The sequence below is a fragment of the Sphingomonas sp. Leaf33 genome (assembly GCF_001421785.1).
GTDB lineage: Bacteria > Pseudomonadota > Alphaproteobacteria > Sphingomonadales > Sphingomonadaceae > Sphingomonas.
In genome coordinates this window covers 827,307-873,627 of record NZ_LMLB01000001.1, presented here as the reverse complement: position 1 = coordinate 873,627, position 46,321 = coordinate 827,307, and the positions used below count along the sequence as shown (strand labels likewise).

The following is a 46,321-nucleotide window of genomic DNA, read 5'->3' as shown; positions in this document are numbered from 1 at the left end:
CTTTGTGTTAGGTTAAAGTCCGCGCGGGTCAGCGTAGGGCCGCGCACGCCTCCTGGATGCGGCGACATGCCTCGGTCAGCAGGTCTTCCGAAGTGGCATAGCTGATGCGCATCGCCGGGCTGAGCCCGAACGCGGCGCCGTGCACCGCGGCCACGCGCGCGTCGTCGAGGAAATAGCCGATCAGATCCTCGTCGGTCTCGATCCGCTTGCCCTTGGGCGTGGTCTTGCCGATCGTCCCCGACACGTCCGGATAGACGTAGAAGGCGCCTTCCGGCTTGGGGCAGACGATGCCCTCCGCCTGGTTCAGCAGGTCGACGACCAGGTCGCGCCGCGTCTGGAACGCGGCGGCACGATCTTTCAGGAAATCCTGCGGCCCGGTCAGCGCCGCGACCGCGGCGGCTTGGGCGATCGAGCAGGGATTGCTGGTCGACTGCGACTGGAGCTTCGCCATGGCCTTGATGAGCCAACGCGCGCCGCCAGCGAAGCCGATCCGCCAGCCGGTCATCGCATAGGCCTTCGAGCACCCGTTAACGGTCAGCGTGCGGTCGTACAGGTCCGGGCAGACCTCCGCGATCGTGCGGAAGCGGAAGCCGTCGTAGACGATGTGTTCGTACATATCGTCGGCGAAGACCCAGACGTGGCGGTGGCGCTCCAGCACGTCGCCCAGCGCCTTCAGCTCGGCCTCGCTATAGGCAGCCCCGGTCGGGTTCGACGGCGAATTGAGCACCACCCACTTGGTGCGCGGCGTGATCGCGGCCTCGAGCTGTTCGGGGCGCAGCTTGTAGCCCTGGTCGGCGCCGGCGGCGACAAACACCGGCGTGCCGCCCGCGAACTGGATGACGTCGGGATAGCTGACCCAATAAGGCGCCGGTACGATCACTTCGTCGCCCGCGTCGATCGTCGCGACGAAGGCGTTGAACAGCGTGTGCTTGCCGCCGACGTTCACGGTGATCTGGTCGGGCGTGTACGTCAGGCTGTTGTCGCGCGCGAACTTGGCGACGATCGCCGCCTTCAGCTCGGGCGTGCCGTCGACATTGGTGTATTTCGTCTTGCCGTCGCGGATCGCCTGGATCGCGGCCTCTTTCACGAAGTCCGGCGTATCGAAATCGGGCTCACCGGCGCCCAGGCCAATCACGTCGACACCGGCGCGCTTCAGCTCGAACACGCGGGCGGTCATCGCGAGCGTGGCGGAGGGCTGGATGCGACCGAGCGCGGCAGAGGGCTGCATGGGACGGAGGTCCGATCTTGGTTGGCGGTGACGCCCCTTAGACCCGCCGCGCCGTCATTCGCAATCGCAACATTTGTTACCGGTTCGGCGTCGCCAGGATGGCGATGGCCCCGCTCGGCGCGACGAACAGCTCGACCTGCGCAGCCTCGCGCAGGCGAAAGGTCGCCGCCTGCAATTCGTTGCGCACGCCGTGACGATCGAAGGGATAGCCAAGTGCAGTCGCCTGCGCCTTCAGCCGCGACAGATGATCGTCGAGCGCGTCGAGCCCGACCAACGGATCGAACGCCATCGTCGCGGTCAGGTCGCGCGGACGGTCGGCAGGCGGGGCGGCATCGCTCATCCGCCGTGCATGGCGCGCGCGGCGAGCGCGGGCAAGCCCGTTGACCCACCGCCCCTGTCGCCCCAAGTGTCGGCCATGACCCAGCCCCCGCTCAAGGCGACCATCATTCCGGTCACGCCCCTCCAGCAGAACTGCACGCTGTTCTGGTGCACCGCGACCAACCGCGCCGCGGTGGTCGATCCCGGCAGCGACCTGCCGCGGATCAAGGACGCCATCGCGCAGGCGGGCGTCACGGTCGAAAAGATCCTGCTGACCCACGGCCATCTCGACCATTGCGGGGGCGCCGCCGAACTGGCGCGTGATCTCAGCGTCCCGATCGAGGGGCCGCACGAGGCCGACCGGTTCTGGATCGCGCGGCTGGACGACGATTCGCGGCAATGGGGCGTGCCGGCAGAAGTGTTCGAACCGAACCGCTGGCTCGATGACGGGCAGCAGGTCACGGTCGGCGACCTGACGCTCGACGTCTATCTCTGCCCCGGCCACACGCCGGGCCATGTCGTGTTTCACCACCCGGCATCGAAGCTGGCGATCGTCGGCGACGTCATCTTCCAGGGATCGGTCGGGCGTACCGATTTCCCGATGAGCGACCCGCAGGCGCTGATCACATCGATCGTGACCAAGCTGTGGCCGCTGGGCGATGACACCGTCTTCCTGCCCGGCCACGGCGGCGTCAGCAGCTTCGGTCGCGAACGGGCAAGCAATCCGTTCGTTGGGGATGCGGCGCTGGGGCGGTAAAACACTCTCCCGTCCGTGCTGAGCTTGTCGAAGCACCGTACTTTGTGCCGCAAGGGAATTGCTGGCGTATCGAAGAACGGTGCTTCGACAAGCTCAGCACGAACGGTTAAAAGGTTAGCCTTGTGATGGCAGGGTGACGGCCATCGGCGCCGTCACATAGGGCGTCGAGAACGCCACCCATGCGCATTCACCGGCCAGCAGCAGCAGGATGATCATGGTCAAGATCGCGCCGGCCATCCGCCCGGGCTTCCACCCGTCCATACCGAACACATGGCAGATCCGCGCGATGATGAAGACCAGGCCATAACTCCAGGCCCACACGCTCGGCCCTTTGGCGAGTTCCAGCAGGCCGAGCAGGATCAGCACGAAGGGCGCGTATTCGACGAAATTCGCCTGCGCCCGCATCCGCGCCACCATCGCCGGATCGCCCCCGTCCCCAACCCATATCTTGCGTGCGCGGCGCAACTGCCCGATTCGCATCGCCATCCAAACGCTGAGCACGGCGCAGGCCGCGGCGGTGACGAGGGTCGCTGGCAGGATGATCGGCATATCGTGTCCCCCTGTGTCGGATACCCGCACCGTGACCGCAAGCGCTTCGGGTTGCAACCGTGCACGAAATCGCTATAGGCGCGCCTTCGCTTCGTGGGCAGAACCTGCGCTTGCTCCGTCAGGGCCAAGCGCCGTAGTGCTTGTCCCGAGACCGATCACAGATTCGATATTTAGAAGGTTGCCGACATGGCCGTCCCCAAGAGAAAGACCTCGCCGTCGCGGCGTGGCATGCGCCGCTCGCACGATGCCCTGTCGGTCGAAGCGTTCCAGGAATGCCCGAACTGCGGCGAGCTGAAGCGTCCGCACAACCTGTGCAACGCCTGCGGCCACTATAACGGCCGCGAAGTCGTCTCGGTCGAGGGCTGAGGCCCTCTCACCTGACAGGAGCGTAAGCGCGATGTCCCCCGATGCGCGGATCGCGGTCGATGCGATGGGCGGCGACGAGGGGCTTGCGGTCATGCTTGCCGGCGTCGCGCGTGCGCGTCGCCGGTTCGACGGCATGCGCTTCCTGCTGGTCGGCGACGAAGCGAAGATCCGCGAGGGTCTCGCCGCGCACCCCAACCTGACGGCAGCGTCGGAAATCGTCCACGCCCCCGATGTCATTTCGGGCGCCGACAAGCCGAGCCAGGCGATTCGTCGCGCCAAGACGACGTCGATGGGCGTCGCGATCGACCTGGTGAAGCAGGGCCGTGCCGCGGCGGCCGTTTCGTCGGGCAATACCGGCGCGCTGATGGCGATGGCGAAGCTGTCGCTCAGGATGCTGCCCGGGATCGACCGGCCGGCGCTCGCCGCCATGCTGCCGAGTCTGGGCGATACCGATACGGTGATGCTCGACCTGGGTGCCAACACCGAGTGCGATGCCCGCAACCTCGTGCAGTTCGCGGTCATGGGCGCGGCCTGGGCGCGCACCACGCTCGATCTCGAATCGCCACGGGTCGCGCTTCTCAACATCGGCACCGAAGCGCTGAAAGGCACCGACGAAGTGCGCGAAGCCGCCGCTGCGCTGAAGGCCGCGACCCACCTGCCGATGACGTTCTCGGGCTTCATCGAAGGCGACCGGATTTCGCGCGGCAACGTCGATGTCGTCGTCTGCGACGGCTTTTCCGGCAACATCGCGCTCAAGACCGCGGAGGGCACCGCGCGCTTCGTCGGCGACCTGCTGAAGCGCGCATTCCGCAGTTCGGTCCGCTCGAAGATCGGCTTCCTGATCTCGAAACCCGCGACGCAGCTGCTGCGCGATCACCTCGACCCCAACAATCATAACGGCGCGGTCTTCCTCGGCCTCAACGGCCTGGTCGTGAAGAGCCACGGCGGCGCGACCGAAGTCGGTGTCGCGCACGCGATCGGCGTCGCCGCGAAGATGGTGCGCGACGACCTGCTGAACCGCATCAAGGACGATCTCGCGCATTTCGACGAGCAGGTGGCGGCATGACCACGCGCTCCGTCATCCTGGGCACTGGTGCGGCGCTGCCGGGCCGTCGCGTTTCGAACGCCGAACTGGCGGGGCAAGTCGACACCACCGACGAATGGATCGTCGAGCGCACCGGCATCCGGTTCCGCCACATCGCCGGCCCGGACGAGACGACCGCGACGCTGGCGACCGACGCGGCAAAGGCCGCGATCGCCGCGTCGAACCTCAGCGCGCAGGACATCGACCTGATCGTGCTGGCGACCGCGACCCCCGACCAGACGTTCCCCGCGACCGCGACGAAGGTGCAGGCGGCGCTGGGCATCGACGATTGCGTGGCGTTCGACGTGGCCGCAGTCTGCTCGGGCTTCCTCTACGCGGTACAGGTCGCCGACAGCATGATCCGCGCGGGCGTGCATCGTACCGCGCTGGTGATTGGCGCCGAGACGTTCAGCCGCATCCTCGACTGGGAAGACCGCACGACCTGCGTGCTGTTCGGCGATGGCGCCGGCGCGATGGTGCTGGCGGCCGAAGAGGATGGCGATCGCGGTATCCTGTCGACCAAGCTCCACGCCGACGGGCGCCACAACCAGTTGCTCTACGTCGATGGCGGTCCCTCCACCACCGGGACGGTCGGCAAGCTGCGCATGAAGGGTCGCGAAGTGTTCCGCCACGCGGTCGTCAACCTGGCATCGGTAATGGGCGAATCGCTCGCCGCCGCGGGTCTGTCGACCGACGACGTCGACTGGGTGGTGCCGCATCAGGCCAATGCCCGCATCCTGGATGCGACCGCGCGCAAGCTGGGGCTGGCACCCGAGAAAGTCGTGGTCACGGTCGATCAGCACGCCAACACGTCTGCGGCATCGGTGCCTCTCGCGCTCGATACCGCGGTGCGCGACGGCCGCATCCAGCGTGGCGACCTGATCGTGTTGGAAGCGATGGGCGGCGGTTTCACCTGGGGCGCCGCGGTCGTCCGCTTCTGAGACGATCCGACGCAATTACGGTACGTCGGCTTTTGCCACTCCGCGAACACCGTGATAGAACGGCGTGTCGCTTGTCGGGCCGGGAAAAAGGGATTTAGGTCATGCAGGATGCACGGACGCTGACACGCGCCGATCTGACTGAAGCGCTGCATCACGAAGTGGGTCTGTCGCGCGCGGATTCGGCGCAGTTCGTCGAACAGATCCTGGGCCATATGTGCGATGCGCTGGCCAATGGCGAGAACGTCAAGATTTCCGGCTTCGGCAGCTTCGTGCTGCGCGACAAGGGTGAGCGCGTCGGTCGCAATCCCAAGACCGGCGTCGAAGTGCCGATCGCACCGCGCCGCGTCCTGACCTTCCGCGCCAGCCAGATGATGCGCGACCGCATCGTGGCCGCCAGCTGACGCCGCCGGTGGCCGCGCCGGACAAGGCAGCGACGGCTTTTCGCACGATCGGCGAAGTGTCGCGCGACACCGGCGTCGCCCAGCATATCCTGCGCTATTGGGAAACCCGCTTCCCACAGCTGCGCCCGCTGCAACGCGCAGGAAATCGCCGCTATTACCGGCCGGAGGATGCCGCCCTCGTCCGACGCATCCGGACCTTACTCGAGGCCGAAGGATACACGATCCGCGGCGTCCAGAAACTGCTGGCGGACGAGGGATCGGCGCTGCCCGCCGGATCGCCCGCGGGACCCCGCACCACGGCGCTGGCAACCATCCGCGATACGCTGACCCGCGCACTGGCCGACAGCGCGCCGCACCGCAGCTAGAGCCAGTCCGGGCTCTAGTCGGCGCTCGGGCCCAGCCCCGGATCGAGATCGCGCGGGCGGACAAACCGCGCCAGCGTAGCGCCGTTCGCGCCGGCATCGGCCCAGCGATCGATCGCGAAATGCAGCTCGGCGACGCTAGCGGTCGGAAATTTCTCCTCGACATCGGCGCGCGCGGGATTGTCGCCGGCCAACGGCACCAGCGTCAGCACCAGTTCCTCCAGCCCCGGGTTGTGCCCGACCAGCAGCAGCCGATCGACCCCGTTCGCCTGTTCCTGGATCACGTCGATCAGCGACGCGACCGAGGCGAGGTACAGGCGCTTGTCCCATTCGGGCGTGATCGCGGCACCATAGCCGCGGCCGACATGGTCCAGCGTCTCGACGACGCGCACCGCGGGCGAGGCGACGACGCGGTCGAACGTCAGCCCCAGCGTCTTCAGGTTGCGACCGACGACCTGCGCGGCGCGCTGGCCCTTCGCGTTCAGCGGCCGGTCGAAATCACGAAGCGCGGGATCGTCCCATCCCGATTTCGCGTGGCGGAGCAGCGTCAGCGTTTTCATGCTTCCGCCTTGTGCCGGATCGGCGCGGCGGAAGAAAGGGCGCGCACGCGCTCGATCGCTTTATCCAGCGTGATTCGGCGGATGGGCGTGCCGTCGGGGAAGGCGCTGAGCAGGCGCGACGGCATCGCGGCACTCAGCAGCACGAACGCGCCCGAATCATCGGCCCGGCGGATCAGGCGACCGAACGCCTGCGCCAGGCGCGCGCGGACGATGCGATCGTCATACGCGCTGCCCCCGCCCGCCATGCGGCGTGCGGCGTGCAGCACACTGGGCTTGGGCCACGGCACGCCCTCCATCACCACCAGCCGCAGCGACTGGCCGGGAACGTCAACCCCGTCCCTGAGTGCATCGGTGCCGAGCAGCGACGCGCGCGGATCGTCGCGGAAGATATCGACCAGCGTGCCGGTATCGATCGGATCGACATGCTGCGCGGCCAGCGGCAATCCTTCGCGGGCCAGCCGGTCGGCGATGCGGGCATGGACGCCGCGCAGCCGGCGGATCGCTGTGAACAGCCCCAGCGTTCCCCCGCCGGCCGCCAGGATCAGCCGGGCATAGGCATTGGCGAGGCCCGACAGATCGCCGCGCTTCACGTCGGTGACGATCAGCACTTCGGCGCGCGACGCGTAATCGAACGGGCTCTGGGCCGCGAAGTGGATGGGCGCGCCCTCCAGGTGCACCGCGCCACTGCGTGCGTCCGCGACGTCCCAGTCGCCGCCTGCGCGCAGCGTCGCCGAGGTAATGACCGCGCCATGAGCCTGTTTCAGCACCGTGTCGGCGAACGGTCGCGACGGGTCGAGCCAGTGGCGGTGTAGCCCTACGTCCCACTCGCGCCCCTCCGCCCGGTCGACCGCCAGCCAGTCGACGAAGTCGGGGTCGGCCGGTCCACCGACCCGCGCGATCAGCGCCAACCATGCGCCGACCGTCTCCGCGCGCCACCCGAGCGAGGCGATCGCGCCTTCGATCCGCGCCCGCGCCGGGCCGTCCATCCAGTCGGGGGCTTCGGCCAGCACCGCTTCCAGCCGCCGGCCGAGCGTCACCAGCGGTCGCATCAGCGCATCGAGCGCGACGGCCGCGGGGCCGGCGGCATCGACCAGCGCGGGGTCGGGCTCGGCCAGTTCGGTTTCCAGCGCATAGCCGGCATCGTCGTCCTTGGCGGCACGCGCGTAGACCAGGCCGCGCACGGCACCGAGCAGCGCCTCGACGGGTCCGAACGGGGCGCCCTCCTGCAACCGCGCGAGCCAGCCGTCGGACGGCAGCGCGCGCGCGGCCTCGACCGCTTGCGTGATCGCGCGACCGCCCTCCTCGTCATAGCTGGCGACGTCACTTAACCGCGCGGCAAGGCCCCGGCGGCGGCCGCGCGACGTGCCCTCGGGACCGGTGACCCAGCGGCGAATCTCGATCGCCTCCGCCCCGGTCAGGGCTGCGGCGAACATCGAATCGGCCGCCTCGAACAGATGATGGCCTTCGTCGAAGACATAGCGGGTGGGGCGCGTTGCCGTCTCGCGCCCGCGCGCGGCGTTGACCATCACCAGCGCGTGGTTGGCGATGACGATGTTCGCATTGGCCGACGCGCGCGCGGCGCGTTCGATGAAGCATTTCCGGTAGTGCGGGCAGCCGGCGTAGATACACTCGCCGCGGCGATCGGTCAGCGCGGTCGATCCGTTGCGACGGAACAATGTCGGCAGCCAGCCGGGCAGGTCGCCGCCGACCATGTCGCCGTCCGCGCTATACGCCGCCCAGCGCGCAACCAGCTGCGCCAGGATCGCCGCGCGGCCCTGAAACCCGCCTTGCAGCGCATCCTCCAGGTTCAGCAGGCACAGGTAGTTCTCGCGTCCCTTGCGCGTGACGACACGGGCGCGGCGCTCGGCCGGGTCGGGATACAGCCGCGCGGTCTCGTGCCCCAGCTGGCGTTGCAGCGCCTTGGTAAAGGTCGACACCCACACCGCGCCATCCGCCGCCTCGGTCCACAACGACGCCGGCGCGAGATAGCCGAGCGTCTTGCCGATCCCCGTGCCCGCCTCGGCCAGCACCAGATTGGGCGTGTCGCGCATCCGCCGCGGCGCGAACGCCTGCGCGGCGGTGGCGGCGAAGTGGCGCTGCCCCTCGCGCCGCTCGGCCGTACTGCCGGTCAGCCGAGCGAGACGATCGGCGACCGCCGCATCGTCGAGCGTGACGGTGCGTGGAGCGGCGCGTGGCGGCCCCTCCTCCCATTCGGGCAGGCGGGAAAACAGCCAGCGCTCGCCACCCTGGGGCTTGGCAAGCCGCGCGGTGACCTGCGGACCCCACGGCCAGCGCAGGCGGAACAACGTCTGCGCCGCGGTCCAGGCGCCTTCCCGCTCGGGCCAGTCGCCCTCCAGAGTCGCGAGCATCGCTGCCGCCGCTTCGCGCAGGAACGGTGCGACGGCATCGTCGCTCGCCGGTGGCGTAAGGCCAAGCGCCGCGGCCAGGCCCTTCGGCGTCGGCACCACAAAGCGCGCAGGGTAGAGAAAGGCGAACAGCTCGAGCAGGTCGAGCCCCGACAGGTCGGCATAGCCCAGACGCTGCCCCGCGATCGACGCACCGAGCAGGATGACCGGCGTATCCGCCGCAATCCGGATCGCTTCGCCGCGCCCGACCTCCCGACACCCATCGCCATCGGCGATCCAGATGCCGCCGTGGCTGGCGTGGAGGGCGGGGTGCGGGAGCATGACCGCGGTTTACGGCCGTCGGAACGAAATGGAAACGCTCGCGGCCCGAAATTCTCGTGTGTCCCGCCGCCATCGCGCGCTATCACCGATGCCAAACACAGCCGGAGCCGCCCATGATCCTCCTCGCCCTCCTCCTCGCCGCCCCGCAGGGCAGCGATCTCGCGATCACTGCGCGCGTCCAGCGCGTGCTGCGGCAGGCACCGGTACTCGACGGGCACAACGACTTGCCGTGGGAAATCCGCGAGCGACACGAGGCAAAGGTCGAGAACGTCGACCTGACGCGCGACACCGCCGCCCTGCCCTACCCGCTTCAGACCGACATCCCCCGGCTGAAGCGCGGCGGGGTCGGCGGGCAGTTCTGGTCGGTCTATATCCCCGCCAGCACCACTGGCCCCCGCGCTGTCGAGATGACGATCGAGCAGATCGACATCGCCCGCCGCTTCGTCGCCGCCAACCCCCAGGCGTTCCGCATGGCGAAGACCGCCGACGACGTGCGCGCCGCGATGAAGGCCGGCCGCGTCGCCTCGCTGATCGGGATCGAGGGCGGGCACCAGATCGACGGGCGGCTGTCGGTGCTGCGCCAGATGCGCGAACTGGGTGTCGGCTACATGACGCTGACGCATGGCAAGAGCCTGGACTGGGCGGACAGCGCAACCGATGCGCCGCGCGCCAATGGCCTTAGCGACTTCGGGCGCAAGGTGGTGATGGAGATGAACCGCATCGGCATGCTGGTCGATGTCAGCCACGTATCCGACGCGACGATGGCGGCGGCGCTGGATGTCACCAAGGCGCCGGTGATCGCGTCGCACTCCTCGGCTCGCGCGCTGGCCGACCGGCCGCGCAACATTCCCGACGACCTGTTGCAGCGGATCGCCGCGAACGGCGGGGTTGTGATGGTGAACTTCTACCCCGCCTTTCTGTCAAAGGCCTGGGCCGACTGGGACCGCGCGCGCTCGGACTACGCCAGGTCGGTCGGCGTGCCGGCGGATGCCTATGGCGCAAAGTCACCCGCGCCGCTTGTCGAATGGGATCGCAGCCACCCGATGCCGCGGGTCGATGCCGCGACCGTCGCCGATCATATCGAGCATGTCGCCAAGGTCGCGGGCAAGGGCAGCGTCGGCTTCGGCGGCGACTATGACGGCATCGGCGGGACCGGGCCGGAGGGGATGACCGGCGTCGACGGCTATCCACTGGTGCTGGCCGACCTGGCGCGGCGCGGGTGGAGCGATACGGAGCTTGCCGGCCTCACCTCTGGCAATATCCTGCGCGTGATGGCGCGGGCCGAGGCGGTTTCGGCGTCGATGAAGGGCCAGCCGCCGATCGATGCGACCGAGCCGGACTAAGCCGCCGCGCGGCCAAGCGCACACCGCGCTGGGACTCGCGCAAGGCCGGCCGGCGGGCTCAGCCCGTCCGACGACGCGGCTTTGCCGCGGCGGGCAAAACTATTCTCCGTTCGCCCTGAGCTTGTCGAAGGGCCGTTCTGCGATAGGCGCGCGTACTGCTTGCGACACGAAGGACGGTGCTTCGACAAGCTCAGCACGAACGGTTTAAAGCGTGTGGTTACAGTCCGCTCAAGAAACTCGCGACATTCGCGCCCAGTGCGTCGACCGCATAGCCGCCCTCCATCAGCGTCACCGTCGGCCACCCGCATCCGGCGATATCGCGCGCCAGCACGGCGTAATCGCAGGTCGTCAGCACGAACTTGCTGATCGGATCGCCCTCCCACGTATCGGCCCCATAGCTGACGATCAGCAGGTCCGGCGCGAACCGCGCGATGGCGTCCAGCGCCTGGCCCTGTGCGGCGCGAAAGCCCTCCAGCCGCGTACCTTGCGGCAGCGGCAGGTTCAGCGTCGTACCCACGCCGGCGCCTTCGCCGACCTCATCGGCGTGGCCCCAGTAGAACGGGAAATCCGTCGCCGGATCGGCGTGGAGCGAGGCGTAGAAGACGTCGCCACGGTCCCAGAAGATATCCTGCGTCCCGTTGCCGTGGTGATAGTCGATGTCGAGGATCGCGACCCGCGCGCAACCGGCATCGCGCGCGGCCTGCGCCGCGATCGCGGCGGTGTTGAGATGACAGTAGCCACCCGCGTAATCCGCCCCTGCATGATGCCCCGGCGGCCGGCACAGCGCAAAGGCCTTGTCCCCGTCCAGCACCGCCCGCGTCGCCGCCAGCGCGGTCTGCGCGTTCCAATAAGCCGAGGCCCAGGTATCCGCGGTCAGCGGCGTCACCGCATCCATCGTATAGCGTCCGGCGAGCGCATCGATCCGCTCCAACCGCACGTCGCGCCGTCGGACGACCGGCCAGGCATAGGCGATCACGTCCCCGTCCCGCCCCGCCGCGACCCAGCGGTCGTACGCGCTCTTCAGGAAATCGACGTATCCGGCATCATGGACGCGCAATATCGGCGCCTCGCCCGTGTCTGCCGGCGCCTCCACCGGTCCGAGCGCCGCCAGGATCGCGACGACCCGCTCGGGCACTTCGGCATACGGCGTCCAGCCGCCGTTGTGAAATTCGCGCGCCGGGGCGTGGAGACGCTGGCGTGAATCGAAGAACAGCCGCATCGATCAGCGCCGCGCCGCCAGTCGCAGCACGGTAAAGCCGGCGATCGCCGACAGGATGGAGCCGCCCAACACCCCGATCTTTACGCCCGCCTCCAGCATCGGGTTGCCGGGAAACGCCAGCCCGCCGATGAACAGGCTCATGGTGAAACCGATGCCCGCGACCAGCGCGACGCCGTAGAGTTGCAACCACGAGACGCCCTTGGGGCGCTCGGCGATACCCAACCGATCGGCCAGCCACACGCCGCCGAAAATCCCCGCCTGCTTGCCGATGAACAGGCCGAGCGCGATGCCCAGCACCAGCGGCTCGCCCAGCGCCGCCCATCCGATCCCGTCGAGCGACACGCCGGCATTGGCGAAGCCGAACAGCGGCACGATGGCGAAGGCGACCAGCGGGTGCAGCGCGTGCTCCAGCCGGTGCAGCGTCGAATCGGCCGCATCGGGCGCCGCCGGCGTCGGCTTGACCGGTACGGCCAGCGCCGCAACCACGCCGGCGATCGTCGCATGAACGCCCGACATCAGGGTCAACAGCCACAACAGCGCGAACCCTGCGAGATAGATCCCCGGCCGCCGCTCGCCGCGCCTGTTGAGCGCGTAGAGCCCGGCCGCCACTACCGCCGCCCCGGCCAGAGCCGCGACCGCGATATGATCGGTATAGGCCAGCGCGATGATTGCGACCGCCCCCATGTCGTCGACAATCGCGACCGTGGTCAGGAACAGCTTCAGCGACGTCGGCACGCGGTCGCCGAGCAGCGCCAGCACGCCGATCGCAAAGGCGATGTCGGTCGCCGCCGGGATCGCCCAGCCGCGTTGCAACCCCGGCATTCCCGACGTGATCGACAGGTAGACGAGCGCCGGGACCGCCATGCCGGCCAGCGCCGCGACGACCGGCAGCCGCCGTCGTTCGGGCTTGGTCAGGCCGCCGTCGACGACCTCACGCTTGATCTCCAGCCCGACCAGGAAGAAGAAGATCGCCATCAGGCCGTCGTTGATCCACAGATGGATCGTCATCGGCCCCAGATGGTCGTTCAGCACCGGCCCGGCACGCATGTGCAGCATCGCAGCATAGCTGTCGCCGGTCGACTGCAGGTTGGCGACGACCATCGCCAGCAGCGACGCCACGATCAGGACGATGCCGCCCGCCGCCTCGCTGTGCAGGAAATCGCGCAGAGCGGAATGCGGGCCGCGTCGCGTCATGCCTTTGCCAGCGCGTCCGCGATCAGCCGCCGCGAATTGGCGATGCCGTACAGCTTGATGAAACTGCCCATCCGCGGGCCTTGCGCCGAGCCGAGCAGCGTTTCGTACAGCGCCCGGAACCAGTCGCGCAGTTCGGCGAAGCCGCCGGTCTTGCCGATCTCGTACACGATGTTCTGGATGTCCTCGGCCGGTGCATCCTCGGGCAGCGCGGCGAGTTCGGCATCGAGCCGCTGAAGCGCGTTCACCTCGACACCTTCGGGCGCGCGGCGGACGAGCGTCGGGGCCACGAAGTCGCGGGCGTAGGCCAGTGCATAGCCGATCAGCCGGTCGAGGTCGGGATGCGTCTCGGGCGTCGCATCGGGGACGTAATTGCCCAGATAGCCCCAGACCTGCTCCTTGGTCGCCTCGCCCATCACGCCGACCAGATTGAGCAGCAGGCCGAACGTCACCGGCAACTCGCCGTCCGGCAACTTGCCGTCGTGGATATGATGCACCGGGTTACCGAGCTGCTGCTTCAGTTCCTGGCCTGCGTAATTCCCGCGAAATTGCCAATATTCATCGACCGCGCGCGGGATGACGCCCATGTGCAGCTGCTTGGCCTTTTTCGGCTCGCGATAGGCGTAGAACGCCAGGCTCTCGTCCGGGCCATAGGTCAGCCATTGCTCGAGGCTCAGGCCATTGCCCTTGGACTTGGAGATCTTCTCGCCCTTTTCATCCAGGAACATCTCGTAGACGAAGCCCTCGGGCGGGCGGCCGCCCAGGATGCGGGCGATCTTCGACGACTGGATGCCCGAATCGATCAGATCCTTGCCGTACATCTCGAAATCGACGCCGAGCGCGACCCAGCGCATTGCCCAGTCGACCTTCCATTGCAGCTTGGCGCGGCCGCCAAGCGCCGACTGGACGATCCGTTCACCGCTCTCGTCGACAAAGGCGATCGTGCCGGCGTCCGCGTCGATCACCTCGACCGGCACCTGCAACACGACGCCGGTCGTCGGGCTGATCGGCAGGACCGGCGAATAGGTCGCGCGACGCTCCTCGCGCAGCGTCGGCAGCATCACGCCCTGGATCGCGTCATAGTGCCGCAGCACGCCGCGCAGCGCGTCGTCGAACCGGCCGCCGGCGTAATAGTCGGTCGATGACGCGAATTCATATTCGAAGCCGAAGCGGTCGAGGAATTGGCGCAGCATCGCATTGTTGTGCGCGGCGAAGCTGTCAAACTTTTCGAACGGATCGGGCACCTGCGTCAGCGGCTTGCCCAGATGACGGCTGAGCATCTCGCGGTTCGGCACATTGTCCGGCACCTTGCGCAGGCCGTCCATGTCGTCGCTGAACGCGATCAGCTTCGTCGGCTGGTCGGACAGCGCATGGAACGCGTTACGGACCATCGTCGTGCGCAGCACTTCGTTGAACGTGCCGATGTGCGGCAGGCCCGAGGGACCATAGCCGGTTTCGAAGATAATGGGCGCGCTGCCGGGCTTGCCGTCCGGATAGCGCTTCAGCAGCTTGCGCGCCTCCTCATACGGCCAGGCCTTGGATTCCAGAGCGGTGGAGCGGAGTTCGTCGGTCATCGCGCCGCCCCTACAGGGGGCCGCAAAAAAATTCCATGCCGCGATGCAACCTTGATCCAGGTCATGCGTCGCGCCCGCGATGATTATCACCGCCACACCCCGCGTCTCTCGCATCATCGCGGAAGTCTGGAAGCCGCTGCTCGTCCTGTTCGTCTGGGACGTGGTGGTGACCGCCTTCTATCTTCTCACCCCGAACAAGGCCCCTTCGCTGCCGCTGACGTTGTTCGGCACGGCATTGGCGCTGTTCCTCGGCTTCCGGGAAAACTCCGCCTATCAGCGCTGGTGGGAAGGGCGGATCCTGTGGGGGGCCATGATCAACTCCTCGCGCAGCCTGGCGCGTGAGGTCATCACCTTCATGCCCTACACCACCGAGGGCAAGCTGTGGGATCTGAAGCGCACCATCGTGCTGCGACACATCGCCTACGTCCACGCGCTGCGCTGCCAGCTGCGGCGGATCGACCCGAGACCCGACGTGCTGCGGTTCCTGTCGCCGGAGGAGGCGGTCGGGCCGTTCAGCCGCACCAATATCGCCAACGGCATCGTCGACGGCACCGCCGGCCGCATCGCCAAGGCGCGGCGTGAGGGGCACCTCGACACGATCCTGCACAGCCAGCTCGAACGCACGCTGACCGACATCATCAACGCACAGGGCGGCATGGAGCGGATCAAGAACACGCCCCTGCCCAACCAGTATCGCTTCTTCCCGAACCTGTTCACCCGTCTCTTCTGCCTCGTCCTGCCGATCGGGCTGGTCGAGACGCTGGGGTGGGCAACGCCGGTGGGGTCGACGCTGGCGGGGCTGATGTTCCTGGCGGTCCTTCAGGTCGGCGACGACCTGACCGACCCGTTCGCCAATACCATCCACGACCTGCCGCTCGACGCGATGTGCCGGACGATCGAGATCGACCTGTTGCAGGCGATCGGCGACAAGGCCCCGGGGCCGATGCAGCCGGATCGGGACGTGTTGTGGTGAGGGGGTGATTGCTGCTTGAGCGCCGTCTGCGCGAGGGTGAAAGCTTACCCCCCTGTGTTTCACTGAATGAGAGGCTTTGCCCGCCGTCCCGATGACGGCGGGAATCCACGCGGCCATAGCGACAAGCATTATAGATGCCCCGTCGTCCCCGCGAAGGCGGGGATCCATCTCCCGGACGGTCCGCAAGGCCAGCGCGGGAGATGGATCCCCGCCTTCGCGGTAATGACCCAGGTGCGTGCACGAGGCGCGACCGACAGGGGAATTCAGGTCCCCCGCGTTATCCGCGAACCGCGACGCGGGAATAAATCCCGCGTCGTCGAACGGCGCTTTAGCGCCGCCGGCCGTGCTTGCTGATGCCGCGGGCAGCTACGCTGCTGCGGCACCGGCGTCCGCCTTCAGCTGCGCGTCAAAGCTTCGCTGTCAACTCCGGCACGACCTTGAACAGGTCACCGACCAGCCCGACATCCGCAACCTGGAAGATCGGCGCATCCTCGTCCTTGTTGATCGCGACGATGACTTTCGAATCCTTCATGCCGGCCAGATGCTGGATGGCGCCCGAAATGCCGACTGCGATATACACTTCCGGCGCGACGATCTTGCCGGTCTGGCCGACCTGATAGTCGTTGGGGACATAGCCCGCATCGACCGCGGCGCGCGATGCGCCGACAGCGGCACCCAGCTTGTCGGCCAGCGGCTCGATCAGCTCGACGAACTTCTCGCCCGACCCCAGCGCGCGACCGCCAGAGACGATCACCTTCGCACTGGTCAGTTCCGGACGCTCGAGCTTCGCGATCTCGGAGCCCGAGAAGGTCGACACGCCGGCGTCGCCGGGACCCGATACCGCCTCGATCTCCGCCGAACCGCCCTCGGCTGCGGCCTTTTCGAACGCGGTGCCGCGCACGGTCAGGACCAGCTTGGCGTCCCTCGTCTGCACGGTCGCGATCGCGTTGCCGGCATAGATCGGACGCGTGAACGTGTCTGGCCCCTCGACCGACAAGATATCGCTGACCTGCATCACGTCGAGCAATGCGGCGACGCGCGGCGCGATGTTCTTGCCGTGGCTGGTGGCCGGCGCGACGAAGGCGTCGTGGCCGTCCATCAGCGATTTGACGAGCGGCGCGACATTCTCTGCCAGAGCATGGGCATAGGCCGCGTCGTCGGCGACATGGACCTTGCCGACGCCGGCGATCTTCGCCGCTTCGGCAGCGACGCCGTCGACGCCCTGTCCTGCGACCAGCAGATGAACTTCACCCAGCTTTGCAGCCGCGGTCACCGTGGCGAGCGTGGCGTCCTTGACGGCCTGGCCGTCGTGTTCGACCCAAACGAGGGTTTTCATAAAACCTGTCCTCTCAATCCGTTCGGGCTGAGCTTGTCGAAGCCCTGCCCTTCTTTCGTACGAAGAAAAGTACACCCCTTCGACAAGCTCAGAGCGAACGGAGGTTTGACTATTTGGCGATGCCGAGCGTCTTGAGCTTCGACACGAGTTCATCGACATCGGCGACCTTCACGCCCGCCTGGCGCTTGGCCGGTTCCTCGACCTTCAGCGTGGTCAGGCGTGGGGCGACATCGACGCCGTAGTCGGCCGCAGTCTTCTGCACGAGCGGCTTCGACTTGGCCTTCATGATGTTCGGCAGCGAAGCGTAGCGCGGTTCGTTGAGGCGCAGGTCGGTGGTGACGACCGCCGGCAGCGTCAGCGTATCCGTCTCCGATCCGCCATCGACTTCACGCGTCACCGCGACCTTGCCGTCCGAGATCTCGACCTTCGATGCGAAGGTGCCCTGGCCCCAGCCGGTCAGCGCGGCGAGCATCTGGCCCGTCTGGTTGTTGTCGTCGTCGATCGCCTGCTTGCCGAGAATGACCAGCGAAGGCTGTTCATCGTCGCAGATCGCCTTCAGCAGCTTGGCGACGCCCAGCGGCTCGACCTTTTCGTCCGACGTTATCAGGATCGCGCGGTCGGCACCCATGGCGAGTGCCGTGCGCAGCGTTTCCTGCGCCTTCTGCTCACCGATCGACACCGCGACGACTTCGGTCGCTACGCCCTTTTCCTTCAGGCGGATGGCTTCCTCGACCGCGATCTCGTCGAACGGGTTCATGCTCATCTTGACGTTGGCGAGGTCGACCCCGCTGCCGTCGGCCTTCACGCGGGGCTTCACATTGTAATCAAGCACGCGCTTGACCGGCACCAATATCTTCATGGCCAGGTCCTTTCCTAAAACAGTCACGGCTTTTCAGCACGCGGTACGGTGGCCTTTCTGGCCATTTGGCGGCACTTTCGCAAGTCCGGTACGGAAAATCACATGCGTCCGCGCCCGAACGAAAAGAGGCCCGGACGTCACCGCCCGAGCCTCCAACGAAAGCCTGTAGCTTCGGTTGCCTGAGGCGGCTCAGGCGACCTTCTTGACCTCGGCGACGATCTTCTTCGCCGCATCGCCCAGGTCGTTCGCCGGCACGATCGCCAGGCCGGAGTTGGACAGGATTTCCTTGCCCTTCTCGACATTGGTGCCTTCCAGGCGGACGACCAGCGGGACCGACAGGTTCACTTCCTTCGCCGCCGCGACGATGCCCTCGGCGATGATGTCGCACTTCATGATCCCGCCGAAGATGTTGACGAGGATGCCCTTCACGTTGGGATCGGCGAGGATGATCTTGAACGCCGCGGTCACCTTTTCCTTGTTCGCGCCACCGCCGACGTCGAGGAAGTTGGCCGGGAACATGCCGTTCAGCTTGATGATGTCCATCGTCGCCATGGCAAGGCCCGCGCCATTGACCATGCAGCCGATGTCGCCGTCGAGCTTGATGTAGGCGAGATCGTACTTCGACGCTTCCAGCTCGGCCGGGTCCTCCTCGGTCTCGTCGCGCAGTTCCATCAGGTCCTTGTGACGGAACATCGCATTGCCGTCGAAGCCGACTTTGGCGTCGAGCACCATCAGCTTGCCGTCGTCGGTCACCGCAAGCGGGTTGATCTCGATCTGCTCGGCATCGGTGCCGAGAAACGCGTCGTACAGCTTCGACGCTACGTTGGCGGCCTGCTTGGCGAGATCGCCGGTCAGCTCCAGCGCGGCGGCAACGGCGCGGCCGTGGTGCGGCATGAAGCCGGTCGCGGTGTCGATGTCGATCGAGTGAATCTTCTCGGGCGTGTCGTGCGCCACCGTCTCGATGTCCATGCCGCCTTCGGTCGAGGCGACCATCGAGACGCGGCCGGTCGCGCGGTTGACGAGCAGCGCGAGGTAGAATTCCTTGGCGATGTCGACGCCGTCGGTCACGTACAGGCGGTTGACCTGCTTGCCGGCATCACCGGTCTGGATCGTCACCAGCGTGTTGCCGAGCATGTCGGTGGCCGCCGCGCGGACCTCGTCCTCGGTCTTGGCCAGGCGGACGCCACCCTTGGCATCCGGGCCCAGTTCCTTGAACTTGCCCTTGCCGCGGCCGCCGGCGTGAATCTGCGCCTTTACGACGTACAGCGGCCCGGGCAGCTTCTTCGACGCTTCGACCGCCTCATCGACAGTCAGCGCGGCGAAGCCTGCGGGAACGGGAACGCCGAACTTCGCCAGCAATTCCTTCGCCTGATACTCATGGATGTTCATGGGCGGCCTCGCCTTGTGCTAGACGTTGAAAATTCAACGGCCCTTTCGCACAGGCGCGCAGGTGAATCCACCCCGCATTTGCGGGGCGAATGGCGCTAATGAAAACGCATCGCAATATCGAGTGCAGGATGTCCCGAATGAAACCCTGCGCCGGAGCGCAGAAATGCACCGCGCGCCGCCTGAGCAAGCCGGCGGCATGACGATCGTCGACTGGATCGCGCGGACGACGATGCTGGTCCTGGCCGCGCTTGCGACGCTGGCGCTGATCGGATCTCTGGCGAGCGTATCGAATTCGCCGATCGGCGATGCTTTTCCAGGACAGGTCGCGACGCAGGACGCCCCCGGGCCCGACGCCCCGCCGGCACCCCCGACCGTCAGGCAAGAAACCGAGTCGTCGGACGCTGCATCCGCACGATCAGCGACAGCGACCGTCGAGCGCATTCTCGCCCAGCGCGACGCAGAGGTCGCACGCTGGCTGAAGGCGCTGACCTACGCCGTCATTGCACTCGCCGCCTTTGCCGCGGCGGGGGTGCTCGCGCTGGTCCGGATCGGCGGCCACCTCGCGCGGCTGGCCGATCGGTGATCGAAACGCCTGCGTTCTGGGCCGTCGCAGTGGTGGCAGTCGTCCTGCTGGGCCTCGCCAAGGGCGGGTTTTCCGGCATGGGCGCGCTGTCGCTGCCGATGGTCGCGATGACGGTGTCGCCGGTGCGTGCAGCGGCAGTCCTGTTACCGATCCTGATCGTGCAGGACATCGTCGGCGTCTGGGCGTTCCGCCGCGACTGGGACGGCCAGGTACTTGGCTGGATGCTGCCCGGCGCGTTCGTCGGCATCGCGCTCGGCTATCTGTTCGCCGCATCGGTATCGACGGACGCCGTGCTGGGACTGGTGGGGGCAATATCCATCCTGTTCGGCGCGTATCGACTATGGGTGGAGCGCAACGGCGCGCCGACCGGCGCAGGCGGGTCCCCGGGTTGGGTCGGCACGCTGTTCGGTGTCGCATCGGGCTTCACCAGCCAGATCGCCCATGCCGGCCAGCCGCCCTATCAGCTCTGGGTGCTGCCCCGGCGCCTGCCGCGCGACGTGCTGGTCGGCACCACCGCCATCTTTTTCGCGGTCGTCAATTGGGTGAAGGTGCCGGCGTATCTCGCGCTTGGCCAGTTTACCCGCGCCAACCTGACCGTCGCCGCGCTGCTGCTGCCGGTCGCCATCGCCTCGACCACGGCGGGGGTCTGGCTGGTCCGACGCGTACCCGCGGAGCGCTTCTACCGCGCGATCTACGTCCTGATGATCGTCGTGGGCACGAAACTGGTGTGGGACGCAGTCGCCTGACGTTAGCGAAGCGTCAACCAGCGGCGTGGCAGGGTCGAGTCCTAATGACGCCCTACGCCTACACGCCGCCCAGCGCCCAGGACAGCCGCACGACCGCAAGGCATCAGGTCGGCGTGGATGCGAAGGCGCGCGACCGATCGGGTTCGCGCTACAAGATCCGCGTGCTCGACCTGTCGCGGACCGGGTTCAAGGCCGAATGCGTCCATACCATCCGGCCCGGCACGATGATCTGGCTGAGCCTGCCCGGCCTCCAGAGCCTGGAGGCCGAGGTCGCCTGGCAGCGCGGCGAGCATATCGGCGCGGCCTTCCACCAGCCGCTCCACGCCGCGGTCTTCGACCATATCACGCGCCTGCTGAGCGCCTGAGCGCGCGAACCCGCGCCCCGGCCGCCGGATCAGAACGCCGCGATCCCCGTGATCGCGCGGCCCAGGATCAGGCCGTGGACGTCGTGCGTTCCTTCGTAGGTATTGACCGTTTCCAGGTTGATCGCGTGGCGCAGCACGTGGAATTCGGCCGAGATGCCGTTGCCGCCATGCATGTCGCGCGCGACACGGGCGATATCCAGCGCCTTGCCGCAGTTGTTGCGCTTGATGATGCTGATCGCTTCCGGAGCCAGCATGCCGTCGTCGAACATCCGCCCCGCGCGCAGCGCCGCCTGAAGGCCGAGTGCGATCTCCGTCTCCATGTTGGCGAGCTTCATCTGAACGAGCTGCGTCGCCGCCAGCGGGCGGCCGAACTGCTGGCGATCGAGCGTGTACTGCCGCGCCGCCTGAAAACACGATTCCGCGGCGCCCATCGTGCCCCAGGCGATGCCGTAGCGCGCGCGGTTGAGGCAGCCGAACGGCCCCTTCAGCCCCTGCACTTCAGGCAGCAGCGCGTCCTCGCCGACCTCGACCCCGTCCATCACGATCTCGCCGGTGATCGAGGCGCGCAACGACAGCTTGCCCTCGATCTTCGGCGTCGACAGGCCGGCCATGCCGCGTTCCAGCACGAAGCCTTTGATCCCGCCGCCATGCGCATCGCTCTTCGCCCAGACGACCATCACGTCGGCGATCGGCGAGTTGGTGATCCACATCTTGGAGCCGGTCAGCCGGTATCCGGTCGCGGTCTTTTCCGCGCGCGTCCGCATTCCCCCGGGATCGGACCCGGCATCGGGCTCGGTCAGGCCGAAGCAGCCGACGAGTTCGCCCGAGGCGAGGCCGGGCAGATATTTCCGCTTCTGCTCTTCGGTTCCATAGGCATTGATCGGATGCATCACGAGGCTCGACTGCACGCTCATCGCCGAGCGGTAGCCGGAGTCGATCGCCTCGACTTCGCGCGCGACCAGGCCATAGGCGACATAGCCAAGGCCCGCCCCGCCATAGTCTTCGGGAATCGTCGGGCCGAGCAGCCCGGCCGCGCCCATCTCGCGCATGATGTCGCGGTCGAAGTCTTCGTCGAGGAACGCCTTCGTCACGCGCGGCAGCAGCCGTTCGCGGGCGTAGCCGCGCGCCGCGTCGCGGACCATCCGCTCTTCCTCGGTCAGCTGTGCGTCGAGCGCGAACGGATCGCTCCAGTCGAACCGGCCCATCTCGGCCATCTCGGTATCCTCTCAGAAATTCACGCGCCGGGTTGCGTCCCGGCTGAATCGGGTGCCGGCACAGCGCCGGCAGGCGCGGTCGGCGCAGGGGTCACCACCGGCGGCGTGGCGACGACGGCGGGTTCTGCCGGCAACGGTGTCCCGATCGCGGCGACCTCCAGCGCGTTCAGCGCCCGGCGGGTGTCGATGTAGCGCTTGGCCGCATCGATCCAGTTCGACGCATTCGACGCCCCCGGCATACGCACGACTTCTGCCAGCGCGCCTTCGACATTGCCGCCATCGAGGATCAGCCGCGCACTCCCCAGCCGGTCGTCGGGCCGAGAACTGGGCGTCGAGTCGCGACGCACGATCACCAGCGTCGACAATTCGCGCCACAGCGTCTTGAAGAACCCGTCGCGGCTCGACCCCGTCGTCAGCGTCGGAGCGATCTGGGTCAGGCCTTCCCGCAAGTCCGCCAGCGTCGGGCTGCCGACCGCGCGGATGACGGTCGCGACCGCCTGCGGCTGGTCCGCGCCGAAGCGGGCGCGCAATTGCGGTTCGAGATAGCCGAGCGGCAGACCGCGATCGATCGCGCGGCGTGCGGCAAAGGCGATCAACAACCCCTCGGCCCGACGCGATTGCGCGGCGGCGGTGCGCGACGCAGTGTCGGCGGCGGCCATCCGCCCTTCGATCCCGCGCAGTTGCGCATCGAGCGCGGCGGTACGGACGGTCAGCGCGTCGACCGTCCCCGGATCGGCAGGAGCGCTACGCGACGTCTGGCTTGCGACCGGCTGCGCCATCGCCTGCGTCGCCGCCGGCGCGGTCGTGGTGCCGCCGCTCGTCCAGCGCTGGAGCGCGGGCAGTGCGTAATACATCGCCACCAGGCCGATCAGAAACGCGAACAACGCGACGATCACCGTACCGCGGCCACGACGGCGCGGAGCGGTGGAGGCGAACGGCGCACGCTCGGGCGCGGTGGAAAATTCGGGGGTGGTGAACTGGGGGTCGCCGGTCATCGCGCGCGTTATCCGCCGCCCGCGGCGCCCGTGTCAATCGGCGAGCGCAAGCGCCGCGGCGATCAGCGCGGCATCGCTCGGGTGGTCGGCGACCGCGACGCTGCGCCAGCCGGTACCGGCGGCGACCCGCGCGGCATCGCTGATCGCGGCGATCGCGATGTGCCCCCGTTCCCCGACCAGCGCCGACAGGCGGGCGGCGGCACGCGGCGAATGGAGCAGCGCGGTCGTGTGCGGCAGCGCCGACAGGTCGGGCGACAGCGCGTCGCTGGCGTAGACCGGGATCGTCCGGGCGGCGGGAGCGGAGCGATGCTCGCGGCCGACCAGCCGCAGCACGCGGCCCGGCGGGGCGAGCGCGTCGACCCCGCCCTCCCCGACCGCCGCGACGGTGAGGCCCGCTGCCTGCGCCGCCGCCGCCGTCGCGCTGCCAACCGCGTGGACGGGCAGGCTTCTGAGGCGCGCAAGACCGGGTCCGGCGTGACGCACTGCATTCGCGCTCGACAGCAGCAGCGCGTCGAAATCGGCCGGGTCTGGCACCTCCCATGCCAGCGCGCGGACGGCGAACAGGGGCAGTCGGAGCGCGACGTGCCCCAGCTCCTCGATCCGTGCGGCTGTCGCGGCATTGCCCGGTTCGGGCCGCAGCACCGCCAGCGTCTGCGTCATCCGGCGAACAGGACGCGGACCGGATCGGGCGCGAGCGCCAGCAGCTTTTCCGCCAGCACGCGCGACACCGCCGGGTCGTTCGGCGCGCCGCTCTCCTGCGCGGAGACCTGATGTGCGCCGTCTTCGGAATACAGCGTAGCCGCGAGCGTCAGCACCGCGCCTTCGATCTGCGCGAGCGCGGCGACGGGCGAATGGCAATCGGCGACCAGTGCGGCGAGCAGCGCGCGTTCGGCCAGCACGCAGGCATGGGTCTTCGGGTGATCGATCTTGGCCAGCCGGGTGCGCGTCAGGTCATCGTCGGCGCGACATTCGATCCCGACCGCGCCCTGCGCAGGCGCGGGCGGCATCTCGGACGTGGCGACGGCCACGCCGACATCCATCCGCCCCAGCCGCTCAAGCCCCGCCGCGGCGAGCAAGGTCGCATCCGCCTCCCCCGCCGCCAGCTTGGCGAGACGTGTATCGACGTTGCCCCGGAACAGCACCGGCTGCAGGTCGGGGCGGAGACTCCGGACCTGCGCGGCACGCCGCGGGCTGCTGGTCCCGATCCGCGCGCCCGGCGGCAGCGCCTCGAACGATGTCGCCCCGACCAGCCGGTCGCGCACGTCGGCACGCGGCAGCATCGCGGCGATCGCGATCCCCGCCGGGCGTACCGTCTCGACATCCTTCATCGAATGCACGGCACAGTCGATCTCGCCGGCCAGCAGCGCGCGGTCGAGCTCCTTCGTCCACAGCGCCTTGCCGCCGATCTCGGCCAGCGCGCGATCCTGCACGCGGTCGCCGGTGGTGCGGATCGAAACGATCTCGACGCTGAGGCCGGGATGCGCTGCCTCCAGAGCGCGCTGCACCAGGCCCGCTTGGGTCAAGGCGAGCGGCGAACCGCGGGTGCCAAGACGGATAACGCTGGACACAAAACCTCCGTTCGGCCTGAGCTTGTCGAAGCCCGTCCTGAGCGACTGCCGCAGGCAGGCAGTCGAAGGGGCCTGCCCTTCTTCTCAGTCGCCGGTTAGAAGAAAGTGCAGCACTTCGACAAGCTCGGTGCGAACGGTTATGGGCATGACAATGCTGATTTTGGGCCTGGAATCGAGCTGCGACGAGACCGCAGCCGCCATCGTCACCGACGACCGACAGGTGCTGAGCCACGCGCTCGCGGGGCAGGAAGACGCGCATCGCCCGTACGGCGGCGTCGTGCCCGAAATCGCGGCGCGCGCGCATGTCGAGATCATCGGCCCGCTGGTGACGCGCGCGCTCGGCGAAGCGAACGTGACACTGGCCGACATCGACGCGGTCGCCGCGACCGCCGGGCCGGGGCTGATCGGCGGGGTGATGGTCGGGCTGGTCACCGGCAAGGCGCTCGCCCACGCCGCAGGCAAGCCACTCATCGCGGTCAATCATCTGGAGGGCCACGCGCTGTCGCCGCGGCTGGCCGACCCCGACCTCGCCTTCCCCTATCTGCTGCTGCTCGTGTCGGGCGGGCATTGCCAGCTGCTGCTGGTCGAGGGCGTCGGCGCATACCGTCGCCTGGCGACGACGATCGACGACGCGGCGGGGGAAGCCTTCGACAAGACCGCCAAGCTGCTGGGCCTGGGCTTCCCCGGCGGTCCCGCGGTCGAGCGGGCGGCGCGCGACGGCGCTCCGCGCGCGGTGCCGCTGCCCCGCCCGCTGACCGGCACGAAGGAGCCGCATTTCTCCTTCGCCGGGCTGAAGGCCGCCGTTGCCCGCGCGGTCGGTACCGCATCGGCGGCCGACCTTGCCGCGTCGTTCCAGCAGGCGGTCGTCGATTGCCTGGTCGACCGGACCAAACACGCGATCGCGCGAGCGTCGGGGGCGACCGCGCTGGTCGTCGCCGGCGGCGTCGCGGCCAACGGCGCGGTGCGTACGGCGCTGGAGCAATTGGCGCACGCGCACGACATGCGCTTCGTCGCGCCGCCACTCTGGCTGTGCACCGACAATGCCGCGATGATCGCCTGGGCCGGAGCCGAGCGGTTCGCCGCCGGCCTGACCGACCCGCTCGACACGCTGGCCCGCCCGCGCTGGCCGCTCGACCCGACCGCGGAGGCCGTCCGCGGCGCAGGAGTGAAGGCATGAGGATCGGCGTCATCGGCGGCGGCGCCTGGGGCACCGCTCTCGCGCAGGTCGCGGCGCGCGGCGGCGAGCCCGTGACCTTGTGGGCGCGCGAGCCGGAAGTGGTCGCGGCGATCAACGACTGTCACGAGAACACCCGCTTCCTGCGCAGCGTGCCACTGAGCGATTCGATCCGCGCGACCGGCGACTTGGCCGAGTTGCGCGACCGTGATGCGATCCTGGTCGTCGCGCCGGCGCAGCATGTCCGCGCGGTGCTCACAGACGCGGCGACGGGCGCGATCCCGCTGGTGCTGTGCGCCAAGGGAATCGAGGCGGGCTCGCGGATGCTGGTCGGCGAGGTCGCGCGAGAGGCCGCCCCCGACGCGCCGATCGCGGTCCTGTCGGGCCCTACGTTCGCGCATGAGGTCGCCGCGGGCCAGCCGACCGCGGTGACGCTGGCGTGCGAGGACGCGGCCTTGCGCGATGCACTGGCGGCGCGGCTCGCGAACCCGGCGTTCCGGCCCTACGCCAGCAGCGACGTGGCGGGGGCGGAGATCGGCGGCGCGGTGAAGAATGTCCTCGCGATCGCCTGCGGCGTGGTCGAGGGCGCCGGGCTCGGCCTCAATGCTCGCGCCGCGCTGATCGCGCGCGGGTTTGCCGAGATGACACGCTTCGGCCTCGCCAAGGGGGCGCGGGCGGAGACGCTGGCCGGCCTGTCGGGCCTCGGCGATCTGGTGCTGACCTGCTCGTCGACCAACTCGCGCAATTTCTCGCTTGGGGTCGGGTTGGGCCAGGGCGTCGCCGCGGAAGGGTTGCTCGCCAATCGCCAGACGGTTGCCGAGGGTGCGCATACCGCGCCGGTGCTGCGCGAAGCGGCAGCGGAGGCCGGGGTCGACATGCCGGTGGTCGAGGCGGTGTGCGATCTGCTGGCAGGCGCGGATGTGCGGGACATCGTTGGGCGCCTGCTGTCGCGGCCGCTTCGCGCGGAGGTTTAGGGTTCAAAGACAATCGCGCTCCCCCGCAGGCGGGAGCTCAGGGCCGCTGGCGTCGTCCTTTCGCGGCAGCGGGCTCAATGGCTCCGGTTTCCCGAACCATCGGCCCGACGCGGAACTGAATCCCGCGTCGTCGGACGGGAGCGCTGTCGCACTCCCGCCGGCCGGGCCGGGCGATGTTTGGCTGCCGTGGCAGCCTCGCACCGGCGCCGTGGAGCTAAGCTCCCACGCGCCTTCGCCCGTCAGTACATATGTTGGCCACCGTTGATGCTCAGCGTCGAGCCGGTCACGAACCCGCCCTCTTCCGAACACAGGAACGCGACGCCGCGCGCGATTTCGGTCGCCTGGCCCAGCCGGCCGACCGGGATCTTCGCGACGATCTTTTCCAGCACTTCGGCCGGCACCGCGGCGACCATATCGGTGTCGATATAGCCCGGGGCGATCGCGTTAACCGTCACGCCGGCTCGCGCGCCCTCCTGCGCCAGTGCCTTGGTGAAGCCGTGGATGCCGCTCTTGGCCGCAGCATAATTGACCTGGCCGTACTGGCCGGCCTGGCCGTTGATCGACCCGATGTTGACGATCCGGCCCCACTTGCGCTCGCGCATCCCCGGGAAGGTCGCCTTCGCCATGTTGAAGCAGCCGCCCAGGTTAGTGTCCATGACATCCTTCCACATCTGGTACGTCATTTTCAGGATCGTGCCGTCGCGGGTGATGCCGGCGTTGTTGACGACGACGTCGACCGGCCCCAGTTCCTCGGCGACCTGCGCGCAGCCGGCCTGGCAGGCGTCATAGTCGGCGACGTCCCACTTGTACGCCTTGATGCCGGTGCGCTCGGTGAATTCGCGCGCCCGCTCGTCGTTGCCGGCGTAGTTCGCCGCTACGGTCATGCCCATGTCCCTGAGAGCAAGGCTGATCGCCTCACCGATTCCGCGCGTTCCACCGGTGACGATCGCTACGCGTGCCATGCATCTCTCTCCTGAGCGTTGATTCGGGCTTTACGCTAGGGAAGCGGCACCCACCCCGCAAGCTCCCGCTGCAGGATGCTGCGCAGCATTTCGGTGCCGATCTGGCTGGCATTCAGGCACGGCAGATACGCAAAGTGGGTCCCGCCCGCCCCCTCGAAGCTTTCGCGCCCGCGGATCGCCAGCTCCTCCAGCGTCTCCAGACAGTCGGCGGAGAAGCCTGGAGCGATGATCGCGACCTTGCGCTTGCCCTCGCCCGGCAGAGCCTCCAGCGTCGTGTCGGTCGCCGGCTCCAGCCATTTGGCGCGGCCGAACCGCGACTGGAAGGTCACGCGAAGGTCACGCCCCATCGCCTCCCCCAGCAGCCGCGCGGTCTTGCGACAATGGCAGTAATAGGGATCGCCCAGTTCCAGCGTCCGCTGCGGCATCCCGTGGAAGCTGGCGAGGATGACGTCCGGTTCGAAATCGAGCGTTTTCAGCCCCGCCTCGACCGACCGCTTGAGCGCGTCGATGTAGAGCGGGTCGTCGTAATAGGGCGGCAGCGTTCGGATCGCCGGCTGCCAGCGCATCGCAGCGAGGGCCGCAAACGCCTTGTCGTTGGCAGTCGCGGTCGTCGCCGCGCAATATTGCGGATAAAGCGGGGCCAGCAGGATCCGCTCGCACCCCTGAGCCTTCAGTGCCGCGATGCGGTCGGCGATCGACGGGTTACCATAGCGCATTGCCCAGTCGACGACGACGCCGGGGCCGAATGCGTCCTTCAATGCGGCCGATTGCTGCGCGGTGAAGGCAGCAAGCGGCGAGCCCGCGTCGGTCCAGACCTGTTGATAGGCATGCGCCGACTTCTTCGGCCGCGTGGTCAGGATGATCCCGCGCAGGATCGGCTGCCACAGCAGTTGCGGGATTTCGACGACGCGGCGGTCGGACAGGAATTCGCCGAGATAGCGCTTTACCGCCCGCGCGTCGGCGCTGTCGGGGGTGCCGAGGTTGATGAGCAACACGCCGACCTTCGGCGTGGGGATCGGCGGGTGGCCGGTGGGAATCATAGGGGCAGGGTCCTGACACGGCGGCCGGTGACGGCAAAGATGGCGTTGGCGAGCGCGGGGGCGACCACGGGTACGCCGAGTTCACTCGCCCCCCCGGGGTCGGCGCGGCTGTCGATCAGCTCGACGGTGATGTCGGGGCTGGCGGCAAGGCGCGGCAGCTGGAGGTCGCGGAACGAGCGGACATCGGCCATGCCCCCGGTATAGCCGGTAGAGGCACCGACCGCGGCCGCCAGGCCATAGATCAGGCCGCCCTCCACCTGCTGGCGGACCAGGTCGGGATTGATCGCCCGCCCGACATCGACCGCAGCGACCATCCGCTCGACGCGTGGCACCCCGCCGTCGCCCAGACCGCCCTCGACCATCAGCGCGATGAACGATCCGGCCATCGCGTGGCAGGCAATTCCCTGCCCGGTGCCCGGCGTGCCGCCCTGCCATCCGCCGAGCGACGCGACCGTCGACAGGCAGCGCGCCAGCCGCGGCGCACCGCCCAGCATCGCGATGCGGTAGGACAGCGGCTCCGCTTCCGCCCGCCGCGCCAATTCGTCGATGAAACATTCGGTGAAGAAACACGACGCGGTGTGCGCGCCGCCACGGGTGTAGCCGACCGGCACCCCGATCTCGGCCGGGTGGTGCGACACCGCCCACGCCGGCAGGCGATACGCGGGCGAAGTGCCATCCACGGCGACCGGATCGGCCACAGCGCCCGGTGCCGCGGTCGCGGCAAGCCGCGCGCGCAGGGCAGGAGCGACCGGCGGCGTCGCAACCTGCGCCTGCCACGCCGCGATCATCCCGCCCGCCCCCAGCCGCGCGCTCATCCGCCCAAGCGCCGGCGCGCGAACCGGCGTGTGCATCAGGCTCTCGGCCCGCGACCAGGTCAGTTGCACCGGCCGTTCAAGCTCGCGCGCGAGATGCGCGGCCTGCTCGGCGATCGTCACTTCCAGTGCCGCGCCGAACGATCCACCCGCCATCATCGGGTGGAGCACGACATTCCCCTCGCCGATCCCCAGCGTCCGCGCCGCCGCCGCGCGGGCGAGGCCGGGCACCTGCGTCGCCATCCACAGGACCAGCCGGCCATGTTCGAAACTGGCGGTCGCGGTGACCGGCTCGATCGCCGCCGGCACGCCGGCCGCGACGCGGTAGTCGGCGCGGAACACGCGACCGCCCGAAAACGCCGCGACGACATCGCCGGCGCCCGCCAGTTGCATGCCCTCGCTCGCGAGCGCCGCGTCGAGTGCGGTCGCGATCCGCCGATCGTCGACGAGCGGGCCCGGCGTCTCGAACCGCGGGGCGAGCGCCCCCAGCGCCTGGTTGGCCGCCCACCAGTTGCTGCCGACCGCCGCGATCCAGCGATCGGTCGCGACGACGCGCGCGACGCCGGGGATAGTGTCGGCGGCGGCGGTATCGTAGCGGACCAGCCGGCTGTCGCCGAACGGCCCCTGCCGGATGCTGGCGAAGACCATGTTGGGCAGGCGGATGTCGCCGGCGAAATTCGCGCTGCCGTCGACCTTTGACGGCGCGTCGAGCCGCTGGGCGGGCGTGCCGGTCAGCCGCCCTTCGTCGCCGACGCGCAGTTGCGGGGTCTTCGGCAGGCTTTCGCGCACGGCCGCCACGGCGAGTTCACCGAAGCGCGCGCGGCGCTCACCCGCCACGACGAACCCGTCGCGGGTCAGGCAGGTCTCCCAGTCGATCCCCCACTCCCGCGCCGCCGCCTTGCACAACAATGTCCGGGTGGCCGCCGCGGCTTCGCGCACAGGACGCTCGAACTGGCGGATCGAGGTCGAGCCGCCGGTCAGCATCGGGAGGGCTCCCGCAAACCAGCCATCGTCCGCGCCCAGCACCGCCGCCGCACCAAGCGCGTTGGCGTAGAGCGCGGCTTCGGGGGCGGCCTCCACGCCGACCGTGCGCCAGTCGGCCCCGATCTCGTCGGCGGCGATCTGGGCGAGCGCGGTATAGACGCCCTGGCCATGCTCGCACTGCGGCACCGCGACGACGATATGGCCGTCCCGGCCGATCTTGATCCACCCGCCGAACGCGGTCTCGCCCTCGGCGGTCGGCAGCGCGGCCTGCTGCGCGCGTGGCCAGACCTGCCACGCGACCGCGACGCCGACGACCGTACCGCCGGCGAGAAGGGCACGTCGGCTAAGCTGCATACCCACCCTCTCGTCCGTCATTCCCGCAAAGGCGGGAATCCATCACCTCCGCTCGCCAGGAGGGCCGTCCGGGAGATGGGTCCCCGCCTGCGCGGGGACGACGGCAAGAGACGAACGCGGGCAGCAAGATGTGCAACGTCATCGAAGGAGCAGCGGCAGCCAGCATCCACCCCGCTCTATCGCCCGCCGCCGGCCCCCGCTAGAGGAAGCCCAACACCAATTTGCGGGAACCGCGCCCTTGCTGCTGCTCATGCTTGCCGATGCCGCCGCCGGCCATATCCGGTTCGAGGACCTGGGATTGAGCCCCGTCGCTCTCGACCTCGGCTTCTTCACGCTGAAATGGTATTCGCTCGCCTATATCTCCGGCATCCTGCTCGGCTGGTGGTACCTGATGAAGCTGGTCGACCAACCGGGTGCACCGATGGGGCGGCGCCATGTCGATGACCTCGCCTTCTACGCCACGATCGGCATCATCCTGGGCGGGCGGATCGGCTATGTCCTGTTCTACCAGCCCAGGATGATCCTGGAGCCGATCAGCGTGCTGCGCCTGTGGGACGGCGGCATGTCGTTCCACGGCGGGCTGATCGGCGTGCTGCTGGCGATCTGGTGGATCTGCCGGCGCGAGAAACTGTCGATGCTGCGGGTATGCGACTATGTCGCGTGCGTCGCGCCGATCGGCCAGTTCTTCGGACGACTCGCCAATTTCAACAACGGCGAGCTGTGGGGCAAGCCGACGGATGTGCCGTGGGCGATCGTCTTCCCGCGCACGGTCGAATTCGGCGCCGACCCCGCCCGCCACCCGAGCCAGCTGTACGAGGCGTTTGGCGAGGGCCTGCTGCTGTTCGTCCTGCTGTCGTGGCTCTTCTGGAAGACCGATTCGCGCTACAAGCCAGGGTTCCTGGTCGGCACCGGTCTGGCGTTCTTCGGCGCGGCCCGCCTGTTCATCGAATTCTTCCGCGAACCCGACCGCCAGTTCGAAGGCACCTTCTTCGCCAACGTGCTGCACATGGGACAGATTCTGTGTCTGCCGATGATCGTCGTCGGCCTGTACCTGATGTGGACCGCCAAGGGCCGTCGCACCCGGGTCGAGCCGATCGCGGGCGGGCCGAGCATCGCGTGAGCTTGTCTGTGCCCGATCCCGCAGCCCGCGTGCAGAACGCGGCGGAAGAGCAGCTGCCCGAACGGCTCGCCCGCGCGATCACGCTGGGCGGTGCGATCTCGCTGTCGCAGTTCATGGGGGCGGCGAACGCGCATTATTACGCGACGCGCGATCCGCTGGGCACGCGCGGCGACTTCACCACCGCGCCGGAAATCAGCCAGATGTTCGGCGAGCTGGTCGGTGCTTGGGTCGCCGACCTGTGGGAGCGTGCGGGACGTCCGGCGGCGGACTATGTCGAGTTCGGCCCCGGCCGCGGCACGCTGGCGGCGGACGCATTGCGGGTGATGGGCACGACGGGATTCGCGCCCGGCGTCCAGTTCGTTGAAACCTCGCCCGTCCTGCGCGCCGAACAGGTGAAGCGCGTGCCCACGGCCGAATGGTGCATGGACATCGTCGGCCTGCCCGACGATCGCCCGCTGATCTGTGTCGCCAACGAATTCTTCGATGCGCTGCCGATCCGGCAACTGGTCAAGACGGTCGAGGGTTGGCGCGAGCGGCTGGTCGCCTGCCAGGACACATTGTTCCTGCCGGTCGTCGGCAACACGATCTTCGACCCGATCATCCCTGAAAATCTCCGCGACGCGCCGGACGGCTCGATCCTGGAAACCTCGCCCGCGGGCGTCGCGGCGATGCGCGCGCTGGCGCAGCGGATCGTCGCGCAGGGGGGCGCGGCGCTGGTCATCGACTATGGCTACGAAGGCCCCACGATCGGCGAGACCTTGCAGGCGGTGAAGGGCCATGCGCCGGCCAATCCCTTCGATACGCCGGGCGAGGCGGACCTGACCGCGCACGTCGATTTCGCGACGCTGAGCGAAGCCGCCCGCGCCGAGGGGGCCGAGGTCCACGGCCCCGTCAGCCAGGGCGATTTCCTGCGCGCGCTGGGCATCGATGCGCGCGCCGCGACCCTGTCGGCGAAGGGCGGTGCGGACGTCATCGTCCAGCGAAACCGGCTGGTCAACGACGGCGAGATGGGCGATCTGTTCGGCGTGATCGCCGTCACCGCGCCCGGCTGGCCCAAGCCCGCAGGATTCCCGTGATCGAGTATCGCGACGCCGTGCCCGGCGACGGCCAGGAACTGGCCGCGATGGCGCGAGGCTGTTTCACCGACACGTTCGCGACGCTCTATTCGCCCGAAAATCTCGCGATGTTCCTGGATCGGGCGTTCGGGCCCGCCGGCTTGCCGAGCCAGATCGGCGACCCGGCCTTTACCATTCGCCTCGCAACCGATGCCGGCCACATCGTCGGCTTTGCCAAGATCGGCCCCAACGCCCTGCCCTTTCCCCAGGCGGAGGACGCCAACGCGGTCGAACTCTACCAGCTCTATGTCGCGGGCACCCATCACGGCGACGGCGTCGGCCCCGCCCTGCTCGACTGGGCGATCGGGGCGGCGCGCGGGTTCGGCGCCGATACGCTCGCGCTGTCGGTCTATGTCGACAATCACCGGGCCAAGCGCTTCTACGAACGCTACGGGTTCGTCGATGTCGGCCGATACGACTTTCCGGTGGGCGACCAGATCGACGAGGACCGGCTGATGGTGCTGGCGCTATGAGCGTCGAGGTCATCCGCGCCCGGGCTCTGGAGGGCGTCGCACACGGCTTCCTGACCCGCTCGGGCGGCGTATCGGAAGGCCCTTATGCCAGCCTCAACTGCGGCATCGGCTCGCACGACGACCCGGCCAAGGTTGCCGAAAATCGCCGCCGCGCCGCAGAGGCCGTCGTGCCCGGCGCACAACTGGTCGGGCTGTACCAGGTCCACGGCGCGGACGCGGTCGCGGTGCTCGACGGGTTCGATCCCACCGTCCGCCCGCACGCCGACGCGCTGGTCACCAACCGCCCCGGCATCGCACTCGGCATCCTGACCGCGGACTGCGCGCCCGTGCTGTTCGCCGACACCGCCGCCGGTGTCGTCGGCGCGGCCCATGCGGGCTGGAAGGGCGCGGTCGGCGGCATCACCGATTCGACGCTGCTGACGATGGAAACGCTGGGTGCCGACCGCGGCCGACTCGTCACCGCGATCGGCCCGTGCATCGCGCAAGCGAACTACGAAGTCGACGACGCCTTCCGCCAGCGTTTCGCCGCCGAGGACGACGGGTCCGATCGCTTCTTCCGCGACGCAGGCGCAGGCCACGCGATGTTCGACCTCGCCGGCTATGTCGCCCACCGCCTGGCCCGTGCCGGCGTCCGCAGGGTCGAGATCGTCGGCGCGGACACCTACGCCGACGACACGCGCTTCTTCAGCTACCGACGCGCGACGCACCGTGCCGCAGGCGACGCGGGCCGCCAGATCAGCATCATCGGGCTAACTGGTAACGAGTGATACGATCGACTAAGCCGGCCCGGACATTTGAATTCGGAGAACAGACATGGCCGACAACACCGAAGCCGAAGTGACCGGCGTCCCCGCCCCGCAGGGCAAGGGCGATCCCGGCCCGAAGACGATCGGCGGCCGCAAGCTGAAGCCCGCGACCATGATGATGGGCCATGGCTACGACCCGATGCTGAGCGAAGGATCGCTGAAACCCCCGATCTTCATGACCTCGACGTTCGTCTTCCCGAACGCCGCGGCGGGCAAGCGCCATTTCGAGGGCGTGACCGGCAAGCGTCCGGGCGGGGCCGAGGGCCTGGTCTATTCGCGCTTCAACGGGCCGAACCAGGAAATCCTCGAGGATCGCCTGGCGATCTGGGAAGAAGCGGAGGATGCCCTCGCCTTCTCGTCCGGCATGTCGGCGATCGCGACGCTGTTCCTGGCGATGGTGAAGCCCGGCGACACGATCGTCCATTCGGGACCGCTCTATGCCGCGACCGAGACGCTGATCGGCCGCATCCTCGGCAAGTTCGGGGTGAAGTGGCTCGACTTCCCGGCCGGCGCGACGCGCGAGGAGATCGATCGCGTTCTGGAACAGGCCAAGGCCAGCGGCGACGTCGCGCTGATCTACCTCGAGAGTCCGGCCAACCCGACCAACGCTTTGGTCGATGTCGAGGCGGTGGCCGCCGCGCGTGACGCGATCTTCACCGGCGATAACCGCCCGCCGATCGCGATCGACAACACCTTCCTTGGCCCGCTCTGGGCACAGCCGATGCGCCAAGGCGCCGACCTGGTCGTATATTCGCTGACGAAGTATGCAGGCGGCCACAGCGACCTGGTCGCGGGCGGCGTGCTGGGGTCGAAGGCGCACATCAACACGATCCGCATGATGCGCAACACCATCGGCACGATTTGCGACCCCAACACCGCCTGGATGCTGCTGCGCAGCCTCGAGACGCTGGAACTTCGCATGAGTCGCGCCGGCGAGAATGCGGCAAAGGTCTGCGCCTTCCTGCGCGATCACCCCAAGGTCGACCGCGTCGGCTATCTCGGCTTCCTGGAAGACGGCCCCGACGCGCGTCAGGCCGACATCTATCGCCGCAACTGCACCGGTGCCGGATCGACCTTCTCGCTGTACCTGAAGGGCGGCGAGACGGAAGCGTTCGCGTTCCTCGACAACCTGAAGATCGCCAAGCTGGCGGTCAGCCTGGGCGGTACCGAGACGCTGGCGTCGCACCCGGCCGGCATGACCCATCTGTCGGTGCCGCAGGAGCGCAAGGATGCGCTCGGCATCACCGATTCGCTGGTGCGTATCTCGATCGGGGTCGAGGACGCCGACGATCTGATCGCCGATTTCGAAGCGGCACTCGACGCGATCTGAACCCCGTCGCCCCCGCGCAGGCGGGGGCCCACGGAGCGCGGGATTGCCCGACGCCTTCCTATCGTTGTCGCCCCCGCGCAGGTGGGGGCCCATCCCCTGAGCGCGCCCGCCATACCGCGGTCGTAGTGCAGGCCCGTCCGGGAGATGGGTCCCCGCCTTCGCGGGGACGAGGGTGGAGAGTGCACGCACAATCCACTATATCCCCGCGATAATTCTCTCAGGATTCGTAACGATATGCTCGACACTCCCCAGGCCCAGGTTCCGCTGCTCGACATGAGCGAGCAGGCCGCCGACCCGCAGGGCTTCGCCCGCGCGCTCGGCGAATCGTTCGAACGGTTCGGCTTTGCGATGGTGTCCAACCACGGCGTGCCGGACGACGTGGTCGAGCGCGCCTGGGCGATGACCAAGGCGTTCTTCGATCTGCCCGAGGAGGAAAAGCGGAAATTCTTCGTCGAGGGCGGCGGCGGCGCGCGCGGCTACACGCCGTTCAAGACCGAAATCGCCAAGGGCGCGTCTCATGTCGACCTGAAGGAATTCTGGCACGTCGGTCGCGAACTGGCCAAAGGCCACCGCTTCGAAAGCCACATGCCCGCGAACCTGTGGCCCGACCGCCCTGAAGGCTTCCGCGACACGTTCCTCGACCTGTTCAAGGCGCTGGACGACGCGGGCTTGCGCCTGCTCTCGGCGATCGCTCTCCACCTGAATCTCGACAAGGACTGGTTCGAACATGCGGTGGAGGACGGCAATTCGGTGCTACGCCTGCTCCACTACCCGCCCGTCCCCGCCGACGCTCCCGAAGTCCGTGCCGGCGCGCATGAGGACATCAACCTCATCACGCTGCTGCTCGGCGCCGAGGAAGCGGGCCTCGAACTTCTCGAAAAGAACGGCACCTGGCTGCCGGTCAAGCCGCCGGCCGGCGCGATGGTTGTCAATGTCGGCGACATGCTCCAGCGGCTGACCAACCACGTCCTGCCCTCGACCACCCACCGCGTGGTCAATCCCGCCCCCGAACGCCGCGGCTTCTCGCGCTATTCGATGCCCTATTTCCTCCACCCCGCGCCCGATTTCATGATCGAGACGCTGCCGGGCACGATCACCGCCGATCGCCCCAACCGCTACGAAACGCCGATCAGCAGCCACGATTACCTGCACGAGCGGCTGGTCGAGATCGGGCTCATCAAGAAGTAAATCTATGCGACCGCGGCCTTGTGCCGGGGTCTGTCGAGCCGCTAGGCGATCCCCCGTCGTTGATGGGGGATTGCATGGCGGAGTCGTTGAAAGTCGCACTGGCGGGTCTGGGCACCGTGGGCGGCGGCGTCATCCGCCTGCTCGATGCCAACCGTGAGCTGATCGAGCGCCGCGCCGGTCGCGCCATCGAAGTCGTCGCCGTTTCCGCGCGCGACCGCACGAAGGACCGCGGCGTCGACCTTGGCCGCTTCGACTGGATCGACGACACCACCGAACTCGCCGCGCACCCCCGCGCCGATGTCGTCGTCGAGCTGATTGGCGGATCGGACGGCCCTGCCCTGACCCTCGCGCGCAAGACGCTTGCCGCGGGCAAGGCGTTCGTTACCGCCAACAAGGCGATGCTCGCCCACCACGGCCTGGAACTCGCCGAAGCCGCCGAGGCGCAGAACGCCGCGTTGAAATTCGAAGCCGCGGTCGCCGGCGGCGTGCCCGTCGTGAAGGGCCTGCGCGAGGGTGCGGCCGCCAACGCGATCGAGCGCGTCTACGGCATCCTCAACGGCACCTGCAATTTCATCCTGAGCAAGATGGAGGCCGAGGGCCGCGACTTCGCCGAAGTGCTGAACGAGGCGCAAGGACTGGGCTATGCCGAGGCCGACCCCAGCTTCGACATCGACGGCGTCGATGCCGCGCACAAATTGTCGCTGCTGGCCGCGCTTGCCTTTGGCACGCAACCGGCATTTGGCGATGTCGCCATCACCGGCATCCGCCACGTGCTGGGCGCCGATATCGCCGAAGCGGCGGCACTCGGCTATCGCGTGCGGCTGGTCGGCGTGGCGGAGGCGGACGCCCATGGCCTGTTCCAGCGCGTCCACCCGCATCTGGTACCCCTTGACCACCCGCTGGCGCACACGACGGGCTCGCTTAACGCGGTCGTCGCCGATGGCAATTTCGTCGGCCGCCTGTTCTTCCAGGGCCGCGGCGCGGGCGACGGTCCGACCGCATCGGCCGTCGTCGCCGACCTGATCGACATCGCCCGTGGGGAATTCGGCTCGGCCTTCGCCATGCCCGCCTCCGCGCTCGCCCATCCCGCCCCCGCCGACACCGGCGAACGCCGCGGCCGTGCGTACCTGCGCTTCGCCGTCGTCGACAAGGTCGGCGTGCTGGCCGAAATCGCCGCCGCGATGCGCGACGCCGGCGTGTCGATCGAAAGCCTGATCCAGCGCGGCGCGAACAGCGACGGCCACGTGCTCGTCGCGATCGTTACCCATGAAGGGCCGGAACGCTGCGTCGCCCAGGCGCTGGAGAAGCTGCGCGGTTCGCAGAGCCTGTCGGGCGAGCCGATGTGGATGCACATCCTGGGGTGAGGGTACGCCTGTCTATCGCTTACCCGGACCGGCATCGCCGTCGGTGGAAAAGACGATTCCCGGCGTTTTCGCGACGCAGTCCCCGTTCAGCGGCGCGCGAGGGTCGTGGAGGAAAGCCAGGGTCATCTGTCCCCCGCACCGGTTGAACATCGCGCCGTGAGACTGGCCGGGAAACTGCACGAACCGCGCATTGGGCAACGTGGTGAGCAAGCGACGTCCCCATGCCGGAGGCGTTACCGGATCGAACTCGCCAGCGAGAATGAGAACCGGGACGTCACCTCGTACCGGATCATTCGCGGTCGATCCGGCCGACGACACGCGCCAAGCGGCACACATTTCAGGCGTAGCAGCGCGACCATCCACCCCGCCCAGGCCGAGCGTCGGGGAAACCTGCATGGCCACCCGCACGGGCGCCTCGAACGGCACTTCCTCGCTGCACCAGATCGACAGGCGCAGTCCCCAGTTGAAATTCGATGGGTTCTGCTCGGTCAAGGGCAGCAAGCCTGTCAGCCGGCCTTCGCTTGCCTCGCTGATAATGCGGGGTAGGGATGGTATGTCACCTGGTCGTTGCAAACCGGTTGCGATGGCATCGACGACGTCCCGGCCGCGCAAGATGCGATCCGGCGCGCGTATGCCATTACGGTCGGCATCTGCGACCAGCGTGGCCAAGCGCTCGCGAAGCCCCGGGTAGCGACCGTCGCAGTCCGGATCGGCGGCGCAGGCATCGATCATCGCATCAATAGCGCGCCGCAGAGCCGACGTCGCCATTTCATCATAGTTGACGTCGATCGGCAGCACGGAATCCAGCACGACGCTGCGAATTCCTTCGGGATGGCGTTGCAGCACCGTCTGAGCGAGCCGCGTACCGTAGGAAAACCCGATCAGGTTCCACTGTCGGATTCCCAGCAGCCGGCGCAGGTCGTCCAGGTCGTCAGCGGCTTCGGCCGACGTGTATCCATCCAAATCGATGCCCGATCCGATCAATGCCGATCGACACCGTGTTACCGCCGCGATTTGGACGGCCGGCGTCGCATTGGCGGCTTGCAGAGCATTTATCTCGGGACAGGGAAGCGAGGGGTTTGCGAACCTGTTACCGCGTCCTTCCAGCAGAATATGGTCGCGTTCAGCGAGGAACGGGTTTCCCTTGCCCGTCGTCCGTCCTTCGATGCTACTCAGCCCCGGCCCGCCGGGAAGATAGACGATGGGGTCGGTCGCGGGGACGGCAGCCGTGCTGCGAAAGATCATTACCGGCAATCGGATCGTACGACTGCGCGCCTTGCGGCGGTTCTCGGGCACCGACAGCACGCCACATTCGATCCGCTCGCCAGGCACAACGGCCACGGCGCAAGCCGACCGTTCGAAGCGGGCTTCGACGCGCTTGCCGTCGGCAGCGTGCGCCGCTGTCGCGATAACAGCGACGAGGAACGGGGCCGCAAGGTGAGAAAGACAGGTGCGCAGCATGAACCGTTCCTCGCTAGAATTCGAACGGTGTATTACCTATATAGCACGCCAACGCAACCAATGTCTCGTCCGTCTCCCGGTATGCGGTGACAGCCTGCGGCGCCCTAATGGACGAACCGCGCCACCACGTCGCGATAGCTGCGCGACACCTTCACTTGGCCCCCCGAATCGAGCACCAGGAAGCATTCACCGTTGGTGTGCGGCTTCACCTGGCGGACGAGGTCGAGGTTGACGATCGTCGAGCGGTGGACGCGCTGGAAGCGGCGGGGGTCCAGGCGCTTTTCCAGGTCCTTCATCGTCTGGCGCAGGATCAACGTGTTGTCGCCGGTCTTGATGCACATGTAATCGCCCGCCGCCTCGACGACCTCGATCGTGTCGACGTCGACGCGGAAGATCTTGCCGCGGTCCTTGATGTTGATGAGCTTTTCGAAGCGGTTCGACGCAGGCTCGCCGCCGCCGGTCTCGGCCATCGCATCGACCGAATCCGGCGCGACCTCGGCCAGCACTTCCTTCAGCTTTTCGACTTCCTCCGCCCCGCGCTTTTCTGACAGGCGCTGGCGGACGCGGTCGAGCGTGTCGGCCAGGCGCGCCTCGTCCACCGGCTTCATCAGGTAATCGACCGCCTGCGCCTCGAACGCCTTCAGCGCGTGGTCGCTGTAGGCGGTGACGAACACGAACAGCGGCGGCTCGACTTCCATCAGGCCCTGGATGACCGAAAAGCCGTCGAAGCCGGGCATCTGGATGTCGAGGAAGACCAGGTCTGGCTTGTGCGTCTTGATCGCGCTGATCGCCTCGCGGCCGTTCTGGCACTTGTCGATGATCTCGACATCGTCGAATTCCTGGAGCCGCAGCTCGAGGCCCTGGATCGCCAGCGGCTCGTCGTCGACGAGGATGGTGCGGATGGTCATGCGTCGTAATCTTTCGTCATGCGGAAAAATCGTCAGTGCCCCCTGATCGGTTCCCCGTTAGTCTCGTCAGCCTGCCTCGCGTGCCGGTTCCTCCAGCTGATATGGTATCTCGATCACGACAGAAAACCCGCCCTCGGGAAGAGCACGGATTTCGAAACGGTGGTCCGGACCATACGCTTGCGCCAATCGCTCGCGGATGTTGGTCAGGCCGACGCCTGTCGACAGGCTTGGCCGCTTGGTCCCGCCGTTCAAGCCGGGGCCGGTGTCCGACACGGTGATGCGAACGCGTTCGGCGGCGAGTTGAGCGGTGACCGAGATGTCCGCCCCCTCCTCCTGCGGCGTCACGGCATATTTGATCGCATTCTCCACCAGCGGCTGGAGCAGCAGCGAGGGCAGGCGGGCGCGCTCGACCGCCGGGTCGATCTCGAAATTGGTCCGCAGGCGCTTCTCGAACCGCATCTTCTCGATCTCAAGATACAGCTTCAGCGTCTCGACCTCCTGCACCACGGTCACGTGCGCGGTCGGTTCGTTGGCCAGCGTGTAGCGCAGGAACGCCGCCAGCCGGCTGAGCATGGCGTTCGCGCGCTGCGTCTCCTTCAGCAGCACCAGCGTCGAGATGGAATTGAGCGTGTTGAACAGGAAATGCGGGTTGAGCTGATAGCGCAGCATCGCGAGCTGCGCCGACGACGCCTCTGTCTCCAGCAGGCGCATCCGATCGACCTGTTCCTCGACGATCAGATACCAGTTGATGCCGAAATACAGCGAGGTCCAGCCCGTCAGCACGGTGAACGGGATGAAGCTCGACCCGATGACCAGCGCCCAGCTGATGCCGCCATCGCCGCCGCGCGCGCCGGGCCGCAGGAAGCTGATGTTGAAGGCCTGGATGACAGAGTAGACCAGCGTCGCAACGAGCAGCGTCGCCACCGTCAGCACAATCGCCCGCCAGCGCGGCTGGCGGCGGTAATAGCCGTAGAGCGTCGAGAGCAGCAGCGTCAGGCAATAGCCGACGATCGCTTCGATGAAGATCGGCGGATAGCCCTCCACCGACACGTTGTTCGACACCGCCACGACGGTGCGCAGCAGCAAATAGCCCGACCAGCCGGCGGCCTGGAGCATCCAGAAGGCGCGGCTCTTCTGTTCGAAGAAGGGGCGGGACAGGATCGTCGGCTGGTGCACGCGCACGCCTCTAACGGTTCGTCGCAGGGCGTGCAAAGAAAAGGGCCGCCGCCTGGGCCCCGGATGGGGTCAGGCGGCGGCCCTGAAGGCGCGATGCGTGGCGAACGCTTAGAAGGTGAAGCGTGCGCCGACGCGGATCAGGTAGAGCGAGCTGTTGAAGTTCACAGCCTGCGTGTTCACGTCCCGGAAGGTCGAGTAGCGATACTGCGCACACGGCGTCGCCGCGCTGCTCGACGTCTGGGCCGTCGCCGGGGTCGTGCCCGTCGCGACCGGCGCCTGCAGGCACTGCACGCGAACGACATCGCCCGTGTAAGGGAAGCCGAACTGGCGCAGACCGCCCCAGTTCTTGTTCAGCAGGTTCGGCAGGTTCTCGATGTCGCCGAACAGCGTTATCCGCGAATCACCGATGAAAGTCGGGATCTGCTGCTCCACGTGCAGGTCGATCCGCGTGAAGGCGCGATTGCGGGCGATGTTCTTGGCCGCGATCTGACCACGATAGTTCTTCAGGTTGGTGTTACCGATCAGCGTTTCCAGCGACTGCTGCGTAGCGGGGCTGTCGTAGCTGACCTTCGCATCGTTCGCGCCGGTCGGGACATACAGCAGGTAGGCGTTGTTGTTGCCCACCGTGCCGAACACGCTCGACCGACCCGACACGTTGTCCTGCATCGTGAAGCTGTAGCGACGCCCGGCGCGGGTTTCACCGAACAGCTGGAAGACCGTGCGGTAATCACCGAAGAAGGCGTGGTCGAAGCCGACGTTGTAGGTGTAGCGCCACGTCGTCTCGTCGTTGGCCTTGCCATAGGTCGGGAAGTTCGGATCCGCCTTCGCCGCGTTGGCGTAGAGCGAGCCCGGGGTTGACGACGTGGCAGGGCTGACGTCCTTCACGTCCTGCCAGGCATAGCTGCCGCCGAACGAGAGGCCGAAGTCGAACGACTTGTCGAAGCGCACGACCGCGACATGGCTGCGGCCACGTCCGTCGTTGTACAGCAGATAGTCGCTCGCACTGTCGGCGGTCGCGGTAACACCCGGCGTCGGGACGAACGTATAGCGCGGACGGCCATCCGGAAGCGTCCCCGCAACGCGCGAGCGCAGATCCGTGAAGCTCACCCCGTTACGCGTGCGCGAGAACAGATAGTCCACACCGAAGTTGAAGCCGAACAGCTTGTAATCGGCCGACAGGTTCGCCTTGAAGACCGACGGCGGGCTGAAGTCCTGCGCCAGCGACGACGTGGTTGCCAGCGCCTGGCCCGACGTGTTGGTCGAAACGAAAGAGTTGACCGCGGCTGGAATGGAGCTGCCGGTTACACCGTTCAACGCGACCCCACACACCGAGCTCGCCACGTTCGACGCGCAGGTCGCCGTGTTACCGTTCGCTGCCGTCGTCGCACGGGTCAGGTTGGTGATCGCGCTGGTCACGACACCCGTGTTCGAGAAGCTGTTCGACAGATAGATGTCGGGCGAACCGCCGCCGAACACCGATGCACCACCGCGGATCCGAAGGCCGCTGACCGGACGCCAGTTGAAGCTGAAGCGCGGCTGGAAATTGTCCAGGCCCTTGTAGGTCTGGGTGTTGGTGAAGCCGTATCGCGCGAGATACGCCGTGTTCAGCGGCACTTCCGAACGCATGCCGTAGAGGTCGTAGCGCGCGCCGATCGTGAAGTCGAACCGGCTGCCGACCTGGACGGTGTCCTGGAGACCGAAAGTCCACTGGTCATAAACGAAGTCCGAAGCAGCATCGTCGATGTTCAGCGACAGGGCGTTGGCGTAGTTGAACTGCGACGCGGCACGGTTCTGGAAGTCGGCGATCGAGTCGAAGTAATAATTGCCCGCCGCATTCTGCAGGAACAGGTTGGTCGAGCGATTGCGATTATATTCGGCCAGCAAGCGGACTTCATGATTGCCCGCATTATAGCGCGTCAGGAACGAGCCGCCCCAGGTATCAAAATACAGCTCGTTGGCCTGACGGCTATTGTCGGGACCAAACGAGATGATCGGCGCGGTGCCACAGCTGGTGATCGTGTTGGTACCGGAGTTGACCGAGGTCGCATCCGTGCAGACCCGGAACTGTGCAAAGCCGAGGCCGTTCAGCGGCAGCTGCGTCACTTCGTTGGCCTTGTACAGGAAGCGTGCTTCCGTCGACAGGCGGTCGGTCCAGTCGGAATTCAGCTGAGCAATGCCCGAACGCACGAGAACGCTACGCTGATAGCCGTTCGACGACAGACCCAGGGCAGGGGCCGTGTTGCTGGTCGAGGTGTTGTTGCCGACCGTGCTGGATTCATAGGCGTTCAGGTACGTGATCGACAGGCGTTGACCGTCGGTGATATTCCAGTCGATCCGGCCGACGATCTTTTCATCCTTCTGATTGTTAATCGTCAGGAAGCCGCCGGGATTATAGCTGTACACGCTCTGCGCGATCGAACCGACCTGATCGATCTGCGCCTGTGTCAGGTTCGGAATCTGGGAAATCTGCGACACCGACAGCGGACGCGGATCGGTGTTGCGCTCACCCGACACCATGAAGAACAGCTTGTCCTTGATGATCGGCCCGCGCAGCGTGGCGCCGTAGGTCTCGGACTTATACGGCGGCACGACCTGAGTGTTCGAACCGATGCGGTCGCCCTGCAGCTTGTTCGTCGACTGCGAATAGAAGCCCGTGCCGTGGAACTCGTTTGTGCCCGACAGGACCACGGTATCGATCGCGCCGCCCTGGAAGTTGCCCTGACGGATGTCGGAAGGCGCGATCGAGACGGAGAACTGGCTGATCGCGTCAAACGGGATCGGGCCGCGACCGGTCGGGTTGGCGTCCGCGTTCAGACCGAAATTGTCGCCGATCTGGACACCGTTGACAGTGAATCGGTTGAAGCGCGGGTTTACGCCGGCGAAGCTGACGGCGCGGCTGTTCGACAGGTCGAGTTGCGCGAGCGGATCGCGACGCGCAAGGTCGCGGATGTCGCGGTTGACCGACGCCACCTTGCTGATGTCGTCCTGCGTCAGCACCGTGCGCGGACCCGCCGCGACCGTCCCGGCACCGGCGATCGACGAGGCGGTCACGACGATGTCCGTGCCGCTATCGGTCGCGGCCAGTTCGATCGGCAGCTCGTACGGCTGGCCAACGACGGTATAGATCTCGGTGACCTGGGTGGTGCCCTGCGGGCTCGACACCGCGACGGTGAACGGGCCGCCGACACGCAGGCCAGTTGCGTTGAAGCCGCCGTCGTTGCCGGTAGTGGTGGTCGACGTCGTGCCCGAGGGCACGTTGGTAACCGTCACTTCGGCACCGGCAACCGGCGCGCCGCCGGCCGTGACCGTGCCGCGGATCGACGACGTCGTCTCCTGAGCCGCAGCCGCCAGCGGTGCCACCAGCGCGGCCGCAGCCACGCCACAGATCAACATGTTGCGCATAAATTCCCCTTTGAGCGTCATCGCTCGAACACGGCACCCGTGCCGTTCACGGTGCGCCCCTGCTCTCGATTTGTGACTAATAAATGACGAACCCCTGAGTCGTCGAGTCGGTCTCTGATTCATCGATGCTGCGTTGCAAAAAGGCATCACTTTGAAGCAGTTTCCATGGCACGAAGTGGTGTCGGAGCGTGGCGCCTTTCGTCTCGATTATCCGCCCATCGCAAAGAGGGCTATGTTGGCAGCTGCAGCACCGGTGTGTTCGTGGGGCGGTAGGCCCAACGAACCCCGGGGCTACACTGGCGGCGCTGGGACAACGACGCCCCGCCTTCGCCATCGATCGCGTCCTCTTTGACCCAAGGTCGCCTTGACTTCGCGTCTCGCACCGATCCACTCTCCACTGCGGGCGGGCTTCCGATCCGCGCCGGCCGACGGTCATTCCCTGGATGAGTGCGAAACCATGAAGGCGTGCCAGGATACCGATCGGCCCGGACACGCGACGTGACCGCGACACAGGCGCCGCCCGTCGATTTCGATGGCCTGATCCGCGACCATGCCGGCCTTATTTCTCGCATCGCCCGCTCCTTCGAGGCCAACGAGCAGGACCGCGAGGATCTGAAGCAGGATATCCTGCTAGCCATCTGGCGGGCGCTGCCGCTGTTTCGCGGCGATTCCTCGCTCAAGACATTCGTCGCGCAGATCGCCCAGAAGCGCGCGGTTTCCCATGTTCGCCAGCACGCCCGTCGCGGCCGCTCTGCACCGCTCGACGACCAGATGGCCCGGATCGGGCCCGTCCAGGAAGAACAGGCGATCCAGAACGATCTCCAGCGCAAGCTTGCCCGCCTGCTCGCCGGCCTGCCGCTTGCGCAGCGCGAAACCGCCCTGCTGGTGCTCGAGGGCTTTTCCTACTCCGAGATCGCTTCAATCCTGGGGATATCCGTCAACGCCGCGACCTTGCGCTGTACCAGGGCTCGTGCCTACCTTACCGATGCGTTAAGGGACGGATGATGGCCGACGACTTCGACATCCTGCGCGCGGCCTGGAATTCCGATCAGCCATCGGAAGCCGAGGTG

44 protein-coding genes (1 of these 44 running past the window's edge) are annotated in these 46,321 nt (G+C 67.6%); 22 read left to right on the top strand and 22 right to left on the bottom strand.

Annotation, left to right across the window (positions count from 1 at the left end):
* Positions 1 to 28 precede the first annotated feature (28 nt).
* Both ASE86_RS04370 and ASE86_RS04365 read right to left on the bottom strand, forming a co-directional pair.
* Entirely contained in the window at positions 29 to 1,228 is a 1,200-nt protein-coding gene (locus ASE86_RS04370) for a pyridoxal phosphate-dependent aminotransferase (RefSeq protein ID WP_056422844.1), read from the bottom strand.
* Between the two features lie 76 nt (positions 1,229 to 1,304).
* On the bottom strand, positions 1,305 to 1,568 hold the full coding sequence (locus tag ASE86_RS04365; protein WP_056422843.1) for a hypothetical protein: 264 nt from the start codon (positions 1,566 to 1,568) through the stop codon (positions 1,305 to 1,307).
* A 75-nt stretch (positions 1,569 to 1,643) separates the two neighbouring features.
* Here ASE86_RS04365 and ASE86_RS04360 point away from each other — a divergent pair, with 75 nt between their 5' ends.
* The gene (locus ASE86_RS04360; protein ID WP_056426584.1) at positions 1,644 to 2,303 is read left to right on the top strand and encodes an MBL fold metallo-hydrolase; all 660 of its coding nucleotides are present in this window, start codon (positions 1,644 to 1,646) and stop codon (positions 2,301 to 2,303) included.
* 114 nt (positions 2,304 to 2,417) lie between these two features.
* Here ASE86_RS04360 and ASE86_RS04355 read toward each other — a convergent pair whose 3' ends face one another.
* A complete protein-coding gene (locus ASE86_RS04355; RefSeq protein WP_056422837.1) occupies positions 2,418 to 2,852 on the bottom strand; it encodes an MAPEG family protein in 435 nt (144 codons plus the stop codon).
* 186 nt (positions 2,853 to 3,038) lie between these two features.
* On the opposite strand from ASE86_RS04355, the gene rpmF reads away from it, so the two are divergent.
* The 5 genes from rpmF (at position 3,039) to ASE86_RS04330 (ending at position 6,009) form a co-directional block, all read left to right on the top strand.
* Positions 3,039 to 3,218, top strand: coding sequence for a 50S ribosomal protein L32 (rpmF, locus tag ASE86_RS04350; protein WP_056422835.1), 180 nt, complete (start codon positions 3,039 to 3,041; stop codon positions 3,216 to 3,218).
* A gap of 31 nt (positions 3,219 to 3,249) precedes the next feature.
* Complete coding sequence (gene plsX, locus ASE86_RS04345) at positions 3,250 to 4,284, top strand: phosphate acyltransferase PlsX (protein ID WP_056422832.1); 1,035 nt, start codon at positions 3,250 to 3,252, stop codon at positions 4,282 to 4,284.
* On the top strand, positions 4,281 to 5,243 hold the full coding sequence (locus ASE86_RS04340; RefSeq protein WP_056422829.1) for a beta-ketoacyl-ACP synthase III: 963 nt from the start codon (positions 4,281 to 4,283) through the stop codon (positions 5,241 to 5,243). The genes plsX and ASE86_RS04340 overlap by 4 nt, the downstream gene beginning before the upstream one ends.
* A 101-nt stretch (positions 5,244 to 5,344) precedes the next feature.
* Entirely contained in the window at positions 5,345 to 5,644 is a 300-nt protein-coding gene (locus tag ASE86_RS04335) for an integration host factor subunit alpha (RefSeq protein ID WP_056422826.1), read from the top strand.
* 8 nt (positions 5,645 to 5,652) lie between these two features.
* On the top strand, positions 5,653 to 6,009 hold the full coding sequence (locus ASE86_RS04330) for a MerR family transcriptional regulator (protein ID WP_056422824.1): 357 nt from the start codon (positions 5,653 to 5,655) through the stop codon (positions 6,007 to 6,009).
* Between the two features lie 14 nt (positions 6,010 to 6,023).
* On the opposite strand, the gene ASE86_RS04325 is transcribed toward ASE86_RS04330, so the two are convergent.
* Both ASE86_RS04325 and ASE86_RS04320 read right to left on the bottom strand, forming a co-directional pair.
* Positions 6,024 to 6,566, bottom strand: a complete 543-nt coding sequence (locus ASE86_RS04325) for a SixA phosphatase family protein (protein WP_056422822.1) — start codon at positions 6,564 to 6,566, stop codon at positions 6,024 to 6,026.
* Entirely contained in the window at positions 6,563 to 9,253 is a 2,691-nt protein-coding gene (locus tag ASE86_RS04320) for an ATP-dependent DNA helicase (protein ID WP_056422819.1), read from the bottom strand. Before ASE86_RS04320 ends, ASE86_RS04325 begins: the two co-directional genes overlap by 4 nt.
* A 113-nt stretch (positions 9,254 to 9,366) precedes the next feature.
* On the opposite strand from ASE86_RS04320, the gene ASE86_RS04315 reads away from it, so the two are divergent.
* A complete protein-coding gene (locus ASE86_RS04315) occupies positions 9,367 to 10,596 on the top strand; it encodes a dipeptidase (RefSeq protein WP_056422816.1) in 1,230 nt (409 codons plus the stop codon).
* A 217-nt stretch (positions 10,597 to 10,813) separates the two neighbouring features.
* Here ASE86_RS04315 and ASE86_RS04310 read toward each other — a convergent pair whose 3' ends face one another.
* From ASE86_RS04310 to ASE86_RS04300, 3 genes are read right to left on the bottom strand one after another with little or no spacing between them, the layout of a single operon-like run.
* Positions 10,814 to 11,815 (bottom strand): histone deacetylase family protein, encoded by a 1,002-nt coding sequence (locus ASE86_RS04310; protein ID WP_056422811.1) that lies wholly within the window; start codon positions 11,813 to 11,815, stop codon positions 10,814 to 10,816.
* Positions 11,816 to 11,818: 3 nt separating this feature from the next.
* Entirely contained in the window at positions 11,819 to 13,009 is a 1,191-nt protein-coding gene (nhaA, locus tag ASE86_RS04305) for a Na+/H+ antiporter NhaA (RefSeq protein WP_056422807.1), read from the bottom strand.
* The gene (locus tag ASE86_RS04300) at positions 13,006 to 14,580 is read right to left on the bottom strand and encodes a lysine--tRNA ligase (RefSeq protein WP_056422805.1); all 1,575 of its coding nucleotides are present in this window, start codon (positions 14,578 to 14,580) and stop codon (positions 13,006 to 13,008) included. Before ASE86_RS04300 ends, nhaA begins: the two co-directional genes overlap by 4 nt.
* Positions 14,581 to 14,659: 79 nt before the next feature.
* Here ASE86_RS04300 and ASE86_RS04295 point away from each other — a divergent pair, with 79 nt between their 5' ends.
* On the top strand, positions 14,660 to 15,553 hold the full coding sequence (locus ASE86_RS04295) for a bestrophin family protein (protein ID WP_056422803.1): 894 nt from the start codon (positions 14,660 to 14,662) through the stop codon (positions 15,551 to 15,553).
* Positions 15,554 to 15,959: 406 nt separating this feature from the next.
* On the opposite strand, the gene ASE86_RS04290 is transcribed toward ASE86_RS04295, so the two are convergent.
* The 3 genes from ASE86_RS04290 to sucC form a co-directional block, all read right to left on the bottom strand.
* A complete protein-coding gene (locus ASE86_RS04290) occupies positions 15,960 to 16,889 on the bottom strand; it encodes an electron transfer flavoprotein subunit alpha/FixB family protein (protein ID WP_056422798.1) in 930 nt (309 codons plus the stop codon).
* Between the two features lie 109 nt (positions 16,890 to 16,998).
* Entirely contained in the window at positions 16,999 to 17,748 is a 750-nt protein-coding gene (locus ASE86_RS04285) for an electron transfer flavoprotein subunit beta/FixA family protein (RefSeq protein ID WP_056422796.1), read from the bottom strand.
* A 189-nt stretch (positions 17,749 to 17,937) separates the two neighbouring features.
* On the bottom strand, positions 17,938 to 19,137 hold the full coding sequence (gene sucC, locus ASE86_RS04280; RefSeq protein WP_056422793.1) for an ADP-forming succinate--CoA ligase subunit beta: 1,200 nt from the start codon (positions 19,135 to 19,137) through the stop codon (positions 17,938 to 17,940).
* A gap of 163 nt (positions 19,138 to 19,300) precedes the next feature.
* On the opposite strand from sucC, the gene ASE86_RS04275 reads away from it, so the two are divergent.
* Genes ASE86_RS04275 through ASE86_RS04265 form a run of 3 tightly spaced genes read left to right on the top strand, consistent with a single transcriptional unit; the run spans position 19,301 to position 20,831 of the window.
* Positions 19,301 to 19,720, top strand: a complete 420-nt coding sequence (locus tag ASE86_RS04275) for a hypothetical protein (RefSeq protein ID WP_156347026.1) — start codon at positions 19,301 to 19,303, stop codon at positions 19,718 to 19,720.
* Positions 19,717 to 20,466, top strand: a complete 750-nt coding sequence (locus ASE86_RS04270) for a sulfite exporter TauE/SafE family protein (RefSeq protein ID WP_056422787.1) — start codon at positions 19,717 to 19,719, stop codon at positions 20,464 to 20,466. The genes ASE86_RS04275 and ASE86_RS04270 overlap by 4 nt, the downstream gene beginning before the upstream one ends.
* A 44-nt stretch (positions 20,467 to 20,510) precedes the next feature.
* Complete coding sequence (locus ASE86_RS04265; protein ID WP_056422783.1) at positions 20,511 to 20,831, top strand: PilZ domain-containing protein; 321 nt, start codon at positions 20,511 to 20,513, stop codon at positions 20,829 to 20,831.
* 29 nt (positions 20,832 to 20,860) lie between these two features.
* Here the strand turns inward: ASE86_RS04265 and ASE86_RS04260 are convergent, their stop codons facing one another.
* Genes ASE86_RS04260 through hemC form a run of 4 tightly spaced genes read right to left on the bottom strand, consistent with a single transcriptional unit; the run spans position 20,861 to position 24,608 of the window.
* Positions 20,861 to 22,045: an acyl-CoA dehydrogenase gene (locus ASE86_RS04260; RefSeq protein WP_056422780.1), complete on the bottom strand. Its 1,185-nt coding sequence runs from the start codon at positions 22,043 to 22,045 to the stop codon at positions 20,861 to 20,863.
* Between the two features lie 20 nt (positions 22,046 to 22,065).
* Positions 22,066 to 23,040 carry a hypothetical protein gene (locus tag ASE86_RS04255; RefSeq protein ID WP_056422777.1) on the bottom strand — a complete coding sequence of 325 codons (975 nt, stop codon included), beginning with the start codon at positions 23,038 to 23,040 and terminating at the stop codon, positions 22,066 to 22,068.
* Positions 23,041 to 23,073: 33 nt separating this feature from the next.
* Positions 23,074 to 23,700: a uroporphyrinogen-III synthase gene (locus tag ASE86_RS04250; RefSeq protein WP_056422774.1), complete on the bottom strand. Its 627-nt coding sequence runs from the start codon at positions 23,698 to 23,700 to the stop codon at positions 23,074 to 23,076.
* On the bottom strand, positions 23,697 to 24,608 hold the full coding sequence (gene hemC / locus ASE86_RS04245; protein WP_056422771.1) for a hydroxymethylbilane synthase: 912 nt from the start codon (positions 24,606 to 24,608) through the stop codon (positions 23,697 to 23,699). Before hemC ends, ASE86_RS04250 begins: the two co-directional genes overlap by 4 nt.
* A 139-nt stretch (positions 24,609 to 24,747) precedes the next feature.
* On the opposite strand from hemC, the gene tsaD reads away from it, so the two are divergent.
* Positions 24,748 to 25,785 (top strand): tRNA (adenosine(37)-N6)-threonylcarbamoyltransferase complex transferase subunit TsaD, encoded by a 1,038-nt coding sequence (tsaD, locus tag ASE86_RS04240; protein ID WP_414881257.1) that lies wholly within the window; start codon positions 24,748 to 24,750, stop codon positions 25,783 to 25,785.
* The gene (locus ASE86_RS04235; protein ID WP_056422768.1) at positions 25,782 to 26,756 is read left to right on the top strand and encodes an NAD(P)H-dependent glycerol-3-phosphate dehydrogenase; all 975 of its coding nucleotides are present in this window, start codon (positions 25,782 to 25,784) and stop codon (positions 26,754 to 26,756) included. Before tsaD ends, ASE86_RS04235 begins: the two co-directional genes overlap by 4 nt.
* Before the next feature lie 239 nt (positions 26,757 to 26,995).
* Here ASE86_RS04235 and phbB read toward each other — a convergent pair whose 3' ends face one another.
* Genes phbB through ASE86_RS04220 form a run of 3 tightly spaced genes read right to left on the bottom strand, consistent with a single transcriptional unit; the run spans position 26,996 to position 30,908 of the window.
* Positions 26,996 to 27,718: an acetoacetyl-CoA reductase gene (phbB, locus tag ASE86_RS04230; protein ID WP_056422765.1), complete on the bottom strand. Its 723-nt coding sequence runs from the start codon at positions 27,716 to 27,718 to the stop codon at positions 26,996 to 26,998.
* Between the two features lie 35 nt (positions 27,719 to 27,753).
* Positions 27,754 to 28,758, bottom strand: coding sequence for a ferrochelatase (gene hemH / locus ASE86_RS04225; protein WP_056422763.1), 1,005 nt, complete (start codon positions 28,756 to 28,758; stop codon positions 27,754 to 27,756).
* The gene (locus tag ASE86_RS04220) at positions 28,755 to 30,908 is read right to left on the bottom strand and encodes a xanthine dehydrogenase family protein molybdopterin-binding subunit (protein ID WP_082441663.1); all 2,154 of its coding nucleotides are present in this window, start codon (positions 30,906 to 30,908) and stop codon (positions 28,755 to 28,757) included. Before ASE86_RS04220 ends, hemH begins: the two co-directional genes overlap by 4 nt.
* Positions 30,909 to 31,158: 250 nt before the next feature.
* Here ASE86_RS04220 and lgt point away from each other — a divergent pair, with 250 nt between their 5' ends.
* The 7 genes from lgt (at position 31,159) to ASE86_RS04185 (ending at position 38,304) form a co-directional block, all read left to right on the top strand.
* Complete coding sequence (gene lgt, locus ASE86_RS04215; RefSeq protein WP_082441829.1) at positions 31,159 to 32,028, top strand: prolipoprotein diacylglyceryl transferase; 870 nt, start codon at positions 31,159 to 31,161, stop codon at positions 32,026 to 32,028.
* A gap of 8 nt (positions 32,029 to 32,036) precedes the next feature.
* Positions 32,037 to 33,104, top strand: a complete 1,068-nt coding sequence (locus tag ASE86_RS04210; RefSeq protein ID WP_414881255.1) for a class I SAM-dependent methyltransferase — start codon at positions 32,037 to 32,039, stop codon at positions 33,102 to 33,104.
* A complete protein-coding gene (locus tag ASE86_RS04205) occupies positions 33,101 to 33,616 on the top strand; it encodes a GNAT family N-acetyltransferase (protein WP_056422756.1) in 516 nt (171 codons plus the stop codon). The genes ASE86_RS04210 and ASE86_RS04205 overlap by 4 nt, the downstream gene beginning before the upstream one ends.
* Complete coding sequence (gene pgeF / locus ASE86_RS04200) at positions 33,613 to 34,383, top strand: peptidoglycan editing factor PgeF (protein ID WP_056422753.1); 771 nt, start codon at positions 33,613 to 33,615, stop codon at positions 34,381 to 34,383. Before ASE86_RS04205 ends, pgeF begins: the two co-directional genes overlap by 4 nt.
* A gap of 46 nt (positions 34,384 to 34,429) precedes the next feature.
* Positions 34,430 to 35,752 carry a cystathionine gamma-synthase family protein gene (locus tag ASE86_RS04195; protein ID WP_056422750.1) on the top strand — a complete coding sequence of 441 codons (1,323 nt, stop codon included), beginning with the start codon at positions 34,430 to 34,432 and terminating at the stop codon, positions 35,750 to 35,752.
* Between the two features lie 234 nt (positions 35,753 to 35,986).
* Positions 35,987 to 36,940 carry an isopenicillin N synthase family dioxygenase gene (locus tag ASE86_RS04190; RefSeq protein ID WP_056422747.1) on the top strand — a complete coding sequence of 318 codons (954 nt, stop codon included), beginning with the start codon at positions 35,987 to 35,989 and terminating at the stop codon, positions 36,938 to 36,940.
* A 74-nt stretch (positions 36,941 to 37,014) separates the two neighbouring features.
* A complete protein-coding gene (locus ASE86_RS04185; protein ID WP_056422744.1) occupies positions 37,015 to 38,304 on the top strand; it encodes a homoserine dehydrogenase in 1,290 nt (429 codons plus the stop codon).
* A gap of 12 nt (positions 38,305 to 38,316) precedes the next feature.
* Here the strand turns inward: ASE86_RS04185 and ASE86_RS04180 are convergent, their stop codons facing one another.
* The 4 genes from ASE86_RS04180 to ASE86_RS04165 all read right to left on the bottom strand — a co-directional run bounded on the left by ASE86_RS04180 (position 38,317) and on the right by ASE86_RS04165 (position 45,251).
* Positions 38,317 to 39,765: an alpha/beta hydrolase gene (locus ASE86_RS04180; RefSeq protein ID WP_056422742.1), complete on the bottom strand. Its 1,449-nt coding sequence runs from the start codon at positions 39,763 to 39,765 to the stop codon at positions 38,317 to 38,319.
* 104 nt (positions 39,766 to 39,869) lie between these two features.
* Entirely contained in the window at positions 39,870 to 40,673 is an 804-nt protein-coding gene (locus ASE86_RS04175; protein WP_056422739.1) for a LytR/AlgR family response regulator transcription factor, read from the bottom strand.
* A gap of 66 nt (positions 40,674 to 40,739) precedes the next feature.
* Positions 40,740 to 41,789, bottom strand: a complete 1,050-nt coding sequence (locus ASE86_RS04170) for a sensor histidine kinase (protein ID WP_082441827.1) — start codon at positions 41,787 to 41,789, stop codon at positions 40,740 to 40,742.
* Positions 41,790 to 41,957: 168 nt separating this feature from the next.
* The gene (locus ASE86_RS04165) at positions 41,958 to 45,251 is read right to left on the bottom strand and encodes a TonB-dependent receptor (RefSeq protein ID WP_056426575.1); all 3,294 of its coding nucleotides are present in this window, start codon (positions 45,249 to 45,251) and stop codon (positions 41,958 to 41,960) included.
* Positions 45,252 to 45,749: 498 nt separating this feature from the next.
* Here ASE86_RS04165 and ASE86_RS04160 point away from each other — a divergent pair, with 498 nt between their 5' ends.
* Both ASE86_RS04160 and ASE86_RS04155 read left to right on the top strand, forming a co-directional pair.
* A complete protein-coding gene (locus tag ASE86_RS04160; RefSeq protein ID WP_056422733.1) occupies positions 45,750 to 46,256 on the top strand; it encodes an RNA polymerase sigma factor in 507 nt (168 codons plus the stop codon).
* Positions 46,253 to 46,321, top strand: the 5' end (the start) of a protein-coding gene (locus tag ASE86_RS04155) for a hypothetical protein (protein ID WP_162233305.1). Its footprint extends 549 nt past the window's final position; only the first 69 of its 618 coding nucleotides appear in the window; it begins with the start codon at positions 46,253 to 46,255; the stop codon falls past the right edge of the window. Before ASE86_RS04160 ends, ASE86_RS04155 begins: the two co-directional genes overlap by 4 nt.

Coding starts and splice junctions, on each gene's coding strand:
- rpmF (WP_056422835.1), top strand. CDS start 3,039: ATGGCCGTCCCCAAGAGAAAGACCTCGCCGTCGCGGCGTGGCATGCGC.
- ASE86_RS04325 (WP_056422822.1), bottom strand. CDS start 6,566: ATGAAAACGCTGACGCTGCTCCGCCACGCGAAATCGGGATGGGACGAT.
- ASE86_RS04335 (WP_056422826.1), top strand. CDS start 5,345: ATGCAGGATGCACGGACGCTGACACGCGCCGATCTGACTGAAGCGCTG.
- tsaD (WP_414881257.1), top strand. CDS start 24,748: ATGGGCATGACAATGCTGATTTTGGGCCTGGAATCGAGCTGCGACGAG.
- ASE86_RS04260 (WP_056422780.1), bottom strand. CDS start 22,045: ATGGCCGAGATGGGCCGGTTCGACTGGAGCGATCCGTTCGCGCTCGAC.
- ASE86_RS04265 (WP_056422783.1), top strand. CDS start 20,511: ATGACGCCCTACGCCTACACGCCGCCCAGCGCCCAGGACAGCCGCACG.
- ASE86_RS04365 (WP_056422843.1), bottom strand. CDS start 1,568: ATGAGCGATGCCGCCCCGCCTGCCGACCGTCCGCGCGACCTGACCGCG.
- ASE86_RS04195 (WP_056422750.1), top strand. CDS start 34,430: ATGGCCGACAACACCGAAGCCGAAGTGACCGGCGTCCCCGCCCCGCAG.
- ASE86_RS04170 (WP_082441827.1), bottom strand. CDS start 41,789: ATGCTCCAGGCCGCCGGCTGGTCGGGCTATTTGCTGCTGCGCACCGTC.
- ASE86_RS04290 (WP_056422798.1), bottom strand. CDS start 16,889: ATGAAAACCCTCGTTTGGGTCGAACACGACGGCCAGGCCGTCAAGGAC.
- nhaA (WP_056422807.1), bottom strand. CDS start 13,009: ATGACGCGACGCGGCCCGCATTCCGCTCTGCGCGATTTCCTGCACAGC.
- ASE86_RS04310 (WP_056422811.1), bottom strand. CDS start 11,815: ATGCGGCTGTTCTTCGATTCACGCCAGCGTCTCCACGCCCCGGCGCGC.
- ASE86_RS04175 (WP_056422739.1), bottom strand. CDS start 40,673: ATGACCATCCGCACCATCCTCGTCGACGACGAGCCGCTGGCGATCCAG.
- ASE86_RS04355 (WP_056422837.1), bottom strand. CDS start 2,852: ATGCCGATCATCCTGCCAGCGACCCTCGTCACCGCCGCGGCCTGCGCC.
- ASE86_RS04250 (WP_056422774.1), bottom strand. CDS start 23,700: ATGACGCAGACGCTGGCGGTGCTGCGGCCCGAACCGGGCAATGCCGCG.
- sucC (WP_056422793.1), bottom strand. CDS start 19,137: ATGAACATCCATGAGTATCAGGCGAAGGAATTGCTGGCGAAGTTCGGC.
- plsX (WP_056422832.1), top strand. CDS start 3,250: ATGTCCCCCGATGCGCGGATCGCGGTCGATGCGATGGGCGGCGACGAG.
- ASE86_RS04360 (WP_056426584.1), top strand. CDS start 1,644: ATGACCCAGCCCCCGCTCAAGGCGACCATCATTCCGGTCACGCCCCTC.
- ASE86_RS04285 (WP_056422796.1), bottom strand. CDS start 17,748: ATGAAGATATTGGTGCCGGTCAAGCGCGTGCTTGATTACAATGTGAAG.
- ASE86_RS04275 (WP_156347026.1), top strand. CDS start 19,301: ATGCACCGCGCGCCGCCTGAGCAAGCCGGCGGCATGACGATCGTCGAC.
- ASE86_RS04300 (WP_056422805.1), bottom strand. CDS start 14,580: ATGACCGACGAACTCCGCTCCACCGCTCTGGAATCCAAGGCCTGGCCG.
- phbB (WP_056422765.1), bottom strand. CDS start 27,718: ATGGCACGCGTAGCGATCGTCACCGGTGGAACGCGCGGAATCGGTGAG.
- lgt (WP_082441829.1), top strand. CDS start 31,159: ATGCTTGCCGATGCCGCCGCCGGCCATATCCGGTTCGAGGACCTGGGA.
- ASE86_RS04185 (WP_056422744.1), top strand. CDS start 37,015: ATGGCGGAGTCGTTGAAAGTCGCACTGGCGGGTCTGGGCACCGTGGGC.
- hemH (WP_056422763.1), bottom strand. CDS start 28,758: ATGATTCCCACCGGCCACCCGCCGATCCCCACGCCGAAGGTCGGCGTG.
- ASE86_RS04340 (WP_056422829.1), top strand. CDS start 4,281: ATGACCACGCGCTCCGTCATCCTGGGCACTGGTGCGGCGCTGCCGGGC.
- ASE86_RS04220 (WP_082441663.1), bottom strand. CDS start 30,908: ATGCAGCTTAGCCGACGTGCCCTTCTCGCCGGCGGTACGGTCGTCGGC.
- ASE86_RS04320 (WP_056422819.1), bottom strand. CDS start 9,253: ATGCTCCCGCACCCCGCCCTCCACGCCAGCCACGGCGGCATCTGGATC.
- ASE86_RS04370 (WP_056422844.1), bottom strand. CDS start 1,228: ATGCAGCCCTCTGCCGCGCTCGGTCGCATCCAGCCCTCCGCCACGCTC.
- ASE86_RS04235 (WP_056422768.1), top strand. CDS start 25,782: ATGAGGATCGGCGTCATCGGCGGCGGCGCCTGGGGCACCGCTCTCGCG.
- pgeF (WP_056422753.1), top strand. CDS start 33,613: ATGAGCGTCGAGGTCATCCGCGCCCGGGCTCTGGAGGGCGTCGCACAC.
- ASE86_RS04315 (WP_056422816.1), top strand. CDS start 9,367: ATGATCCTCCTCGCCCTCCTCCTCGCCGCCCCGCAGGGCAGCGATCTC.
- ASE86_RS04295 (WP_056422803.1), top strand. CDS start 14,660: ATGATTATCACCGCCACACCCCGCGTCTCTCGCATCATCGCGGAAGTC.
- ASE86_RS04180 (WP_056422742.1), bottom strand. CDS start 39,765: ATGCTGCGCACCTGTCTTTCTCACCTTGCGGCCCCGTTCCTCGTCGCT.
- ASE86_RS04255 (WP_056422777.1), bottom strand. CDS start 23,040: ATGACCGGCGACCCCCAGTTCACCACCCCCGAATTTTCCACCGCGCCC.
- ASE86_RS04190 (WP_056422747.1), top strand. CDS start 35,987: ATGCTCGACACTCCCCAGGCCCAGGTTCCGCTGCTCGACATGAGCGAG.
- ASE86_RS04165 (WP_056426575.1), bottom strand. CDS start 45,251: ATGCGCAACATGTTGATCTGTGGCGTGGCTGCGGCCGCGCTGGTGGCA.